Genomic DNA, 54,287 nt, shown 5'->3' with positions numbered 1-54,287 from the left:
CCAAGCGCGGCATGCACCGCTCGCACAATGCCCTGAACCAGCCGGGCACCGCGATCGAGCCGACCACCGGCGAGACCCATCTGCGTCATCACATCAGCCCGACCGGCTTCTACCGTGGCCGCAAGGTCCTGAAGACCAAGGCCGATGCCTGAGCGTGATGCGGCCGACCGCCGTTCGCGCCGCGGACGGCAGTCGGCCCCGCGCGGCGCGACCCTTCCGCCCGGCCCCCTGCGCTGCAGGCGGCCGGGCGTGTGCTTTGCGGTGGCGCTGAGCGCCCGCCCGCGATGAGCGCCCTGCTGCCCGTTCGCCTGGCCATCGACGCGATGGGCGGCGACCACGGCCCGGCGATCACGCTGCCGGCCTGCCGCCGCTTCCTCGACCAGCATCCCGAAGCCGAGCTGCTGCTCGTCGGCCGCGCCGATGCGCTGGCCGAGGCGGCGGGCTGGCCGCGCACCCGCATCGTCGTCGCGACTGAGGTCGTGACCATGGACGATGCGGTCGAGATCGCCCTGCGCCGCAAGAAGGATTCCTCGATGCGCGTCGCGCTCGGCCTGCTCAAGGCAGGCGAAGGCGGTCGGGCGCTGGCCGATGTCTGCGTGTCGGCCGGCAACACCGGCGCGCTGATGGCGGTGGCCCGCTACCTGCTCAAGACCGTCGAGGGCATCGACCGGCCGGCCATCGCCACCGTCATGCCCAACCAGCGCGATGGCTACACCACCGTGCTGGACCTCGGCGCCAATGTCGATTGCACGGCCGAGCACCTCTTGCAGTTCGCGCTGATGGGCAGTGCGCTGGTCGCCGCCGTCGATGGCAAGAACGAGCCCAGCGTCGGTCTGCTGAACATCGGCGAAGAAGCGATCAAGGGCAGCGAGGTCATCAAGCAGGCCGGCGAGCTGCTGCGCGCCGCCGGCGAGGCGGGCCGCCTGAACTTCCACGGCAATGTCGAAGGCAATGACATCTTCAAGGGCACGACGGACATCGTGGTCTGCGATGGCTTCGTCGGCAATGTCGCCCTGAAGACGGCCGAGGGCCTGGCGGCCATGCTGTCGAACTTCATCAAGCAGGAGTTCACCCGCACGCCCTACGCCCGGCTGGCGGCGCTGGTGGCGCTGCCGGTGCTCAAGCATTTCAAGGCGCGGGTCGACCACCGGCGCTACAACGGCGCGGCCCTGCTGGGCCTGCGCGGCCTGGTCTTCAAGAGCCATGGCTCGGCCGATGCCTTCGCCTTCGAGCAGGCCCTGATCCGAGCCCACGATGCCGCCCGGCGCGGCCTGATGCAGCGGGTGCACGATCGCCTGCAGGCCCCGACCTGCGCCGACGAGCCGACCCCTGCCGCGGCCTGAGGCCGCCCGCGTCCCCTCCGAGATTCCGCGCATGGCCCCCTCTTCGACCCCGACGCGCTACACGCGCATCGCCGGCACCGGCAGCCACCTGCCGCCGCTGCGCCTGAGCAACCAGGACCTGGTGGACCGCCTGGCCGCCGACGGCATCGAGACCTCGGACGACTGGATCGTCGAGCGCACCGGCATCCGTTTCCGGCACTTCGCCGCCGACGGCGTCAATGCCAGCGACCTGGCGGTGCATGCCGCCCGCCATGCGATGGAAGCCGCCGGCTGCACGCCGGCCGACATCGACCTGATCGTCGTCGCCACGTCCACGCCGGACATGGTCTTCCCCTCGACCGCCTGCATCGTGCAGCGCAAGCTCGGCGTGCCGGGCGGCGCGGCCTTCGACGTGCAGGCCGTCTGCTCGGGCTTCGTCTACGGCCTGACGGTGGCCGATGCGCTGATCCGCACCGGCACGGCGCGGCGCGCGCTGGTGATCGGCGCCGAGGTCTTCTCGCGCATCCTCGACTTCAAGGACCGCACGACCTGCGTGCTCTTCGGCGACGGCGCCGGCGCGGTCGTGCTGGAGGCCAGCGATACGCCGGGCCTGCTGGCCAGCACGCTGGACGCCGACGGCCGCCAGGTCGAGATCCTGTGCACCCCCGGCACCGTGGCCGGCGGCCAGGTGCTGGGCCAGCCGCTGCTGCGCATGGACGGCCAGGCCGTCTTCAAGCTGGCGGTGGGCGTGCTGGAAGACGCCGCCCGCAAGGTGCTGGCCCAGGCCGGCCGCACGCCCGAGGACATCGACTGGCTGATCCCGCACCAGGCCAACATCCGCATCATGCAGATGACGGCGCGCAAGATGCGCCTGCCGGTCGAGAAGCTGGTCGCCACCGTCGACCGCCATGGCAACACCTCGGCCGCCTCGGTGCCGCTGGCGCTGGACGAGGCCGTGCGCAGCGGCCAGGTCCGGCGCGGCGACACCGTGCTGCTCGAAGGCGTGGGCGGCGGCTTCACCTGGGGCGCGGTGCTGCTGGACTTCTGAGCCGGCCCCGCGGCGGCCCGCGGGCCGCACCCTTCCCTCCCTCTTGCTTTCCGACCTCCCATGACGATGACGACGTTGGCTTTCGTCTTCCCCGGCCAGGGCTCGCAGACCGTGGGCATGCTCGATGCCTGGGGCGACCATCCCGCCGTGCGCGACACCCTGGCCGAAGCCTCGGCCGCGCTGGGCGAGGACCTGGCGGCGCTGATCGCCCAGGGCCCCAAGGAGCAGCTCGACCTGACCACCAACACCCAGCCCGTGATGCTGAGCGCCTCGGTCGCCGCCTGGCGCGCCTGGCGGGCCGAGGGCGGGGCGCTGCCGGCCGCGGTGGCCGGTCATTCCCTGGGCGAGTACAGCGCCCTGGTGGCGGCCGGTGTGCTGAGCCTGGCCGATGCGGTGCCGCTGGTCCGCCTGCGCGCCCAGGCCATGCAGGCGGCGGTGCCGGTGGGCACGGGCGGCATGGCCGCCATCCTCGGCCTGCCGGCCGAGAAGGTGGTCGAGCTTTGTGCCGAGCTGGCTGCAGCCAGCGGCGAGGTGGTCGAGGCCGCCAACTTCAATGACCCGGCGCAGACGGTGATCGCCGGCAGCGCCGCCGGCATCGCCCTGGCTTGCGAGAAGCTCAAGGCGGCCGGTGCCAAGCGCGCGCTGCCGCTGGCGGTGTCGGCCCCCTTCCATTCCAGCCTGATCCGGCCGGCCGCCGAGGCCCTGCGCGAGCGTCTGGCGCAGACGACGCTCAAGGCGCCGCAGATCCCGCTGATCCACAACGTCGACCTGAGCTGGGCCGGCACGCCCGATGAAATCCGCGATGCGCTGGTGCGCCAGACCTACAGCGCGGTGCGCTGGGTCGGCACCGTGCAGGCCCTGGCCGCGCGCGGCATCACCCACATGGTCGAGTGCGGCCCGGGCAAGGTGCTGCAGGGCCTGGCCAAGCGCATCGAGCCTGGCCTGCTCACGGCCGGCATCGCCGACCCGGCCAGCCTGGCCGAGACCCGCGCCCTGCTGGGCTGAGCCAGCCCGGCACCGTTTGAACGCGCGCTGAAGAAAGCCCATCGCATGAGCCTGAACCTCTCCCTCGCCGGCCAGGTGGCCCTGGTCACCGGCGCCAGCCGCGGCATCGGCCGCGCCATCGCGCTGAGCCTGGCCGAACAAGGCGCCAAGGTGATCGGTACCGCCACCAGCGACAGCGGCGCAACCGCCATCGGCGAGGCCCTGGCCCCGCACGGCGGCCAGGGCCTGAAGCTGGACGTGACCGACGACGCCGCGCTGGACGCCGCGATCGAGGGCATCGTCAGCGCTCACGGCGGCCTGCACATCCTGGTGAACAACGCCGGCATCACCCGCGACACCCTGGCCATGCGCATGAAGGATGCCGACTGGGATGCCGTGCACGACACCAACCTGCGCGCCGTCTTCCGCGCCAGCCGCGCGGCCATCCGGCCGATGATGAAGCAGCGCCAGGGCCGCATCATCTCGATCACCTCGGTGGTCGGCGCCTCGGGCAATGCCGGGCAGGCCAACTACGCGGCGGCCAAGGCCGGCGTGGCGGGCATGACGCGTGCACTGGCCCGGGAGCTGGGCAGCCGCAACATCACCGTCAATTGCGTGGCGCCCGGCTTCATCGCCACCGACATGACGCATGATCTGCCCCAGGCCCAGAAAGATGCGCTGATGCAGCAGATCCCCCTGGGCCGCCTGGGCCAGGCCGAGGAGATCGCCGCCGCGGTCACCTTCCTGGCGTCGCCCGCCGCGGCCTACATCACCGGCAGCGAGCTGCATGTGAACGGCGGCATGTTCATGGCCTGAGACGGGCGCCAATCCTGTTTTTCCACCCCGGACGGTGTCGCAAGCCGCCCGGACCCAGCAGCCCCGGGACCGTCTCACGGACCGCATAGAATCCCGCGCTGTTTTTCAGCACTCTCCTAGGAGGAGACATGAGCGATATCGAAGCCCGCGTCAAGAAGATCATTGCCGAGCAACTCGGCGTGGCCGAAGCCGAAGTCACCAACGAGAAGGCTTTCGTGGCCGACCTGGGCGCGGACTCGCTCGACACCGTCGAGCTGGTGATGGCCCTGGAAGACGAGTTCGGCATCGAGATCCCGGACGAAGAGGCCGAGAAGATCACGACCGTCCAGCTCGCGATCGACTACGCCAAGAACAACGCCAAGGCCTGAGCGGAAGCGGATCGATGAGCAAGCGTCGTGTCGTCGTCACCGGCCTCGGGCTGATCACGCCCGTGGGCAACACGGTGGCTGAGTCCTGGTCCAACCTCGTCGCCGGCAAGAGCGGCATCGGGCCGGTCACCAAGTTCGACGCCTCGGCCTTCGCTTGCCGTTTCGCCGGGGAGGTCAAGGGCTTCGACGTGGAGACCTACTTCCCCGCCAAGGAAGCCCGCCACATGGACACCTTCATCCACTACGGGCTGGCGGCTTCGCTGCAGGCCGTGGCGGATGCCGGCCTGCCCACGGGCGAGGCGCTCTCGCCCGAACAGGCCGAGCGCATCGGCTGCCTGGTGGGCTCGGGCATCGGCGGCCTGCCGATGATCGAGAACACGCAGAGCGAATACCTGGCCCGCGGCCCGCGCCGCATCTCGCCCTTCTTCGTGCCGGCCTCGATCACCAACATGATCTCGGGCCATGTCTCGATCAAGTGCGGTTTCAAGGGCCCCAACCTGGCCATCGTCACCGCCTGCACGACGGGCCTGCATTCCATCGGCCAGGCGGCGCGCATCATTGCCTACGGCGATGCCGACGTGATGGTCGCGGGTGGTGCCGAGAGCACGGTCTCGCCGCTGGGCATCGGCGGCTTTGCCGCGGCCCGTGCACTGTCGAGCCGCAACGACGACCCGACCACCGCCTCCCGCCCCTGGGACAAGGACCGCGACGGCTTCGTCCTCGGCGAAGGCGGCGGGGTGATGGTGCTGGAGGAGTACGAGCATGCCAAGGCCCGCGGCGCCAAGATCTATGCCGAGCTGGCCGGCTTCGGCATGAGTGCCGATGCGTACCACATGACCGCGCCCGATGTGGACGGCCCCAAGCGTTCCATGCAGCTCGCGCTCAAGGATGCCGGGCTCAACACCAACCAGGTGCAGTACCTGAATGCCCACGGCACCTCCACGCCGCTGGGGGACATCAACGAGACCAATGCGATCAAGGCGGCCTTCGGCGCCGACGCGAAGCAGCTCGTCGTCAACTCGACCAAGTCCATGACCGGCCACCTGCTGGGCGGCGCGGGCGGCATCGAGTCGGTCTTCACGGTGCTGGCCATCCATCACCAGATCTCGCCGCCGACGATCAACATCTTCAACCAGGATCCCGAGTGCGACCTGGACTACTGCGCGAACACCGCGCGCGAGATGAAGATCGATGCTGCGCTGAAGAACAACTTCGGCTTCGGCGGCACCAACGGCTCGCTGGTCTTCACGCGGGTCTGAGCCCGGCCCGGGCTGCGGCCGGTCGCTGACGTGAAGCCGCCGGTGCTCCATCCGGCCCATCGGTCCTTCCTTCGGGCCTGAGCCGCGGAGCGCTTAACGTGTCGACACCGCGCACCGCCCGGCTGGAGATTCGCCCTTCGCCGGCTTGGCGCGCCGCCCTCATCGGGCTGGTCCTGCTCGCGGCCGGCACGCTCGGTGCCTGGTTGCACGGGCATGAACTGCCGCTGTCCTTGTTGCTGGGCCTGCCACTGGCCCTCGCCCTGGCGCTGCTGGGGCGGCCGGCGCGGCTGCTGGGGCCGGAGCGGCCCACCGTGCTGGCCTGGGATGGCCGGCAGTGGAGCATGTCGCCCGAAGGCCAGGCCCTGAACGTGCAGCCCATGCTCGACCTGGGCGATGCCATGCTCCTGCGCATGCAGCAGCCCGGTGGCGGCATGCTCGGCCACCGATGGTGGGCCCTGCAACGCAGCCGCTGCGCGGGCGACTGGGCCGCCTTCCGCGCTGCGCTATATTCCGCCCGCCTTGAAGGCTCCCTGTCCGATGGGGGTGCCGCCCCGCCCCCCGACCGCCTGCCGTGACGACCCCTGACGCCGAAGCCGATGCCCTGCTGGTCGATCGTGTGAAGCACGGCGATGCCCGGGCCTTCGAGCTACTGGTCGTCAAGTACCAGCGGCGAATCGAGCGGCTGATCGCCCGCATGGTCCGCGACGTGGACCTGGTGCAGGACATCGCGCAGGAAACCTTCATCCGCGCCTACCGTGCCATGCCGCAGTTCCGCGGCGAGAGCGCCTTCTACACCTGGCTTTACCGCATCGCGGTGAACACGGCCAAGAAGGCGCTGATGGAACTCAAGCGCGACCCCCTGATCACCGAATCGGCGCGGCTCGGACGCGATGAGGACGGCGAGGAAACTTCCCGGCTCGAAAACGAACTGAGTGATGGGGAGACCCCGGACAACGTGCTCGCCAGCCGCCAGGTCGCGGCGGCGGTCAACACCGCCATCGAGGCCCTGTCCGACGATCTGCGCCAGGCCATCCTGCTGCGCGAGATCGAGGGGCTGAGCTACGAGGAGATCGCCACCGTGATGAATTGCCCGATCGGCACGGTGCGCTCACGGATTTTTCGGGCGCGCGAAGCCATCGCCGAGCGCCTCCGTCCGCTGCTCGACACGCGTGAAGGAGAGCGCTGGTGATCCCGTTCCTGCCGCCCTGTGTGACCGTTGTTTCCGGAGTCCTGTCGTGAATCCCCAGTCCCCACCTGCTGACGCCCGCCAGGCCGAGCGCCTGTCCGCCCTGGTCGACGGCGAGGCCCTGCCGGATGAAGTGAGCGGCCTGATGAGCGACTGGCGCAGCGATCCGGCCCTGCGCAAGCGCTGGCACGACTACCAGCTCATCGGCGATGTGCTGCGCTCCGACGACCTGGCCGCCGCCCCGGGCCATGACGCCGCCTTCCTCCAGCGCCTCCGCGAGCGCCTGGCCCAGGAGCCCGCGGTGCTGGCCCCCGCGCCCCGGCCGCAGCCGCTGTCGCGCCGGCCGCGGCCCGGTCGCTGGGCGGCTTCGGCCGCGGTCGCTGCGGCCTGCGTGATGGTGATCGGCGCCCTGATCGTCACCCGCGGGCCGGGCGAGGATGCCGCCGCGCCGCAGCTTGCCAGCGCGCCGCCCGCCGAATCGCGCCCCGTGCTGGTCGGCCCGGACCTGCCCCAGGCCCTGGCGACGTCGGCCGTCACGGGCGCCGAGACCGGCGGCCTGCTGCGCGATGCCGGGCTCGACCACTACCTCGCCGCCCACAAGCAGTTCGCCGACCGGATCGGGTCTGGCGAGCCCTCGCCCTTCCTGCGCAGTGCCGCCCATGCGGACGCGGAGCGCTGAGCTTCGGGGTGCCGGCCTCGCCTGGCGGCGCTTCGTCGGGGCCTGCCTCCTCGGCCTGCTGACCGGCGCCAGCGCCGCCCCGGCGGCGGAGCCGGCCGCGAGTGCGCCCGAGGCGCTCGAAACCCTGGAGCGCATGCAGGACGCGCTGCGCCGCAAGAGCTTCCAGGGCACCTTCGTCGTCACCGCGGGCGGCCAGGCGCGCAGCACGCGCATCAGCCACTTCAATGTCGGCAACCAGCAGTACCAGCGGGTCGAGATCCTCGATGGCCTGCGCTGCGAGATCTTCCGCCACAACGACCAGGTCCACACCCTGTGGCCGGGCCTGGGTCGGGCCGTGGTCGAGGAGCGCCGTCCCCTGGCCGCCTTCCCGGCCCTGATCGAAGGCGGCAGCGAGCGGCTCGACAAGGTCTACCAGGTTCGCGAGGTCGGCAGCGACCGCGTTGCCGGCCATGAGGCCCGCGTGCTGGAGCTGCGGCCCCGCGACCGCCTGCGCTTCGCCCACCGGCTCTGGACCGAGCGCCGCACCGGCCTGCTGCTGCGCGCCGAGGTGCTGGGCGCCGACGGCACGGTGCTGGAGTCGGTCGCCTTCTCCGAGCTTCAGATCGGCGTGCGGCCCCAGCCCGAGCTGGTGCTGGGCCCCATGCGCCAGACCGAGGGCTACCGCGTGCAGCGCAGCCGGCTGGAGCCGGTCGCGCTCGACGAAAGCGGCTGGATGCTGCAGGGCGTGCCCGAGGGCTTCCGCCACCTCAGCTCGGTGCGCCGGCCCATCGAGCGCCCGCTGCCGCCTGCGGCCGCGCCCTCGGGCGCGCTGGCGGCAACGGCTGCCGAGCCGCAGGCCCGGGTGGAGGTGCTGCAAACCATCTACTCCGACGGCCTCACCCATGTCTCGCTCTTCATCGAGCCCTTCGAGGCGCGCCAGCACCGGCGCGAGCTGCTGCTGAGCACGGGCGCGACGCAAACCCTCGTCCGTCGTCAGGGCGATTGGTGGATCACCGTGGTGGGAGATGTTCCTGTCGCCACACTCCAGGCCTTCGCAGCCGGGTTGGAACGGCGCCGCTAGCGGCTGCGGAGATCGGATGTCGCCCCCGGGTGGCCTCGCTTCAGCGCATCGCCAGGAAACTCCGTCGCGCCAACGGAGTCCCTGCAACGCGACGGGCCGCAGCGCCCCGCGTACCCAAGAAGACGACAGCATTCAAGAGGCAAGCATGTCCATCGATCCGAATTCCGTTCGTTCCGGCGCCCAGCGTCGCAGCTCGCCGCTCCGGCTCGGCCTCTTCGCGGTGACGATGCTGGCGGTCGGCGGACTGGGGGGCATCGCGCTCTGGTCGCCCCTGCCCACCCAGGCCCAGGCCGGCCCTGCGCCCAGCGCCCAGCCGCTCGCTGCCCTGCCGCTGGCGGCGGCCCCGGCGCCGCTGGTGCGCGGCCTGCCCGATTTCAGCCAGCTTGTCGAAGCCGTCGGCCCCTCGGTCGTGAACATCCGCACCACCGAGAAGACCAAGGTCAGCCAAGCCGGCCCCGAGGGCGACGAGGAGATGCAGGACTTCTTCCGCCGCTTCTTCGGCGCGCCCCCCGGCGCACTGCCGCCCGGCGCCATGCCCCCCGGGGCTGCGCCCGGCCCGCGCCGCGGCGGCCCGCCGCGCGGCGGCAACGGCCCGGATGAGGAGACCAACCGCGGCGTCGGCTCCGGCTTCATCCTGACGGCTGACGGCTATGTGATGACCAATGCGCACGTGATCGACGGTGCCGACGAGGTCTACGTCACCCTGCCCGACAAGCGCGAGTTCAAGGCCAAGGTCATCGGCGCCGACAAGCGCACCGACGTGGCCGTGGTCAAGATCGAGGCCGCCGGCCTGCCGGCCGTGAAGATCGGCGACGTGAACCGCCTCAAGGTCGGCGAGTGGGTGATGGCCATCGGCTCGCCCTTCGGCCTGGAGAACACGGTCACGGCGGGCATCGTCAGCGCCAAGGCGCGCGACACCGGCGAATTCCTGCCCTTCATCCAGACCGATGTTGCGATCAACCCCGGCAACTCCGGCGGCCCGCTGATCAACATGGCCGGCGAGGTGGTCGGCATCAACTCGCAGATCCTGAGCCGCTCGGGCGGCTTCATGGGCATCAGCTTCGCGATCCCGATGGACGAGGCCACCCGGGTCTCGGACCAGCTTCGCAGCCTGGGTCGCGTGGTGCGCGGCCGCATCGGCGTGCAGATTGCCGAGGTGCCCAAGGAGATCGCCGAATCCATCGGCCTGGGCAAGCCCAGCGGCGCGCTGGTGCGGGCGGTCGAGCCGGGCGGCCCGGCCGACCGCGCAGGCATCGAGGCGGGCGACATCATCACCCGCTTCGATGGCAAGACCGTCGAGAAGTCCGGCGACCTGCCGCGCCTCGTCGGCAACACCCAGCCGGGTGCGAAGTCGTCCATCGAGGTCTTCCGCCGCGGCCAGAGCCGCCAGCTTGGCGTGACCGTGGCCGAGCTTGAGCCTGAAAAGGTCAAGACCGCGCTCAAGCCCACGCCCAGCGCGCCCACGCCGGTCGGCGTGCTCGGACTGACGCTCAGCGACCTGAGCGCCGAGCAGAAGGTCGAACTCAAGCTCAAGGGCGGCGTGCGGGTCGACAAGGTCGAGGGCGCCAGCGCCCGCGCCGGCCTGAACGAGGGCGACATCATCCTCGCCGTCGCGAATGTCGAGATCGGCGACATTCGCCAGTTCGAGGCGGTGGTCGCCAAGGCCGACAAGAGCAAGCCGATCAGCGTGCTCTTCCGCCGCGGCGAGTGGGCGCAGTACGCCCTGGTGCGTCCCGGCACGCGCTGAGCGTCGCGGCAGGCGGCTGCCGGGCGGCGGGGCCGCTTGCCCCCAGCTTGTCCACAGAAGAATGTGGATAACATGTGGGCAAGTTGGGTGGCAGGGGGTCTAGCCCCCCTGCAAACCCGGCCCCGCGCCGCAGTCGCCCGGGCCCGCCTCGCTACAATGAAGCCCCAACAAGCAGTTGCCAAACCTTTTGTTGGAGGGCACGTTCGATCTTGGACGTGCCATTTTTTTTGCGTCCGGCCAGGCCCTCGCGGGCCCGGCCCCGCCTCGCGAGAAGGCCCCTGATGCGGGGGCCACGCCCCCGGGCGATCGCGCCGATCGCACAGCACCGACCGCATGGATCACATCCGCAACTTCTCGATCATTGCCCACATCGACCACGGCAAGAGCACGCTGGCCGATCGCCTCATCCAGCGCTGCGGCGGCCTGTCGGATCGCGAGATGGAAGCCCAGGTGCTCGACTCGATGGACATCGAGCGCGAGCGCGGCATCACCATCAAGGCGCAGACCGCGGCCCTGCAGTACACGGCCAAGGACGGCAAGGTCTACAACCTCAACCTGATCGACACCCCCGGGCATGTCGACTTCAGCTATGAGGTCAGCCGCTCGCTGAGCGCCTGCGAGGGCGCGCTGCTCGTCGTCGATGCCAGCCAGGGCGTCGAGGCACAGACGGTGGCGAACTGCTACACCGCGCTGGACCTGGGCGTCGAGGTGATCCCGGTCCTGAACAAGATGGACCTGCCGCAGGCCGATCCCGAGGCGGCCAAGTCCGAGATCGAGGATGTGATCGGCATCGATGCGGCCGACGCCATCCCCTGCTCGGCCAAGACCGGCCTGGGCATCGACGAAATCCTCGAAGCCGTCATCACCCGCATGCCGGCGCCGCAGGGCGATCCGGACGGCCCGCCGCGGGCCATGATCATTGACGCCTGGTTCGACAACTACGTCGGCGTCGTCATGCTGGTGCGCGTGGTCGACGGCGTGCTGAAGAAGGGCGACCGTGTGCGCATGATGGCCACCAATGCCGTCTACCCGCTGGAGCAGATCGGCGTGTTCACGCCCAAGTCCATGCCGCGCGAGGCGCTGCGGGCCGGCGAGGTGGGCTTCCTGATCGCCGGCATCAAGGAGCTGGCAGCCGCCAAGGTCGGCGACACCATCACGCTCGAGAAGAAGCTGCCGAACAATGCCGGCCCGGCCAGCCAGGCGCTGCCGGGCTTCAAGGAGATCCAGCCGCAGGTCTTCGCCGGCCTCTACCCCACGGAAGCCAGCGAGTACGACCAGCTCCGCGACGCGCTGGAGAAGCTCAAGCTCAACGACAGCTCGCTGCGCTACGAGCCCGAGGTTTCGCAGGCCCTGGGCTTCGGCTTCCGCTGCGGCTTCCTTGGCCTGCTGCACATGGAGATCGTGCAGGAGCGGCTGGAGCGCGAGTTCGACCAGGACCTGATCACCACCGCGCCCAGCGTGGTCTACCAGGTGCAGCTCGGCGGCATCGAGGCCGAGGTCATCGAGGTCGAGAACCCGTCGAAGATGCCCGAGATCGGCAAGATTGCTGAGATCCGCGAGCCCATCGTCACCGTGCATCTCTACATGCCGCAGGACTATGTCGGCCCGGTGATGACGCTGTGCAACCAGAAGCGCGGCCTGCAGCTCAACATGAGCTACCACGGCCGCCAGGTGCACCTGACCTACGAGCTGCCGCTGGCCGAGATCGTGCTGGACTTCTTCGACAAGCTGAAGTCCGTCAGCCGCGGCTATGCCTCGATGGACTATGAGTTCAAGGAGTACCGCGCCGCCGACGTGGTCAAGGTCGACATCCTGATCAATGGCGACCGGGTCGATGCCCTGTCGATCATCGTGCACCGCTCGCAGAGCCAGTTCCGCGGTCGCGCGGTGGCGGCCAAGATGCGCGAGCAGATCCCGCGGCAGATGTACGACGTGGCCATCCAGGCCGCCATCGGCGCCAACATCATCGCCCGCGAGAACATCAAGGCCCTGCGCAAGAACGTCTTGGCAAAATGCTATGGCGGCGACGTGAGCCGCAAGCGCAAGCTGCTCGAAAAGCAGAAAGCCGGCAAGAAGCGCATGAAGCAGATCGGCACCGTCGAGGTGCCGCAGGAAGCCTTCCTCGCCATCCTCCAGGTCGACGACTGAGCGTCGTCCGCCTCACCCCGGGCCGCTGCGGCGGCCCTTGCTGATTCCGATCCATGAGCGCACTCACCGGCCTGCTCTACGCCGTCCTGCTGACCTACCTGGGCGGCTGGTACCTCGGTCACTGGACCGGCAATTTCTCGCTGCTGCTCTTCCTGCTGACCGTCTTCACCGGCCTGTACTGGCTGGCCGAGCGCTTCCGCTTCGCGCCGGCCCGCGTAGCCGCGGCCCGCGCGCTGGAGCAGCAGGAAGCCCAGCGCCGCGAGCAGCTTGCCCGCCAGGGCATCACCCAGGTCGACAGCAGCCTCGACGAGGCCCGCAGCCGCGTGCTGGCCCAGCCCTGGTGGCTGGACTGGACGGCCGGGCTCTTCCCGGTGATCCTGGTCGTCTTCGTGCTGCGCTCCTTCCTGTACGAGCCCTTCAAGATCCCCTCGGGCTCGATGATCCCGACGCTGGCCATCGGCGACCTGATCCTGGTCAACAAATTCCACTACGGCGTGCGCCTGCCGGTCATCCACACCAAGGTGATCGACCTCAACGTGCCGCAGCGTGGCGATGTCATCGTCTTCCGCTACCCGGTGGATGAGCGCATCGACTACATCAAGCGCATCGTCGCCCTGCCGGGCGACCGGATCGACTACCTGAACAAGAAGGTCTCGATCAACGGCCAGCCCGTGCCCCGCACCGCGCTGCCCGAGTTCTACGACGAGGACAGCCTGCGCTACGCCCTGCAGTTCGAGGAGGCCCTGCCGCGCGCCGAGGGCCAGACGCACCGCTACCGCATCCTCAACGACCGCGACCGCAACGGCTTCGTCCTGCCCATGCCCGAGTTCCGCGGCCCCAAGGATGCATGCAGCTACACCGCCGAGGGTGTGAGCTGCACCGTGCCGGCCGGCCACTACTTCGTCATGGGCGACAACCGTGACAACTCGCAGGACTCGCGCTTCTGGGGCTTCGTCCCCGAGGGCAACATCGTCGGCAAGGCCTTCTTCGTGTGGATGAACTTCGGTAATCTGAGCCGCATCGGGGCCTTCGACTGAGCCCCGGCCTGCTGGAGCGTCCGCCGATGCCCGAACCCGCTGCCGACCGTCTTCCTGCCGCGCGCCGGCCCGCGCGCCACGCCACGCGCCGCGCGCTGCGCGGCCTGGGCCTGATCGGCCTGCTGCTGCTCATCGGCCTGGGCGCCATGGCTGCCGTGCTGGCCCTGCGCGCAGCCCCCCTGGTCGGCGAGCGCCTGACCATCCAGCGCAGCCTGCAACGTATCGCCAGCCAGGGCTTGGAGAGTGAAGCGGCGATCCGCGCCGCCTTCGACAAGCAGAAGCAGATCGATGCGGCCATCGTCAGCCTCGACGGCCGCGACCTGGAGATCCGCCGCGAGGACGGCCGTTTCCTGATCGACTACGCCTACGAGAAGGAACTGCCGCTGGTCGAGCCGGTGTCGCTCCTGATCCGTTTCCACGGTTCGGTGGCGCCCTGAGCCGCGTGCCCGCCGAATCGCTCGACGTGCAGGCTCCCCGTCCCCCGGTCCGGCGCGGCGGCCCGCGCCTGAAGGCGCCGGCCCCGCCGCGCCCCCAGCCAGCCGCCGCGACCACGGCCGAGGAGCTTCAGCAGCGGCTAGGTCACCAGTTCACCGACCTCGGCCTGCTGCGTCGCGCGCTGACGCACAAGAGCTTCGGCAGCGAGCACAACGAGCGGCTCGAATTCCTCGGCGATGCCGTGCTCTCGGCCGGGGTGTCGGTGCTGCTCTACCGCAGCTACCCGCAGGCCGACGAGGGCGAGCTCAGCCGCGTGCGGGCCCACCTGGTGCGGGAGGAATCGCTGCACCAGATCGCCGTCGAGCTGGGCCTGCCCACGCTGATCCGCCTGTCCGAGGGCGAGGCCCGCAGCGGCGGGGCGCAGCGCCCCTCGATCCTGGCCGATGCGCTGGAGGCGCTGATCGGCGCGGTGCAGCTCGATGCCGGCCTGGCCGCGGCCGCGGCCATGGTCGAGCGCCTGATCGGCCCGCACCTCGACCGCACCGCCACCGCCGCCTGGACCAAGGACCCGAAGACCGAGCTGCAGGAATGGCTGCAAGCCCGCCGCGAGCCGGTGCCCAGCTACCGCATCGCCGCCACCCTGGGCCGCGAGCATGACCAGACCTTCGTCGTCGCCTGCGCGATCCCCACCCGCCAGATGGAGGTGCAGGGCCAAGGCCGTTCGCGCCGCGCCGCCGAACAGGCCGCCGCCCAACTGGCGCTCGACACCTTGAAGGGCCTCTGAGCCCGCCGCCCCATGAGCCCCACCCCTGACGACCTGCCCGACGACGTGCTGCCCGAGGACGCGCCGCCCGACGAGGCGCTGCCCGGGCAGGATGCGCCCGATCCCACCGCCGACGTGCTCGCCGCCGCCTTCGGCGCGCCCAAGGCCGGCGGCGCCGCCGGGGCGCCGGTGCCCACCCGCTGCGGCCATCTGGCCATCGTCGGCCGGCCCAATGTCGGCAAGTCCACGCTGCTGAATGCGCTGGTCGGGCAGAAGGTCAGCATCACCTCGCGCAAGGCGCAGACCACGCGCCACCGCATCACCGGCATCCGCACCGTGGGCACGGCGGCCACCGGCGGCGCGCAGTTCGTCTTCGTCGACACGCCGGGTTTCCAGACCGAGCACATCGTGCGCGGCACCGCTGCGCTGAACCGCAAGCTCAACAAGCAGGTGCAGGCGGCGGTCGAGGATGTCGACCTGGTGCTCTTCCTGGTCGAGGCCGGCCGCTTCGATGCCGCCGATGCCAAGGTGCTGGCCCTGATGCCGGCCGGCACGCCGGTCGTGCTGGTGGCCAACAAGCTCGACAAGATCACCCGCCGCCAGGAGCTGCTGCCCTGGCTGCAGGGCATGCAGGCGCGCCATGCCTTTGCCGAATTCATCCCCATGTCGGCCACGCGCGAATCCGACATCGAGCGCCTGCTCGCCATCCTCACGCCCTACCTGCCCGAGCAGGCCTGGCTGCACGAGGAGGACGCGCTGACCGACCGCAGCGAGCGCTTCCTGGTCGCCGAGCTGATCCGCGAGAAGCTCTTCCGCCTGACCGGCGACGAGCTGCCCTACACCTCGACCGTCGTGATCGAGAAGTTCGAGGAGGCCGCGCCCAAGGCCGATGGCACGCCGATGCACCGCATCGCCGCGTCCATCGTCGTCGAGCGCGATGCGCACAAGGGCATGGTCATCGGCGATGGCGGCGAGCGCCTCAAGCGCATCGGCACCGAGGCGCGGGTCGAGCTGGAGCGCCTGCTCGGGACCAAGGTCTTCCTGGAGCTGTGGGTGCAGGTGCGCTCCGGCTGGGCCGACGACGAGGCCCGCCTGCGCGCCTACGGCTACGAGTGAGCCGCCGGCCCGGCCCCCGCGCATGAGCCCGGCCGCCGCCTCCGGCCGCGCGCGCAGCGCGCCGCGCGCGGCGCCACCGCAGCCGGCCTACTTGCTGCATCGCCATGACTGGAGCGAATCCAGCCTCATCCTCGACCTGCTCGGCCGCGACGAGGGCCGCGTCGTGCTGGTTGCCAAGGGCGCCAAGCGGCCGCACTCCAACTTCCGCACCGTGCTGCTGCCGCTGCAGCGCCTGCTGGTCGTGCACGGCCGGCGCAAGCCGCAGCCGCTGGACGCGCAGGAGGAGGGCGGCGAAGTGCTGCCGCTCAAGAGCGCCGAATGGGCCGGCGGCCCGCCGCTGCCCCAGGGCCAGGCCCTGCTGGCCGGCTTCTACCTGAACGAGCTGCTGCTCAAGCTGCTGCCGCGCCACGACCCGCACCCCCGGCTGTTCGATGCCTATGCGCTGACGGTGGCCGCCCTCGGCGAACGGCCCACGCCGCCGCTGGCCCCGCTGCTGCGCGCTTTCGAGCTGCTGCTGCTGCGCGAGCTGGGCCTGCTGCCGGCGCTGGACCATGACACCCTGCGCCAGCGCCCGCTGGCCGATGCCGATCCCGCGCAACCCGCCGCCCTGCGGCCCGAAGCCGGCCTGGTGCTGCTGCCGCCCGGCGACGAAGGCCCCGAACGCGCGCCGCCCGCGCTGCCGGCCGCGCAGTGGTGCGCGCTGGAAGCCGCCCTCCAGGCCCTGGCCCCCCAGCTCGGCGGCATCGAGCCGCCGGCCGGCGCCGCGGTGCAGGCCGCCTTCGCCCGCCTGCAAGCTGGCTGCGCCGCGCCGGCCCTGCGGCCGCTGCTGCGCGGGGTGCTCCACTACCATCTCGGCGGCCGGCCCCTGCACACCCGGCAACTGATGGCCGACCTTGCCACCGCCCCCTGAGGGCCCGGCGCATGCCGCGCCCCCCGCCGTCCTTCGCGCCTCGCGCGCTTCCTGCGCCCCGCCCCCGATGATCTTCGCCCCGGCCCTCGACGCCCCCCTGCTCGGCGTCAACATCGACCACGTCGCCACCCTGCGCAATGCGCGCGGCGGGCCCTTCCCCGACCCGGTGGCCGCCGCCCTGCTGGCGGTGGAGGCGGGCGCGGACATCATCACCTTCCACTTGCGCGAGGACCGCCGCCACATCCGCGACGAGGACGTCGCCCGCCTCAAGCAGCTCATCCGCGCGCCGCTGAACTTCGAGGCCGCCGTCACCGACGAGATGCTGGACATCATCGAGCGCACCCGGCCCGAGCATGTCTGCCTCGTGCCCGAGCGCCGCCAGGAAGTCACCACCGAAGGCGGGCTGGAGGTGGCCGGCCAGAAGCCGCGGCTGCGCGAGGCTTGCGCCCGCCTGGCGGCGGCCGGCTGCCGCGTCTCGCTCTTCATCGATGCCGATCCGGCGCAGATCGAGGCCGCGGCCGAGGTCGGCGCGCCCTGCATCGAGCTGCACACCGGCGCCTATGCCAATGCCTGGTGGGCGCAGGACGCCGCCGAGATGGCCCGCCTGCGCGCCCGCCTGCATGCCGGCTTGCAACGCGGCCGCGCCCTGGGCCTGCGCACCCATGCTGGCCACGGCCTGGCGTTGTGGTCGCCCGGCACCACCCGGCCGGCGCCGGACGCGCCCAGCAGCACCGCCGTCATCGCCGCCCTGCCCGAGGTGGCCGAGCTGCACATCGGCCATGCGCTGATGGGCCATGCCGTCTTCGTCGGCCTCGCCCAGGCCATCCGCGATTTCCAGGCCGAGGCCATCCAGGCCCGCGCCGCGGCGCGCTGAACCGATCGGCATCGATGCCATGATCGTCGGCCTCGGCACCGACCTCTGCGACATCCGCCGCGTGCAGGCCGCGCTCGACCGGCGCGGCGAGCGCTTCGCCGAGAAGGTGCTCGGCCCGCAGGAGCTGGCCGTCTGGCGCGCCCGCACGGCCAAGGTGCCGCTGCGCGGCCTGCGCTACCTGGCGACCCGCTTCGCCTGCAAGGAAGCCTTCTCCAAGGCCATCGGCCTGGGCATCCACCATCCCATGAGCTGGCGTGCCTGCCAGGTGCTCAACAGCCCCTCCGGCGCGCCGCAGATCGTGCTGGGCGGCGCGCTGGCGCCCTGGTTCGCCGCCCGCGGCTGGAAGGCCCATGTCACCTTGACCGACGAGGGCGACCTGGCCTGCGCCTTCGTCGTCGTCGAGACCGACCCGGCCGCCGCCGCCGCCCCACCCCTTCCCTGAGCTTGCGCGCCCCGCCCGCGGCGCCGGACCCCGCCATGACCGAAGCCCTCCACGCCCCCGTCGTCCTCGACATCGCCGGCACCACGCTCGGCGCCGACGACCGCCGCCGCCTGCGCCATCCGCTGACCGGCGGCCTCATCCTCTTCGCCCGCAACTGGCAGGACCGCGCCCAGCTCACCGAGCTGTGCGCCGCCATCAAGGCCGAGCGCCCCGATGTGCTGATCGCCGTCGACCATGAAGGTGGCCGCGTGCAGCGCTTCCGCACCGACGGCTTCACCCCGCTGCCGCCCATGCGCGCCCTGGGCGAACGCTGGGCGCAGGACGGCAAGGGCGGCGAGGGCGCCGGCGTGATGGCCGCCACCGAGGCCGCCACCGCCTGCGGCTACGTGCTGGCCGCCGAGCTGCGCGCCTGCGGCGTGGACTTCAGCTTCACCCCCGTGCTGGACCTGGACCACGGCCCCAGCGGCGTGATCGGCGACCGCGCCTTCCACCGCGATCCGCGCGTCGTCACCCTGCTGGCGCGCAGCCTCATGCACGGCCTGCTGCTGGCGGGCATGGCGAGCTGCGGCAAGCACTTCCCCGGCCACGGCTTCGTGGCGGCCGATTCGCATACCGAGGTGCCGGTCGACCGGCGCAGCCTCAAGGCCATCCTCGGCGACTGCGCCAAGCCCTATGGCTGGCTCGGCCCCGCGCTGCAAAGCGTGATGCCGGCCCATGTCATCTACCCCAAGGTCGATGCCCGGCCGGCCGGCTTCTCCGAGGTCTGGCTGCAAGACGTGCTGCGCGAGCGCCTGGGCTTCACCGGCGCCATCTTCAGCGACGACCTCAGCATGGCCGGCGCCCGCCGCGTGCCCGGCGTGCGGGGCGGCGCCGAGCTGAGCTACACCGAAGCCGCCGTCCTCGCCCTGCAGGCCGGCTGCGACATGGTCCTGCTGTGCAACCAGTCGCTCGACGGCGGGCGCGCCGTCGACGAACTGCTCGACGGCCTGCAGGCCGCCGCCGCCGCCGGCACCTGGCAGCCCCAGCCCGACAGCGAGGCCCGCCGCCTCGACCTGCTGCCCCAGACCGCCCCGCTGCCCTGGGACGAGCTGATGCAGCACCCGGTCTACCTGAGCGCGCTGGACCGCCTGCCCTGAGGCGCCGACCCCCCCTCGTCCCGAAGCCCCTGACCATGACGCTGCAGCCCACCCCCTTCCGCGCCGCCCTGGCCGGCCTGTTCTCGGCTCTGAGCTGGCCCCTGCTCTGGGCCCGCTTCGGCGGTGGCCCGGCCAGCGCGGGCCAGGTCGAGCTGATCGTCGCCACCTTGCTGCTGGTCGCCCTCCCGGCCCACCTCTTCGTGCTCGGCCTGGGCCCGGGCGCATCTCCCGGTGGCCGCCTCGACCGCGCGCTGCTGCTGCGTATCGGCGCCTGGCTGGCTGCCGCGGCCCTGGGCATGCTGCTCGCCCCGCTGATCCACGAGGCTGCCCCCGCGGCGGCCTGACCCAGCGGTGCGCTCCCACCCCGCCCCCGAGCTGCTGCATCTCCTCGACGCCGAAGGCCTGCAAGCCCTGCGCAGCGCCTGGGCCTGGCGCCTGGGCGAGGCCTGGCAGCCCCTGATGGCCAGCGTGATCGGCGACGTCTTCGTGCTCACCCCGGCCGGCAGCGTCTGGTGGCTCAGCACCGCCAGCGGCGACCTGGAGCAGGTGGCCGACAGCCCGGCCGCCTTCCGCGCCCGCCTGTCCGATCCCGAGGCCCAGGACGAATGGTTCCTGCCCGGCCTCGTCTACGCCCTGCGCGAGCACGGCAAGGAGCTGCTGCCCGGACAGCTCTACGGCTACAGCGTGCTGCCCGTGTTCGAAGGCGGCAGCTTCTCGGTCGAGAACATGTTGCCGGTGGACGCCGCCGCGCACTACACGCTCAGCGGCGAACTGCTGCGCGCCGCAGCCCGCCGCCGGCCGGGGGAGGCGCTGGGGGCGGTGTCCCTGGGGGACTGAGGCGCAGGCTGGGGGCCCTTCCTTATGCAGTTTTCGCCGGAGCTAAGGCGTAGATATTGGTTCGCTTTCTGAGTCGCGACCCAAAGAATCGAGGCTTCCTGAGCCGCGCCTCCGCGCAGCGATTGCCTTATGAACTTCCAACAGCTCCGCGCCGTACGCGAGACGGCTCGGTCGGGCTACAACCTGACCGAGGTCGCCCAGCTCCTGCACCTCTCGCAGCCCGGCATCAGCCGGCAGATCCGCGATCTGGAGGGTGAGCTCGGTTTCGAGATCTTCGTACGCGCCGGCAAGCGCCTGACCAAGCTGACGCCGCCCGGCGAAGCCTTGCTTCCAGTGGTCGAGCGCCTGTTGCTCGAGGCCGAGAACCTCAAGCGGGTCGCCGAGGACTTCACCGCCGTCACCACCGGCCGCCTGTCGATCGCAGCCACCCACTCCCAGGCACGCTACGCCCTGCCCACCGCAGTGCGCGACTTCCGCAAGCTTTATCCCCAGGTGAGCCTGACCATGCACCAGGGCTCGCCCAAACAAGTGGCCCAGATGCTCTTGTCGGGCGAAGCCGACATCGGCGTGGCCACCGAGGCCCTCGCCCAGTACGACCAGCTCGTGGCCTTGCCCTGCTACCGCTGGACGCACAGCCTCATCGTGCCACCGCAGCATCCCCTGCTGCAAAGCCATGAACCGGTCTCGCTGGAGCAACTGGTGGCCTTCCCCATCATCACCTACGAGCCGGGCTACACCGGCCGGGCCCACATCGATGAAGCCTTCCGTGTTGCCGGCCTGGTGCCAGACGTCGTGCTGAGCGCGATGGATGCTGACGTCATCAAGACCTATGTCGAGCTGGGCCTCGGCGTGGGCATCGTGGCCTCGATTGCCTACGACGAGGAACGAGACCGCAGTCTGCGTGCGATCGATGCACGCCATTTGTTCGAGATCAACCTCACCCGCCTTGCCGTGCGCCGTGGTAGCTGGCTGCGCGGCTTTGCCTACGATTTCATCGAGTCCTTCGCCCCGACGCTGAACCGCAAGCTGGTCGAGCGCTCCATGGCCGGCGATCCAATCGAGATCTAGGCCGGCCACTCGGCGGCTCAGGCCGCCGCGAAGCGCGTGATGCGCCGAGGTCTCAGATGCACTTCCGAGCCCGGTGCCAGGCCCAGGCTGTCACGCAGGACCTGGTACTCGCTGCGCGGCAGCTCGACATCGACATAGCCGGCCTCGTCACGGCGCCGGAACTCCAGCCGGGTGTTCGGGCCGACCGTCAGCACCTGGCCGAGCACCACCGGCAGGCTGCCCTCCTCCGGCTGGGCCAGGATCTGCAGCTCGTGCGGACGCACGTAGCTGACTTCGCCGGCCGGCGCGCCGGGCCCGTGGCCGAGGCGGCCATGGAAGAGGTTCACGTCGCCCAGGAAGTTCAGCACGAAGGGCGAAGCCGGATGGTCGTAGACCTGGTCGGGGGTGCCCTCCTGCTCGATGCGGCCCTCGTTCATCACGACCACTCGGTCGGCCACTTCCATGGCCTCCTCTTGATCGTGGGTGACGAAGACGCTGGTGACATGCACTTCGTCGTGCAGGCGGCGCAGCCAGCGGCGCAGTTCCTTGCGCACCTTCGCGTCGAGGGCACCGAAGGGCTCGTCGAGCAGCAGCACCTTGGGTTCGACGGCCAGGGCACGGGCCAGCGCGATGCGCTGGCGCTGGCCGCCGGAGAGCTGGTGCGGGTAGCGGTCGGCGATCCAGTCAAGCTGCACCAGCTTCAGCAGCTCCGTCACCTTCTTGCGGATGGCCGCCTCGCTGGGCCGGGTGGCCTTGGGCCGCACGCGCAGGCCGAAAGCCACGTTCTCGAAGATGCTCATGTGGCCGAACAGCGCATAGTGCTGGAACACGAAGCCGACCTGGCGCTCGCGCACGTCGGTGTGCGTCGTGTCCTGGCCGTGGAAGCGCACGCTGCCCGCGTCCGGCACCTCCAGGCCCGCGATGATGCGCAGCAGCGTGGTCTTGCCCGAGCCCGAGGGGCCGAGCAAGGCGACCAGCTCGCCGGAAGGGATGTCCAGGTTCAAGTCGTCGCAGACGACGGTCTTGCCAAAGGCCTTGCGCAACTGGCGGATCTCGATGCTCATCTCAGACTCCGTGAACGCCGGGCACACGGGCCGGGCGGGGGGATGCGGGGGTCGATGCCGGGGACGGTGCCGCCGCGAGGGGCTCCGGGGCCAGCGCGCCGGTGCCGCGCACCTCGGCCTTCACCCGCTGCTCGACCACGTACTTCAGCACCAGCGTGACCAGGGCCAGGCCGGCCAGCAGCGAAGCCACCGCGAAAGCGGCCGCGAACTGGTATTCGTTGTAGAGGATCTCAATGTGCAGCGGCATGGTGTTGGTCTCGCCGCGGATGTGGCCCGAGACCACGCTGACGGCACCGAACTCGCCCATCGCCCGGGCGTTGCACAGGATCACGCCGTAGAGCAGCGCCCACTTCACATTGGGCAGCGTCACGCGCCAGAAGATCTGCCAGCCGTTGGCCCCCAGCACGCGGGCGGCCTCCTCCTGCTCGATGCCCTGGGCCTGCATCAGCGGGATCAGCTCGCGGGCGATGAAGGGAAAGGTCACGAAGGTGGTGGCCAGCACGATGCCGGGGAGGGCAAAGATGACCTTCAGGTCATGGTCGCGCAGCCACTCGCCGAACCAGCCCTGCAGGCCGAAGATCAGCACATAGATCAGGCCGGAGATCACCGGACTCACGCTGAAAGGCAGGTCGATCAGCGTCAGCAGCAGGTTCTTGCCGCGGAAATCGAACTTGGCGATGCACCAGGCCGCCGCCACGCCGAAGACCAGGTTCAGCGGCACGCTGATCGCCGCGGCAATCAAGGTGAGCCGGATGGCCGACAGGGCGTCGGGCTCGGTGACCGCCGCCAGATAGACCTCGACGCCTTTCTTGAAGGCCTCGAAGAAGACGATGGTCAGCGGAACGAAGAGGAAGAAGGTGAGGAAGGCCAGGGCCGCGCCGATCAGGAGCCGACGCACCCAGGGGGGCTCGTGGGTGCTCTCCCGGAAGGGGGATGGGGTCAGGGTGGGGGCCGTCATGATGAGGGTGGGAAGGTGGCCCTCCAGCGGGCAGCGCGGGTCCGGCTCGGCCGGGCTGCAGACGTCGTCCGCTGGAGAGGAAGCGGCCGGAGCCGCTCTGGGAAAGGCCGTCAGCGACCCTGGCGGGCGCGGGTCCAGGCCTGCAGGCCGTTGATGGCCAGCAGCAGCGTGAAGGCGGTGACCAGCATCACCACCGCGATGGCCGTGGCGCCGGCGTAGTCATACTGCTCCAGCTTGGTGATGATCAGCAGGGGTGTGATCTCGCTGACCATCGGCATGTTGCCGGCGATGAAGATCACGCTGCCGTACTCCCCCAGGGCGCGGGCGAAGGCCAGCGCGAAGCCGGTGAGAAGGGCCGGCGACAGGATGGGGAAGATCACGTGGCGGAAGGTCTGCCAGCGGCTCGCACCCAGCGTGGCGGCCGCCTCCTCCAGCTCGCGGCTCAAGTCCTCCAGCACCGGCTGCAGCGTGCGCACGACGAAGGGCAGGCCGATGAAGGTCAGGGCCACGAACACCCCCAGCGGCGTGAAGCTGACCTTGAAAGGCAGCCACTGGCCGATCCAGCCGTTCTCGGCATACAGCGCCGTCAGCGCGATGCCGGCCACCGCGGTCGGCAGCGCGAAGGGCAGGTCCACCAGCGCATCGACGATGCGCTTGAGCGGGAACTCGTAGCGCACCAGCACCCAGGCCACGATCAGGCCGAAGAAGGCATTGAGCAGCGCCCCCGCCAGCGAGGCGCCGAAGGTCAGCTTGTAGGACGCCACCACCCGCGGCGAGCTGACCGTGTCCCAGAAGGCCGGCCAGGTCATGGTCGCGGTCTTCAGGAAGGCCGCGCTCAGCGGAATCAGCACGATGAAGCTCAGGTAGAGCACGGTGAAGCCCAGCGCCAGGTCGAAGCCCGGCAGCACGGTGTGACGCTTGAGCAGGGTGCGCGAGAAGATCATCCGGGACTCACTTCTGCTTGGCGCGCAGGATCACCTGGTCGTACAGGCCCCCGTCGTCGAAGTGGTCCTTCTGCGCCTTCTTCCAGCCGCCGAAGACCTCGTCGATCGTGAAGGTGCCCACCTTGGGGAAGGCCTTGGCGTACGCGGCCAGCACCTTCGGATCGCGCGGGCGCAGCGCATGCTTCGCGGCGATCGTCTGGCCCTCGGGCGACCACAGATGGCGCAGATAGGCCTCGGCCTGCTTGCGGGTGCCACGCTTGTCGACGACCTTGTCCACCACCGACACCGGGTTCTCGGCCAGCACGGTCCACCGCGGGTAGATCACGTCGAAGTCGTCGCCGAACTCGCGCTGGATCAGCGGCACCTCGCTCTCGAAGGTCACCAGCGCATCGCCGATCTTGCGCTGCGCGAAGGTCGTCGTCGCACCCCGTCCGCCGCCGTCGAGTACCGGCACATTGCGGAAGATGCGCTCGGCCAGGGCCTGCGCCGCCGCCGGCGACACGCCGTTCTTCAGCGCCGCACCCCAGGCGGCCAGGTAGGTGTAGCGGCCGTTGCCCGAGGTCTTGGGATTCGGAATGATCACCGAGACCCCACTGCGGCCCAGGTCCGTCCAGTCCAGGATCTTCAGCGGATTGCCCTTGCGCACCAGGATCACCGAGACCGAGGTCGTCGGCGCACTGTTGTTCGGCAGGCGCTTGGCCCAGTCCGCCGGGATCAGGCCACCGCGGTCGTGCAGGATGTCGATGTCATTGGCCTGGTTCATCGTGATGACATCGGCCTCCAGGCCCTCGGCCACGCTGCGCGCCTGCTTGCTGCTGCCACCGTGCGACTGCTTGAGCGTCAGCACCTCGCCGCTCGTCTTCTGCCAGTGGGCGGCGAAGGCGGCGTTGTAGTCCTTGTAGAACTCGCGCGAGACGTCGTAGCTGACGTTGAGCAGGCTGATATCGGCCGCTTGCGCGGCGGCCAGGGGCAGGGCCAGCAGCAGGCCGAGGACGGCCCGCCTGCCCGCCATGGGGATGCGTCCGGGCATGGCCGGCCTCACTTCTTGGTGTAGACCTGATCAAAGGTTCCACCGTCGGCGAAGTGCGTCTTCTGCGCCTTGGCCCAGCCGCCGAAGACTTCGTCGATGGTGAAGAGCGTCACCTTGGTGAACTGCTTGGCGTACTTGGCGGCAGCCTTCGCATCGATCGGACGGTAGTAGTTCTGGCCGGCCAGATCCTGGCCCACCGGCGAGTAGAGGAACTCGAGGTAGGCGGTGGCGACTTCGCGGGTGCCCTTCTTGTCGACCACCTTGTCGACCACGGTGACCGGCGGCTCGGCCAGGATGGACAGGCTGGGCACGACGACCTCGAACTTGTCCGGGCCCAGTTCCTTGGTGGCGAGGAAGGCTTCGTTCTCCCACGAAAGGAAGACGTCGCCGACACCCCGCTCGGTGAAGGTGACAAGCGAACCGCGTGCGCCGCTGTCGAGCACCGGGACGTTGGCCAGGATCTGGCCCACGAAGGCCTGCGCCTTCTTCTCGTCGCCGCCGAACTTCTTCAGCGCATAGCCCCATGCCGCCAGGTAGTTCCAGCGCGCGCCGCCGGAGGTCTTGGGGTTGGGGGTGATGACGGCCACGCCGGGCTTGACCAAGTCGTCCCAGTCCTTGATGCCCTTGGGGTTGCCCTTGCGCACCAGGAACACGATGGTCGAGGTGTAGGGCGCACTGTTGTGCTTCAGTCGCTTCTGCCAGTCGGCAGGGATGAGCTGGGCCTTGGCATGCAGTTCGTCCACGTCATAGGCCAGGGCCAGGGTGACCACATCGGCCTCCAGGCCGTCGATCACCGAGCGGGCCTGCTTGCCCGAGCCGCCGTGCGACTGCTTGATGGTGACGGTGTCGCCGGTCTTGGCCTTCCAGTGGGCTGCGAAGGCCTTGTTGAAGTCGACGTAGAGCTCGCGCGTCGGGTCGTAGGACACATTCAGCAGGGTGATGTCCTTGGCGAAGGCGGTGGCGGCCAGCAGACCGACGGACAGGCCGATCAGGGCGCGACGCAGGGCGCGGGACAGGGAGGGAAGGGATTGCATGCGAGGAAGACAGGTTGGGAGTAGGTGCACGGATGCTAGGGACGGCTTTGGCATGCGGGAACGAAGTCTTGAGCGCATGTTTATGCGGTCGGTGCATGAAGGCCGCTGCCTTCATGCCGGTCTACACCGCGAAGGACCACTCGCGCCAGTCGGCCAGTTCGGGGCGCTGCTCGCGGGCAAGCTGCTGGCGCATCGCCCGGACCCAGGCGCTGGCGAGGGGCAAGGTGGCATGGCCGGATTCGGCATTGATGTGCCCCGCGAGCCCCAGGGAGACCCAGTGCGCGCCCCAGCGACGAGCCAGGCTGCGGGCACCCTCCAGGCTCATCCAGGGGTCGTTCTCGCTGCCGACCAGCACGCTGGGCAGTGGCAGTGCGGCCTCGGGCACGGCCTGTTCAAGGCCGAAGCGTGCTGGTGAGGCCGGCGCCACCATCATGGCCGCGACGATCGGGGAATCCGGGTCGTCGACCAGGTGACGTGCCAGGGCCACGCAACCGAAGCTGTGCGCAACCGCGAGCCACAGACTTTCCGGTTCAGCGCGCAGGGTGGTCTCGATGCGGGCGCTCCAGCGATTGAGGTCGGGTGTGCTCCAGTCGTCCTGCACCACCCGACGCGCCCCGCGCTGCTGCCGCTCCAGCCAGCTCTGCCAGTGCCCCGGACCGCTGTTACGCAGCCCCGGCACGACCAGCAGCCGCACCTGGCGGCGCGGTGGATGACGCAGGCTGGGCATTTCAGAGCGCAGCGATCGAGACCTCGGTCGACTTGACCAGGGCGATCACCTCCTTGCCGACGGTCAGGCCGAGGTCGCGGACCGAGCGGGTGGTAATGACCGAGGTCACCACTAGGCCTGCCGGAGTCTCGACATCGATCTCGGAAACGACCGGGCCTTCCAGGATCTCCCGGATGCGGCCGCGGAACTGGTTGCGGACGTTGATGGCGCTGATGCTCATGGTGCGGGGGGATGAAACCTGAGAAGGCTTCACTGTAGGAAGGCCGACCCGGCGCACCAAGCGTGGTTTGTGCCTCAGCTCATGAGCCTTTGGCATGAAGGCACCCGGGAACCTGCCGCTACCGAGCGTCTCGCCAAACCAACCTAGTCGAGCAACTTAGGCCGTCCCGTCTACGCCCGCTTTACAACAGCACAGCTTGGCTAGTAGACGAGCTGGAAGCGACCCATCACCACGTCCTCGGTCTGTCGGTCGGCGCCACCAGGCGCCCCACCTTGATAGCGGGTGCGATTGACGTCGAGCGACCATTTGACTTGGCGATTAACGTGCCAACTCAGTCCTAGGCCTAGGTTCTGCGCACGCCGAGCCGCGACGTCCGGGCTGGCAAAGCGAGTTAGACCGCCCTCAAATGCCCTCGGGTCGATGCGTAGCCCTGAGGCACGGAGCCCGAGCTCCAAAGCGGATTCGCTCCCCGTAAGCTGCACGCCACGAAAGGTGATGGGTTGCCCGGTTGGCACCCAGGACAGGGTGACGTCATACGCTGTGTGACGCAGTCGCCGGGTCTGACTTTCGCGTTGAAGCACCTGCTCCGATACGCCCAGCTCCGCAACAAATCCAGCATTTCTGTGGAAATAGCTCAGCTGGGGGAAGAGCCGTCGGTGATGCCCGTCAGCAACTACCCCGCTGCTGTATGCGAAGAACTCTTCTTGCGCTGCTGAACGGTAGCGGGGAAGGCTGGCAGACGCAGCGGCGCCGGGGCCTTCGGAGCGCTTGCGCCCGGCCGTGGCACTCACCCCGAACCCGAGGCCGTTGAGTAGGCTCGACTCGTTGCGGAAAGGCTCGAAGAACACCCGCGCATGGACCTCCTTGCCGCCGTCATCGCGCAGAGCGACATCCCGACCGTCGGCGGCGCCGTTGAACAGGCCCAGTACAAACTGCGCCCCGCCACTGAACGCTTGGCCATACCAAGCCAGACCAAGATCGCGATTAGGGGCCAGTTCATTGGCCAAGCCCCGCTCCACCAGGGGCAGAGCTGTGGCAACCCGCAGCCGATCCAGGCTAATCGCGCTCTTCTGCTTCCCTACGCGCAGAAAACCGGTCCGGCCGGTCGGTATGTCGACGAAAGCATCGAGCAGGGCTACGTTTGCCCCGGTCCCGTTGCCGCTGAGTTCCGGCGCGATCCGAAAGCCCAACCCAGCGAACTGGCCGGAAAGGGTGGGGCGGATCCGGCGCAGCAGGAAGCCGTCCTCCAGCTTGGATCCGGTGGCAGTCTCGCCCTCCAGGAACAACCGGCTGTCGAGCTGGACCATGGCGCTGAAGCGCAGTTCGTTCCCGCGCTCTGCATCGACCAGAGCGAAGCCGCCATCTGGGGTTGGCTTAACTAATGAGGATGACGGTCCGGGCGCCTTTGGCACGCTTGGAACGGTGGGAACGGCATGGGCGGCAGCTCGGATTTGCTCTGCGGAGGCCCTGGCCTCAGCAAGGGCATGCTCTAAGTCATGCAAGCGCTGCTCGAGGGCCCGCAGCCGTGCGTCTTCGGCCCGGGCTTCGCCCAGTGCAAGGCTGACCAAGATTCCGAGCACAGCCGATGACCGGCGGGTAAGGGATGGAGGGGTGAAAGAGGGCATGAGAACTCCAGGCTGGGATTTCTCATGGTCCGCAGGTCCTTCGTGAGGCTGAAGCGAAAAAGTGTTGCGTGTTGCTGCGGAAACTGATGTAACGAGTAGTTCATCTAGCTTTCATGCTGCCCGGTCGCGGATGTCAGGTGCAGGTACGTAAGCGCTCGATGTTGCCCTTGCTTTGCGTCTCTCAGTGCAGTGCTCGGCCAAGCCGAACGCTGGTGGTACGAGCGACCCGTAACCGCGTGTTCAGTTGGCTCGATCCCTCCGCACATTGCACCTGGCCGACGACCTGATGCCCCCCCATTTCTTCACTCGCAGGATGGCGCCCGCTGCCTGGAGGTGCCGAGCGCGCGCCTCCGCAGGCTCTCATGCGTGTGTTCAGGGCGGCGGCGCCAGCCGCCCCAGCAGTTCCACTGCCCCCGAGGGCTGCGCGCGCAGCAGCAGGCCTTCGCCCGAGCTGGCGCCGCCCAGGCCCAGGTCGGACAGCACGAACATGTGGGTCACCCAGGCTTCGAAGCGGCCGGGCTGCTGGCGGGCTTCGGCCAGGGCCTGGCGCAGGGCGGCCAGGTTTTCGGCGTTGCTGCTTTCGCGGGCGCCGTAGGGCGAGCCGAGTGCGGGCCAGGCTTCGGCCATGCCGAAGGCGAGCCGGGCGGTGTCCAGGCAGCGGCACCAGGGGCTGCTGCGCACGCGCGCCGGGCGCAGGCCGCGGGCTTCGAACCAGGCGCCGATCTGGCGGGCCTGGGCGCGGCCGGCGTCCGAGAGATTGCGCTGGCTGCGGCAGTCGTCCAGGGTGAAGCCGGGCGGATCGAAGGTGCCGGGCGCGAGCGCATGGCGGAAGGCGATGACCACGCCGCCTTCGCGCAGCCGGGCCGCCAGCTCGTCCGGCCCGAGCGCTGCGGCGCGCAGCGGCAGCCCGGCCAGCCAGGCGCCGCCGCCGGCGGCCAGGCCGGCGCGCAGCAGGCGGCGGCGGCCGGCCGCGCGGGGCTCAGGCCGGCTGGAAGGCATAGCCCTCGCCTTGGGCGACGATGCGGCCAAAGGCCGGGAAGGGGAAGTGGTAGCCGCCGACCAGGGCCCGGCTTTCAACCACGCGCTGCAGGGTGGCACGCCGCACGCGGCGTGCGGCCTCGGCGTCCATGTCGAAGCTGACGGCCCAGTCGGGGTTGCGGGCGAAGAGCGCCGGCACATTGGTGAGGTCGGCCACGTAGACGAAGGTCTGGCCGGCGGACTGCAACTCGAACAGGGTGTGGCCCGGGGTGTGGCCGAAGGCGGCGACCGAGCGCAGGCCCGGCGCCAGCTCGCTGCCGGGCGTGAAGCGCTGGAGCTGCCCGGCCGGCAGGTCGGAGAAGACGCGCCGCGCGACCTGGAAGCCGCCGCGCTGGGCCTCGGGCCGGGCGTTCATCGCCGCCTCGTCCATCCAGAAGGCGTGCTCGGGCTCGGGCACCAGCACCTGGGCGCGCGGGTAGACGAGGCTGCCGTCCTTGCGGCGCAGGCCCTGGATGTGGTCGCCGTGGTAGTGGCTGATCAGCACGGTGTCGATGTCGCCGGGCTGGAAGCCCGCGGCGGCCAGGTGGCCGAGCAGGCGGCCGGTGCTCGGGCCGCCGTGCTCGCCGAAGCCGGTGTCCAGCAGGATGCGGCGGCCGCCGCTGTTCACCAGGAAGGCGGTGAAGGGGATGTCGATGTGCCCGGTCGGCAGGCCCTGGCGGGCCAGCAGTTCGCGCACTTCGGCCAGGGGCGCGTTCTTCACGAACTCCTCGCCCAGGGGGCGGCGGGCGATGCCGTCGTTGAGGGCGATCACCTCGGCCTCGCCCACCTTCATGCGGCGGAAGCCGGGCGTGGGCAGGCTGGGCGTGCCCAGCTCGGCCGCCGCCTGGGCCCAGGCGCCCGGGGCTGCGAGCCAGGCCAGCGGGGAGGCGGCGGCGGCCGACAGGCCGGCGGCAAGAAGGTGGCGACGTTGCATGGCAGGGGTGGCGGGGCCGGGAGTGGATGGGTGCCACGATGATGCGGCCCACCCCCTGCCTTTGCCCGGCGCGGGATTTCGCGCCGGAACCTGTCCCCCCAAAGAACAAGGCCCCGCAAGCGGGGCCTTGGAGCGAGCGGGCCGCCGCGGGGCGGCGGCGGCAGCGGATCAGCTTTCGAAGGGCAGCTTGAGCTCGCCGAGGTCCTTGCGGGTCTCGACCAGGACCAGCGGACCTTCGTCCAGCAGGACCGGCGGCTTGGGCTCGCGCGGCACATGCACCGGCGCCGGGGTGGCGGCGATGGCGGCTTGCACCTCGGCGATCTTGGCCGCGTCGGACTGCACCCATTCCAGGCCAGCCCCGCGGGCCACGCCTTCGAGTTGCTCGATGGGCAGCGTGTAGCGGGGCAGGGCGGGGGCCGCCGGGGCGGGTGCGGCCTGGGCGACCGGCGCAGCCACTGCGGCGGGCGCTTCGGCGACGGCCTCGACCGGGGCAGCGGCGGGCGCAGCAGCCGCCTGGACCGGTACCGGCTCGGCCAGGGGCGCGGGCTCGGGCGCTTCGATCGGCGCGGGGACCGGCTCCGCAGCCGGGATGCGCGCTTCTTTAGCGGCCGGCGACGCAGCCGGCTCGGCCGAGGCGCTGCCGCGATCGTCCCACCAGGCGCCGGCAGCGGGGGCCGGCGAGGCGGCTTGCGCCGGTGCCGCGGTGTCGGCGGTTTCGGCAGCTTCCGCGCGATCGACGGCGCCGTCGCTGCCGGCTTCGGCCGGACGATCACCTTCGGGGCGGCCTTCACCGTCGCGGCGGCGGCCACGGCCCCCGCGGCGCGGGCGGCGGGCTTCGCCGGATTCGCTGCCCTCGGCCTCGCCACCCGCTTGCGGGCCGGCATCGTCTTGCGCGGCTTCGGCCGGCTGGCCGTCCAGCGCGGCTTCGGCGCCTTCGGTGATCGGGCTGTCCTCGCTGCCTTCCGGACGTTCGCTGCGTTCGCCACGGCCGCGGCCGCCGCGACGGCGACGGCGGCCGTTGCGCTCGCTGGCCTCGGCCTGGGCGGCGGCGTCGGCGCCTTCGGCGGCGGGTCCGACGGCGCTCAGCATGTCCAGCGCGACGGGGCTGCCGTCCTGCAGGGCCTCGACCGGGGCGGCGGTTTCGCTGCGGCGCTCGCCGCGTTCGGCACGCTCACTGCGCTCGGCACGCTCACCGCGCTCGCCACGTTCGCCCCGTTCCGGGCGCTCACCACGCGGCGGGCGGCGGTCTTCGCCCGAGCGGGCCTCGGGCGCGGCTTGCGCGCTGCCCTCGGCTTCGCTGCGCGGGCCGCGCGGGCGGCCGCCGCGGGCTTCGCCGCGTTCGGCCCGGTCCGGGCGCTCGCCGCGTTCGGGACGCTCGCCGCGCTCCGGACGATCGCCCCGTTCACCCCGTTCGCTACGTTCACCACGCTCACCCGCGCGCTCGCCATTGCGACCCTCGCGACCGCCGCGGCGGTCGCCGTTGCGGCCCTCGCGGCCTTCGCGACCGTCAGCCGGCTTGGCGGGGGCCGGGCTGCCGACCGGGGCCGGCGCGGCAGCCGGGGCGGCGTCCGGCGTGGCCGCCGGGGCGCCGAAGAGGCGCTTGAGCCAGCCGAAGAAGCCGCCGCCCGAAGCGGCTGCCACCACGGCCGGAGCCGCCGCAGCCGCCACGATCGGCGCGGGCGCCGGGGCGGGGGCAACAAACGCCACCGGGGCCGGCGCGGGCGCCGCGACCGGCGCCGGCTGGTCGGGCAGCACGCCCTTGAGCACCGGCTCCTGCTTGGCCTTGGTCTTCTCGCGCCGGCTGATCGAGACTTCGTCCTCCGGCTCCTCGATCATGGTGTAGCTGGCCTGCAAGTTCTCCAGGCGCGGATCGTCGTGGCGCAGGCGTTCGAGCTTGTAGTTCGGCGTCTCCAGGTGCTTGTTGGGCACCAGCAGCACGGTGGTGCGCTGCTTCAGCTCGATCTTGGTGATCTCGGTGCGCTTCTCGTTGAGCAGGAAGCTGGTCACCTCAACCGGCACCTGCACATGGACGGCGGCGGTGCCTTCCTTCAGGGCCTCTTCCTGGATGATGCGCAGGATCTGGAGCGCCGAGGATTCGGTGTCGCGGATGTGGCCGGTGCCGTTGCAGCGCGGGCAGGTGATGTGGCTGCCTTCGCTCAGCGCGGGGCGCAGGCGCTGGCGGCTCATCTCCAGCAGGCCGAACTTGCTGATGGGGCTGAACTGCACGCGGGCGCGGTCGTTGCGCAGCGCATCGCGCAGGCGGGTCTCGACCTCGCGGCGGTTCTTGGACTCCTCCATGTCGATGAAGTCCACGACGATCAGGCCGCCCAGGTCGCGCAGGCGGGCCTGGCGGGCGATCTCGTCGGCGGCTTCGAGGTTGGTCCGCGTCGCGGTTTCCTCGATGTCGGTGCCCCGGGTCGAGCGGGCCGAGTTCACGTCGACCGAGACCAGGGCCTCGGTGTGGTCGATGACGATGGCGCCGCCGCTGGGCAGGTTGACGGTGCGGCTGAAGGCCGTCTCGATCTGGTGCTCGATCTGGAAGCGGCTGAACAGCGGCGCGTCATCGCGGTAGCGCTTGACGCGATGCGCGGTGTCCGGCATCACGTGCAGCATGAACTGCTTGGCCTGCTCGTAGATGTCGTCGGTGTCGATCAGGATCTCGCCGATGTCCGCGGTGAAGTAGTCGCGGATCGCGCGGATGACGAGCGAGCTTTCCTGGTAGATCAGGAAGGCGCCCTTGCCGCCGGTGGCATCGTCGATCGCCGTCCAGAGCTTGAGCAGGTAGTTCAGGTCCCACTGCAGCTCGTCGGCCGTGCGGCCGATGCCGGCGGTGCGGGCGATCAGGCTCATGCCCTTGGGGTAATCGAGCTGTTCGAGGTTCTCCTTGAGCTCCTCGCGCTGCTCGCCCTCGATGCGCCGGCTGACGCCGCCGCCGCGCGGGTTGTTGGGCATCAGCACCAGGTAGCGGCCGGCCAGGCTGACGAAGGTGGTCAGCGCGGCGCCCTTGTTGCCGCGCTCTTCCTTCTCGACCTGGACGACGAGGGACTGGCCCTCCTTGATCACGTCCTGGATGCGGGCGTTCTTGGCCTCGACGCCTTCCTTGAAATAGCTGCGCGCGATTTCCTTGAAGGGCAGGAAGCCGTGGCGGTCCTCGCCGTAGTCGACGAAGCAGGCTTCCAGCGAAGGCTCGACGCGGGTGACGACGGCCTTGTAGATGTTGCCCTTGCGCTGTTCGCGCCCTTCGATCTCGGTTTCGAAGTCGAGCAGCTTCTGCCCGTCGACGATGGCCAGGCGCCGCTCTTCCGGCTGCGTGGCATTGATCAGCATGCGTTTCATCTGACATCTCCCGACCGCCCTCGGGGGGCGGCCGACTCGGCCCCGGCCGCTGCCGAAGCAGGCGGAACGGGGTGGGCGGCCTGCCGGTCCTGTCCGCGGAATGCGGACAGGGGCAGGCCCGTCGATGCACGAAACGACGTCAGACGCCGGAAGGAATCGCCCTGGACGAGCCGGCGGGCCGCAAGGCCCGACCGGATCGCGTTGGCACGAGCGTCGCCCCGGGGCGGTGGGATCAGGATGCGCGGCCGGGCACGCGGTGCGGCTCGGCGGCGTCGGGTCGGCCCGCATCCCGGCGCGACGCAATGCCGGCGCCCCGCGCCGCACGGGGCGGGGCAGGGCGGCGGGCAGGCGCGAGGAGGGGGTGGGTCGACTTCATCCGGATGGATCCGGTTCGGGGGCGGGACGCGGGCGGCAGCCGCATGCAACCGGCCGGGTGGGCCGGGGCGGCGCGGCTGCCGCCGGGAAACCTTGTTTCGGAGGGTCTGGGCATCGGTTCTGCCGCTGCGGCACCGGATCCACCGTTCGCTTTGGGAGACGGTCTGACCGGGCCGACGCAGCGTTGCATCACCTCAAAGTGGCGCCACCAGCGGTGGCGCGGTGTCCGGGGCGCGGCGCGAGCGCCGGTAAACTCAGGCGAATCAAACACTTACGGCGCGCTTGTGGACCGACGGATTATAGGTGGCCGCAGCGCCCGTTCGAAGCCGCTGAATACGGTGTCGCGCGGGGCGTCCTCCGCCCCGCCCGCGCCCCGGGCGCAGGCCCCGGCCGCCCCGCGCACCGCCGCGCCGGAGCCTGCGGTGCAGTGGGTCGAGGTGGGCGAGGCGGGCGACGGCCAGCGGCTCGACAACTTCCTCATCCGTACCCTCAAGGGCGTGCCCAAGACCCATGTCTACCGCATCATCCGCAGCGGCGAGGTGCGGGTGAACAAGGGCCGCGCCTCGGCCGACACCCGGCTGGCCCGCGGCGACAGCGTGCGGCTGCCGCCGGTGCGGGTGGCCCAGCGCGGCGAGGCGGCCGGCGAGGCCCCGGCCCCGCCGCGCGAGTTCCCGGTCGTGCATGAGGACGAGGCCCTGCTGGTGATCGACAAGCCGGCCGGCGTGGCCGTGCACGGCGGCAGCGGCGTGAGCTTCGGCGTGATCGAGCAATTGCGCCGCGCCCGGCCCGGCGCCGCGATGCTGGAACTGGTGCACCGGCTCGACAAGGAGACCTCCGGCCTGCTCATCGTCGCCAAGAAGCGCCAGGCCCTGGCCCTGCTGCAAGAGCAGCTTCGCCAGCGCGAGACCGGCAAGACCTACGCCGCCCTGGTGCAGGGCGACTGGCCGGCGCGGCTGAAGGTGATCGACGTGCCGCTGCACAAATACCTGGACGGCGAGGGCGAGCGCCGCGTGCGCGCCACCACGCCGGAGGATCCCGGGGGCAAGCGCTCGATCACCCTGGTGCGGGTGATGCAACGCTTTGCCGGCTACACCCTGCTCGACGTGACCCTCAAGACCGGCCGCACCCACCAGATCCGCGTGCACCTGGCCAGCGCCGGCCACCCCATCGTCGGCGACGACAAGTACGGCGATTTCGCCCTCAACAAGGCCCTGGCGCGGGGCGAGCAGCCCGGCGTCGCCCTCCGTTTCGAACGCATGTTCCTCCACGCCCGACGCCTGAGCTTCACCCACCCGGTCCAAGGCGAGACCCTGAATCTGGAGGCCCCGCTGCCGCCCGCCTGCGCCGCCCTGCTCGCCGCGCTGCCGCCCGCCGCCGACCGGCCGGAGGCCGCATGAGCCCCGCCCCGCGCCGCTTCGAGCTGATCGTCTTCGACTGGGACGGCACGCTCTACGACTCCACCGCGCTGATCGTCCAGGCCCTGCGCGCGGCCTGCGCCGACGTCGGCCAGCCGGTGCCCAGCCCCGAGGCCGCCAGCCATGTGATCGGCCTGGGCCTGCACGAGGCCCTGCGCCAGGTCGCCCCCGGCCTGCCGGCCGCGCAGATTCCCGAACTGGTGGCCGCCTACCGGGTGCACTACCTGGCCCAGCAGCACGGCCTGAGCCTCTTCCCCGGCACGATCGACATGCTCGACGGCCTGCGCGCGCGTGGCCATCGCCTGGCGATTGCCACCGGCAAGTCGCGCCGCGGCCTGGACGAGGTGCTGGCCCTGCCGCCCGGCCAGGGCGCGCCGGCCGACCGCCGGCTCGGCCATTACTTCGAGGCCAGCCGCACCGCCGACGAGACCCAGAGCAAGCCGCATCCGCGCATGCTGCTGGAGCTGATCGAGCACTGCGGTGTGCGTGCCGAGCACACCTTGATGGTCGGCGACACCAGCCACGACCTGCAGCTCGCGGCCAATGCCGGCACCGCCGCCCTGGCCGTGGGCTATGGCGCCCATCCGCCGGAGCAACTGCGCGCCCTGTCGCCGCTGGCCGTGCTGCCCACGATGCAGGCCCTCAGCCAGTGGCTGCGCGAGCAGGCCTGAGGCTGTTCAAGTGAGCGTGCACTCTCGCGGCAAGCCTCTGTGTCGAAGCGACGAGCTGCCAGAGCGCGGCAAGGCCCAGCGTTTCGAGCTGCTTCTTGCCGACGGCCTGCCGCAAGCCGCCTTCGTGCTGCGGGTCGACGGCGTGCTGCGCGCCTACCTGAACCGCTGCGCGCACCAGCCGGCCGAGCTGGACTGGACCCCCGGCGCCTTCTGGGATGCCGAGGGCCGCGAACTCGTCTGTGCCCTGCACGGCGCCGCCTACGAGCCGCACAGCGGCCGCTGCCTGGGCGGGCCCTGCGGTCGCGGCCGCTTGCAGCCGGTGGACGTGATGGAAACCGGCGGTTGGGTCTACGGCCCGCCGCATGCCGCCCCGGCCCCTGACGACGACAATCCCGACACCCCTTCGAGACCCTCCGGCCATGCAAGCTGACGACGCCTCCTCCCCCTCCCCGACCCCGCCCGGGTCGGCGGCTTCGCCCTTCGACGAGATGGCCCGCGTCTGGCTGGCCGATCGCAAGCGCGAGCGCCGCTGGCGCACGATCTGGCGCCTGCTGTGGCTGCTGCTGGCCACGGCCGTCCTGCTCGGCACCCTGGCCGATGCCCGCCGCAGCGCCGCGCCCAGCGGCCCGCATACGGCCCTGGTCGAGGTACGCGGCGTGATCGATGCCGAGGGCGAGGCGACGGCCGACGGCATCAATGCGGCCCTGCGTAGCGCCTTCGAGGACCGGGGCGCCCGCGCGGTGGTCATGCGCATCAACTCGCCCGGCGGCAGCCCGGTGCAGGCGGGCCTGGTCTATGACGAGATCCAGCGCCTGCGCAAGCTGCACGACAAGAAGCTCTACGCCGTCTGCGAGGAGCTGTGTGCCTCGGCCGCTTACTACATCGCGGCGGCGGCCGACGAGGTCGTCGTCGACAAGGCCTCGCTGGTCGGCTCCATCGGCGTGTTGATGGACGGCTTCGGCTACACCGGCGTGATGGACAAGCTCGGCGTCGAGCGCCGCCTGCTGACGGCCGGGGCCAACAAGGGCTTCCTCGATCCCTTCACGCCGATGAGCGAGGCCCACCGCGCCTACGCGCTGGCCACGCTGGACCAGATCCACCAGCAGTTCATCGAGGCGGTCAAGGCCGGCCGGGGCGAGCGGCTGAAGATCACGCCCGACACCTTCAGCGGCCTGTTCTGGAACGGCCAGTCGGCCCTGGAACAGGGCTTGGTCGACCGCATCGGCAGCCTGGACCAGCTCGCCCGCGAGGTGATCGGCGCCGAGGAAATCATCGACTACACGCCCAAGGAAAACCTGGCCGAGCGCTTTGCGCGCCGCTTCGGCGCGGCGGCCGGTGGGGCGGTGGTCGAGGCGATGCGCGGCCTGCCGACGCTGCGCTGAGCCTTCGCGGGGCGGCGCCCCGCGGTGCCGCCGGCCTCAGCCGAGCTGCTGGGCCCGCTGGCGGGCGGCTTGCTCGGCGGCGAAATCGCCGAACTCGCGGGCGAGGTGCGCCTCGCCGTGTTCGAGGATGAAGTAGCGGAAGGCCTCGGCCAGCGGCGACATGGTCTTGGCCAGGGTGTGGACCACATGCCAGCGCCGCACCAGCGGCAGGCCCTCGATGTCCAGCACCGCGATGCGCTTGCTGCGCAGCTCCAGGCCGATGGTGTGCAGGGACAGGAAGCCCAGGCCCATGCCGGCCATCACGGCCTGCTTGATGGTCTCGTTGCTCGACATCTCCATCACCACCGAGGGGCTGATGCGGACGTCGTCGAAGAACTGCTCCATGGCCGCACGCGTGCCCGAGCCGGGCTCGCGCACGATGAAGCCCTGGTTGGCCAGGGCCACCGGCGGCAGGCGGCCGTGGGCCAGCAGGGCATGGTCCACCGGGCAGGCCACCACCAGCGGATGCACGGCGAAGGGCTCGGCGCGGGTGGCCAGCTCCTTGGGCGGGCGGCCCATCACGGCCAGATCGCATTCGTTGTCGTTGAGCGCGGCCACCAGGGTCTCGCGGTTGCCGACGAGCAGGCGGATGTCGATTTCGGGATGCTCGCTGCGGAAGCGTGCAAGCAGTTTCGGCAGGAAGTATTCGGCGGTGCTGACCATGCCGATCACCAGCCGGCCCGAGCGCAGGCCGCGGAAGCGCGCCACGGTGTCTTCGGCGTCCTTGAGCGTCGCGAGGATCTTGCGCGCATGGACCAGCAGGTATTCGCCGGTCACCGTCAGCGAGACGCTGCGGCCCGAGCGGTCGAAGAGCGGCAGGCCGACCTGACCTTCCAGCTCCTTGATCTGCATGGACACCGCGGGCGGGGTCAGGTGCAGCTCTTCAGCGGCCTTGGCGAAGCTGCCCAGCCGCGAAGCGGCCGCAAAGCAGCGCAGCTGGCGGAGGGTGACGTTGCGCATCGGTACAGGGCTCGGGCTCGGGGGGGCCGGCAGCTCGGCCGGCAGGAAGACGCCGATGGCGCTTCAGAAGGTGTACCGGTCAGTCGCTCTTAAGTGACCGTGCACTTCTTCTGACTGTACCTAAGCCTTCCGCGGACATATGGTTGCGTCATGCCGGAAGTGGAACGATCCGGCGCCAGTTTTTGTGCCTGTTCCGGCTTCGGCAATCGCCCGCGGTCGCCTTGCACTCCCCGGTGTCGGGAGGGAGCTGCAAGCCTCGGCAAGGACCATCCGGTCGTGCCGTGAGGAACTTGGTTGCGGGTCCCGTCGCTGGTCACCCACCACGACTTCATTGGATCCCTGCCAGCACGACCGTCGGGTCACCCCCGCCGGGCCGTGGTCCAGGCACGTTTTCTTCCGATCGGCCGGGCGTGGATGCAGGCGCATCCCGGCCCGGCGGTCCACCGCCCGGTGTCCCGCATCCGTTACGCTAGACGCCGTCGGGCCGCATCGGTGCCCGCGAGGAGGAGACCGCGCATGTACCTGGGCCGCACCACGCTGTCGAAGTTCCTGATCGAGGAACTGCGCGGTGGCAGTGGGGACTCGGACCTCGGCGCCCTGCTCGTCGACGTCGCTGCCGCCGTCAAGGCCATCGCAGCCATGGTGGGCAAGGGTGCGCTGGGTTCGCAGGGCCTGGCTGCGCCGGGGGCTGCCGTGGCCCCGATCGACCCGTCCGACCAGGCCCGCCAGACCCTGTTGCAGGCTTGCGAATGGGGCGGCCTCGTCGCCGGCATGGCCGCGCCGGCCCTGGAGGCGCCCTACACCCTGCCGCCGCAGTACCAGCGCGGCCCCTTCCTGCTGCTCTTCGAGGCGCTCGAGGATTCACGCGACCGGCTGGGCAATGCCGCAGTCGGCACCCTTTTCTCGGTGCTGCGCCATGCGGGTGGGGCCCCGCCCGAGCCGACCTCTTTCCAGCAGGCCGGCGTGCAGCAGCTTGCGGCCGGCTATGCCCTCTACGGTCCGGCGACCATGCTGGTGCTGACGGTGGGCCGCGGCACCCACGGCTTCACGCTGGACCGCGAGGTCGGCAATTTCATCCTGACCCATCCGGACCTGCGCATCCCGGCCGAAGGCGGCGAATGCGCGATCGACACCAGCCACGAACGCTTCTGGGAGCCGCCCCTGCGCCGCTACGTGCGCGAGTGCAAGGCCGGCCGCGCGGGCGAGCGCGGCCGCGACTTCTCGCTGCGCTGGATCGACAGCACCGTGGCCGCGGTGCACCGCGTGCTCACCGTCGGTGGCGTGTTCATGGTGCCGCGCATGCGGGCCGATCCCGATGCCCCGGTCGACGAGGCGCTTCCGCAGGACACCCTGCCCCTGCACCAGCTCTGCGGCGTGAACCCCGTGGCCCTGCTGATCGAGCAGGCGGGCGGGCTGGCATCCACCGGCCGCGGCCGGGTGCTTGAGGTCGAGCCCAAGGCCCTGCATGCCCGGGTGCCCGTGATCCTGGGCTCACGCGATGAGATCGAGCGCATCGAGCGCTACCACGCCGAGCATGACAGCGGGACCGACGAGGCCTACGTCAGCCCGCTCTTCAACCAGCGCTCGCTCTACCGTGCCGAGGTCCGGCGCGGTTCGTCCCGCGGCTTCGGCCGCCAGCCCTGATCCGATCCACCCATCCTCGAAATGTCTCGTCGCCATCCCATCATCGCGGTCACCGGCTCCTCCGGGGCGGGCACCACCACCGTGATGAACAGCTTCGCGCACATCTTCCGGCGCGAGGGCGTGCAGGCGCAAATCGTCGAAGGCGATGCCTTCCACCGCCACGACCGCGCCGCCATGCGCGAGGCGGTTCGCGCGTCCGAGGCCGAGGGCGAGCATTACCTCTCGCACTTCGGGCCGGATGCCAACTTGCTGCCCCGGCTCGCCGCCTGCTTTGCCGACTACGGCCGCAGCGGCCAGGGCGAGATCCGCAACTATGTGCACGACGAGGACGAGGCCGAGATCCACGGCGCGCCGCCCGGCACCTTCACGCCCTGGCGGCCGATCACGCCGGGCAGCGACCTGCTGTTCTACGAGGGCCTGCACGGCGGCTATGTCGGGCCGGATGCCGACATCGCCCAGCATGTGGACCTGCTGATCGGCGTCGTGCCCATCATCAACCTGGAGTGGATCCAGAAGCTGCATCGTGACGGCACCTTGCGTGGCTACTCGCGCGAGGCGATCACCGACACCATCCTGCGTCGCATGCCGGACTACGTGCATCACATCTGCCCGCAGTTCAGCCGCACGCATGTCAACTTCCAGCGCGTGCCCACGGTCGACACCTCCAATCCCTTCATCGCCGCGGACATTCCCAGCGCCGACGAGAGCATGGTGGTGATCCGCTTCGCCGACCCCAAGGGCATCGACTTCCCCTACCTGCTGTCCATGCTGCAGAACAGCTGGATGAGCCGGCCCAACAACATCGTCGTGCCCGGCGGCAAGATGGGCCTGGCGATGCAGCTCATCTTCACGCCCATGGTGCTGCGGCTGATGGACCTCAAGCGCCGCATCTAGGCGGGGCACCTTCCGATGCGCTTTCGCCCCATCCCGCGTCCGCCGCTGGCCGCGCTGATCTTCGATGTCGACGGCACCCTGGCGGAGACCGAGCGCGACGGTCACCGCGTCGCCTTCAACGAGGCCTTCGCCGTCTGCGGCCTCGATTGGCACTGGGACGATGCCACCTACGCCCACCTGCTCGGCGTGACTGGCGGCATGGAGCGCATGCTTGCCTGGTGGGCCAGCCTGCAGCCCCAGGCACCGCGGCCCGAGGCGATCGCGGCCATGCGCGAGGCCCTGCGCCCCGTGCACCAGGAGAAGACCCGGCGCTATGCCGACCGCGTCGCCCTGGGCCATGTGCGCCTGCGGCCGGGCATTGCGCGGCTGCTGCGTGAAGCCCACCGGGTCGGCATGCGCATCGCGATCGCCAGCACCACGGTGCCGGCCAATGTCGAGACCCTGCTGCGGCTGACCATCGGCCCCGAGGCGCCGGGCTGGATCGAGCAGCTCAGCGCCGGCGACATGGTGCCGCGCAAGAAGCCCGCGCCCGACATCTACCTGCATGCCCTGGAGCACCTGGGCCTGGAGGCCAACCAGGTGATGGCGCTGGAGGATTCGCACCTCGGCTTGTCCGCTGCGCGGGCGGCCGGCCTGCGCTGCATCGTCACCCGCGCGCTCTACACCGAGGGCGAGGATTTCTCCGGCGCCTGGGCCGAGCTGGACCAGCTCGGCGAGCCCGGCGACCCCGGCCGCGGCCACATCGACGGTCGGCCCTGGCAGGGCGTGGTCGATGTCGCGACCCTGCGCGAATGGGCCTTCCGGCCGGACTGGTGAGCTGCCCGGTCGCGGCGCAGGCCTGGCGACAAGGGATTTGCCCCACCTCGCGCCCGGATCCGTCCGAAGCAGCGCGCACCCCGCAAAGCAAAAAGCCCGGTTCCTTCCGGAACCGGGCTCTCGCCATGCAGTGTTGGTAGGCGCGATTGGACTCGAACCAACGACCCCCACCATGTCAAGGTGGTGCTCTAACCAGCTGAGCTACGCGCCTGCAAGCCAACAACTATAGCAGCATTCCAGGCGCCTGCCCTCAGGCCCGTCGCGCCACCGTCACGCCGGCGATCTGCCGCACCTGCAGCAGCGTGCCGTCGAGCCGCGCGGCATCGCCCACCTCGACGGTGAAAGTCATCGCCGCGACCCCCTTGTTGCTGTGGGTCGAGGCGCCGACGACATTCGTCTTCTCCTTCGCGAAGACCTCGGTGATGTCGCGCAGCAGGCCTGGCCGGTCATGCGCCTGAACGAAGACATCGACCGGGTAGACCGCAGCCTCATCGCCTGAGCCTGGCTTGCCCCAGGTCACGGGGATGACCCGCTCGGGCGCGCGCTGCTTCATCTGCCGGAAGTTGCTGCAGCCCTCGCGGTGCACGGCCACGCCCTTGCCGCGGGTCACGTAGCCGCCGATCCGGTCGGGTGGCGCCGGCTTGCAGCAGCGCGCCAGGGTGGTCAGCAGCGAGGCGATGCCGACGACCAGCACGCCGCCGCCCTCGACGGCCGCCTCGCTGGCGCCGCGCGCCAGGCGCTGGGCCAGCAGCGCGTCGGCGTCGGGCGCGGGTTCGGTGGGGCGCAGGGCCAGCTCGATCGGGCGCAGCGGAAACTCGTCCTTGCCGACGCCCTCGAACAGGGCCTGGGCATCGCGGAAGCCGAGCTGCGCGGCCAGCTCGTCGAGCTTGACGGTCGTGCGGCCCTCGCGCTGCAGCAGCTTCTCGACGGTGTCGCGGCCGCGGGCGATGGTCTGGGCCTGGGCGATGGCATTGAACCAGGCGCGCACCTTGGCCCGCGCGCGCGGGCTGGCCAGGTAGCCCAGCTCGGGATTCAGCCAGTCCAGCGAGGGGCCGCCGTCCTTGCTTGCGATGATCTCCACCGTCTGGCCGCTCTGCAGCGGCGTGACCAGCGGCACCATCACGCCGTCGACCTTGGCGCCGCGGCAGCGGTGGCCCAGCTCGGTGTGCAGGGTGTAGGCCAGGTCGATGGCGGTGGCGCCGGCCGGCAGCTCGACGATCTCGGCCTGCGGGGTGAAGACGAAGATGCGCTCGTCGAACCAGCGGTCCGGCACGGTGGCGGCCTCGGCGCCGCTGGCGTCCGGCGCGGGCGCGGCCAGCTCGCGTTCCCAGGCCAGCAACTGGTGCAGCACGGCCTTGCGGGCCTGGGCCAGCGGGGCCTGCAGGCTGTCGTCGGCCTGCACGCCGGCATAACCGCGGGTGCCCGCCTCCTTGTAGGCCCAGTGCGCAGCCAGGCCGCTCTCGGCTTGATCGTGCATTTCGCGGGTGCGGATCTGCACTTCGATCGGCCGCAGGCCGTCGGCCGGGTCCAGCACCACGGTGTGCAGCGAGCGGTAGCCGTTGGGCTTGGGCCGCGCGATGTAGTCGTCGAACTCCTCGGGCAGCGGCTGCCACAGCTCGTGCACGCGGCTCAGCGCGGCATAGCAGTCGCGCACGCTCGGCACGATCACCCGCAGCGCCTGCAAGTCGAAGATGCGGTCGATCGGCAGGCGCTTGCCCTGCATCTTTTTCCAGATGCTGTAGAGGTGCTTGGGCCGGCCCTGCACCTCGGCCTGCACGCCGCTGGCGGCCAGGGCCTCGGCCAGGCAGGCGCGGACGGTCTCGACGCCCGCCTCGCGCTCGCCGCGCTTGGCATCGAGCAGGCGGGCGATGTGCTGGTAGGCCTCGGGCTGCAGGAAGCGGAAAGCCAGGTCCTCCAGCTCCCACTTCAGTTGCCACAGGCCCAGGCGGTTGGCCAGCGGCGCGAAGACCTGGGCCGTCTCCTCGGCCAGGGCGCGCGGGCAGGGCTGCCTGCTGGCGGCGTAGTGGCGCAGGGTCTGAAGCCGCGAGGCCAGGCGCAGCAGCACCACCCGCAGATCGCGCGAGAAGGCCAGCAGCATCTTGCGCACGCGTTCGATCTGCGCCGCGCGGTGCGGCGCGCTGCTGCTTTCGCGGGCATCGGCCAGCGCGTCGCGCGCGCTGCGCTGCAACTGCACCAGCTTGCGGGTGTGGCTGACCAGGCCGGCATAGCCCGGCCCGAAGGTCTTGGCGACGACTTCCTCGGGCCGGGTCAGGTACTCGCCGGCATAGACCAGATAAGCCGCGGCGGCCACGCCGGGTGCGGCCCCCAGGCCGAGCAGCAGCCCGGCCACGCCGTCGGCATGGTCCAGCGCGGCTTCGCCGGTGTCGAAGACCTGGCCGCTCAGCAGGGGCGCGGCAAAGGCGCGGGCGCGGGCCAGCAGCTCGTCCGCCTGTTCGGCAGCCGGCGTGCCGGGCCCAGTGGCCCCTTGCACGTCGGCGAGTTGGACGATGGCTGCGCTGGCCCGGCCGGCGGCCGCGGGAGAAGGAAGGGGAGGCTGCATGCCCTGCGGGATGGCCGCCTCAGGCGGCGCGGAGGAAGTCGATGACCTGCGCCTGCTGGGCCGGATCCACCAGGGTCGGCGCATGGCCGACACCGGCGAAGTCCACCCGGCGGGCGCGCGGGCCGCGCTGGGTCATGGCCTGCGCCGTCTCGGGGCTCAGCAGGTCGGATTCGGCGCCACGCAGCAGCAGCGTCGGCATGTCGAGGCGCTCGTAGCAGCTCCAGAGCCAGGCCTCCACCGCTGCGACCTGCTGCGGCGCCACCGCGCGGAAGGGCAGGGCGATGGCCGGGTCGTGCTGCGTGGTCCAAGGCCCGGCGGCTTGCGGGTCGTCGGCGGCGGTGCGGGGCTGCACGCTGGCGGCCTCGCCCGCGCGCAGGGCGGCGGCTTCGGCGGGCGGCGTGTCGCGCAGGCGCTCGGGCAGCAACTGGTGCAGGCTCAGCGCGCGCCAGTCGGCCTCGCTGTGCGGGCCGAAGCCCAGGCCGATGCTGCGCAGCCAGGCCACGCCCTCGTCCAGGCTGGCGAAGCTCGGCCGCTCGCCGACGTAATCGCCGATGCGGGCGATCGCCTGGGGGGCCAGCACGGGGCCGACATCGTTGAGCACCAGGCGCCGGATCAGGCCCTGGCCGCGGCCGTCGCGCATGGCGCCGACGACCATGCCGATCAGCCCGCCCATCGAGGTGCCGACCCAGTCCACCGGCCCCACCGCCAGGCGGCCCAGCAGGGCCACCAAGTCGGCGGCATAGGTGGGCAGGCCATAGCCGGCCGGATCGCCCAGGCGGTCGGAGCGGCCGCGGCCGACCACGTCGGGGCAGACCACGCGATGCGTCGGCTGCAGGGCGCGGGCCAGGGCGTCGAAGTCGCGGCCCTGCCGGGTCAGGCCATGCACGCAGACGGCGACCGGCGCGGCCGCACCGGCCGGGCCGGTGCAAGGCCAGTCCCACCAGGCCATGCGATGCAGGCCGCGCGGGTCGGCGCAGAGGAGGTGGTGCAGGGTCGGTTCGGTGGCGGGCATGGCGGCGGCGTGCGGCGGATGGGGCAGCGGCCGCGGGGGCGGCGGCTGCGCTCAGGCGCCATGGTGCATCAAGCGGCCGGCCGCTCCGGGACAGGGTGGCAGGCGACTTGCAACGCGCAGCGGGAATAATCCCGGGCCTTCACCGCGAGACCGGCGTCGCCGCCCTTCGCATCCACCCCCGACAGGAGTGTTCCCATGTTGTCAGGCAAGACCGCCGTCGTGACCGGCTCGACCAGTGGCATCGGCCTGGGCATCGCGATCGAGCTGGCCCGCCAGGGCGCGAACGTGGTGCTCAATGGCTTCGGCGACAGCGCCACGCCCTTGGCCGAGGTGCGCAGCCTGGCCGCCGCCGGCGCGCAGGTCGACTACCACGGGGCCGACATGAGCCGGCCGGCCGAGATCGCCGCGCTCATCGCCTTTGCCGAGCAGCGCTTCGGGGCGGTCGACATCCTGGTCAACAACGCCGGCATCCAGCATGTCGCGCCGGTCGAGGATTTCCCGGTCGAGAAGTGGGATGCCATCCTCGCCATCAATCTCAGCTCGGCCTTCCACACCATCCGCGCCGCGCTGCCCGGCATGCGGGCCCGCAACTGGGGCCGCATCGTCAACATTGCTTCGGCCCACGGCCTGGTGGCCTCGGCCGGCAAGAGCGCCTATGTGGCGGCCAAGCACGGCCTGGTGGGCCTGACCAAGGCCGTCGCCCTGGAAACCGCGACCACCGCCATCACCGTCAACGCCATCTGCCCGGGTTGGGTGCTGACCCCGCTGGTGCAGAAGCAGATCGACGACCGCGCCGCCCGGGAGGGCATTCCCCTGCGCCAGGCCGAGCAGGAACTGCTCGGCGAGAAACAGCCGTCGCTGCAATTCACCACGCCGGCCCAGCTCGGCGAGCTGGCGGTCTTCCTCTGCTCGCCGGCCGCAGCCAACGTCAAGGGCCAGTCCTGGGCCATGGATGGCGGCTGGACGGCGCAGTGAGGGCGCCGCCCCGCCTCAAGGCAGCAGGTGCACGCTGCCGCTGACGGTGACGCCGACCAGGCCCTTGCCGGCCTCCACGGGCACCGGCGCGTCAGCGGCCATCACGGCCATCTCGGCGCGGCGAAACATCGGCCGCGGCGGCGGCGTGCTCCCGCCGGCCTCCAAGCGCAACTCGCCCAGGGCGTAGCCCGAGAAGCCGAAGGCCTGGGCGGTGTCGGCCGCCTTCTGGCGGAAAGCGGCGATGGCCTGGGCGCTGGCCTCGGCCTCGTGGCGGCGCGCCGTGTCGCGCGCGATCGAGGGGCTGACGCCGATCACATTCAGTCCGCTGAGCTTGCCGGCCGTCTGCGCGATGCGCGCGCTGTCGCGGCCCTCCAGCACCAGCTCCGCCTGGCCCTGCCAGCCGTTGATGCGGCCATCCTTGCCGTAGCGCGGGCTCAGGTTGAAGCCACCGGTGCGGACGATCAGGGCCTCGCCCTCGGCGGCGGCCCGGGCGGTCTTGAGCGCAGCGTCCAGCGTCTGCTTCAGCGCCGTCTGCACCTGGGCGGCCTCGCCGCCTTCGCGCACGGCTTGCAGGGTGAGGGTCAGCCAGTCCTGCACCACCTCGACCTGCGCCTCGGCCTGCAAGTGCACCAGGTTGCGCGGCGGCGTAGCCTGCGCGCTGGCGGCGCTGCTGCCCAGCAGGGCCAGGGCCAGCAGCAGGGGGCGGGGAAGGCAGACGAGGGACGGGGGCATGCGGGGCTCCGGCAGCGGATGGGGGTGCACGGTCGACAGGCCCTCCGACCCGCCGGTTCCGTGAGCGTCTTCGCATCCTGCCTTCACCCGCAGCCGCCCGGGGTGGCAAGATATGTAACAGGCCGCTCCCGTCGGCATGGGCGCGCCCGCCACTGCATACCATTTCGCGCCCCTTGCGCCCATCCCGGGTTGCACGGTCCGCCCGAACAATGACCGCCGAAGCCAAGACCCGTCCCAACCGCATCGTCGTCGTCGACGACGACGCCCGCATCCGCGATCTGCTGCGCCGCTACCTGGCCCAGGAGGGCTTCGACGTGCTGCTGGCCGAGGACGGCAAGGTGCTCACCCGCACCCTGACCCGCGAGGCGGTCGACCTGATCGTGCTCGACCTCATGCTGCCGGGCGAGGATGGCCTGTCGATCTGCCGCCGCCTGCGCGCCGCCAACGACTCCACGCCCATCATCATGCTGACCGCCAAGGTCGAGGATGTGGACCGCATCGTCGGCCTCGAAGTGGGCGCCGACGACTACCTGCCCAAGCCCTTCAACCCGCGCGAGCTGCTCGCCCGCATCCATGCCGTGCTGCGCCGCCGGCCGGCGCCCGAGGCGCCCGGCGCGCCCTCGCGCGAAGCGCAGACGGTGAGCTTCGGCCCCTTCGAGTTCGACCTGACCCTGCGCCGCCTCACCCGCGACGGCGAGAGCATCCCGCTGACCACCGGCGAGTTCTCCATGCTCAAGGCCCTGGTGCGCCACCCGCGCCAGCCCCTGGGCCGCGACAAGCTCGCGCAGCTCGCACGCGGTCGCGAGTTCGAGCCCTTCGACCGCAGCCTCGACGTGCAGGTCTCGCGCCTGCGCAAGCTGATCGAGCCGGACCCGGCCCAGCCGCGCTACATCCAGACGGTCTGGGGCGTGGGCTACGTCTTCGTGCCGGACGGCTCGGCCTGACGGGGCCTGAGGCATGGCCGACGCGCCGGCCCCGGCCCGCCCCCAGGTTCCGCCCACCGGCGAGGGACTCACGCGTCCGCCCGGCGTCGAGGCCCTGCCCAGCCCGCGGGTGCCACGCCTGGGGCCGCTGCGCCGCCTGGCGCTGGCCCTGGGCCTGCCGCGCAGCTTCAGCCTCTTCGTCCGCACCCTCGTCCTGCTGGGCCTGCTGCTGGTGGCCGAGCTGGCCTTCTGGCTGCCGGCGCTGCGCTCGCTCGACAACGAGCCGCGCCGCGCCCTGGCCGCGCAGCACATTGCCAGCCTTGTCCACCTGACCGAGGCCGCGCTGCGCGACACCGACCCGATCGACCGCGTCGCCCGCCTGCATGCCCTGGGCGCGGGCGCCGGCCTGCGGGTGCGGCCGCGCGAGGCGCTGGACCGCATCGAGCCCTATGCCATCGACCGCGACAGCCGCGCCCTGGTGCGCGCGCTGCATGCGCGGCTGGGCCCCGAGACCCTGATCGCCCGCTCGGTCGACGACCAGCCCGGGCTGTGGGTCAGCTTCATGATCGGCGGCGAGCCCTGGTGGCTGCGCAGCGAGATGCCGCCGCCGCCGCAACTGCCCGACAGCCCCTGGACCTGGCTGCCCGGCCTGCTGGCCTTGCTCGGCACGGTGCTGGCCTCGGCCCTGATCGCGGTGCTGATCAACCGGCCGCTGCGCCGCCTGTCCTTTGCCGCCAGCCGCCTCCGGGGTGGCGAGTACGAAGAGTCGCGGCTCGACGAGGACACCCCGACCCGCGAGGTCCGCGAGGTCAACCGCGGCTTCAACCGCATGGCCCGCGAGCTGGCCCGGGTCGAGGAGGAGCGCACGGTCATGCTGGCCGGCATCAGCCACGACCTGCGCACCCCCCTGGCCCGGCTGCGGCTGGAGGCCGAGATGAGCGTGGCCGACGACGAGGCCCGCCGCCACATTGCCGAGGACATCGACCAGCTCGACGCGACCATCGACAAGTTCATGGACTACGCCCGCCCGGGCGGCGCGCGCCTGCAACCGGTCCACCTGGCCGGCGTGATCGACCGCGAGATCGCCGCGCTGCGCGACAGCCCGCTGATCCGTGTCGAGTCGCGGGTGGCGATCGACACCCATGTGCTGGCCGACGAGCTGGAACTGGCCCGCGTCTTCGCCAACCTGTTCGAGAACGCGCGCCGCTACGGTCGCAGCGCCGACAGCGGCATCGCCGAGGTGACGGTGGCCTATGCGCGCAGCGGCCCCTGGGTGGAGATCACCGTCAGCGACCGCGGCCCCGGCGTGCCGCCGGCCGTGCTGGAGCGGCTGACCACGCCCTTCTTCCGCGGCGACCTGGCCCGCACCGCGGCCACCGGCGCCGGCCTGGGCCTGACCATCGTCGACAAGACCCTGCAGCGCATGGGCGGCCGCTTCCGCCTGGACAACGGCGAGCCGGCCGGCCTGGTCGCCACCATCCGCCTCAAGCGCGCGGCCTGAGCGGCCGGCCGCGGCTCAGGCGCCGCCGACGTTGCGCATCCAGTCCGCCGTCTGCGCAAAGGCCTGGGCCAGGCGCGGTTGCAGCGGTTCGGGCACCTCGCAGTCGCGCATGGCCTGGGCCATGCAGGCCAGCCACTGGTCGCGTTCGCGGATGCCGATGGGGTAGGGCAGGTGGCGCGCCCGCAGGCGCGGATGGCCGAAGCGCTGCACATACAGGTCCGGCCCGCCCAGCCAGCCGCAGAGGAACCAGAACAGCTTGTCGCGCGCGCTCTCCAGCGTCGGCGGGTGCACCGCGCGCAGCGCGGCGTAGTCCGGCTCCAGGTCCATCAGGTCGTAGAAGCGGTCCACCAGCAGGCGCACGGGGGTCTCGCCGCCGAGCAGCTCGAAGGCGGTGTGCTGGTGCAGCGGGCGGTCGTCGTGGTTAGGCAGCATGGGCGGGAGTGTCGCCCAGCCCCGCGCGGCCGGCCGCCTCAGTCGGGCGCCAGGCGCCGCGCCAGCGGCGCAAAGGCCTGCGCGGCCGGGCAGCCCGGCAGGCGCTCGATCAGCAGCTCGCGGCGCTGCACCGCCTCGCGCACCGCCGGGTCGGCGGGCAGGTCGCCCAGCAGTTGCAGCCGCACCGGATGGCCGGTCAGCGGCAGCACATAGCGGTCGACCACGGCCTGCAACTGCGCGGCGATGCCGCGCCCGTCGCCGCTGCGCGCGACCTGGTTGACGACCAGGCCCAGGCGCTCGCGCTGCTGCTGGTGGGCCAGCACCTTGATCGTCGCGTAGGCATCGGTCAGCGCGGTCGGCTCGGGCGTGGCGACCACCAGCACCTCGTCGGCCAGCGAGACGGTGTAGAGCACCACGTCCGAGATGCCCGCCCCGGTGTCGAGCAGCACCACGTCGAACATCGGCCGCACCTGCTCGATCACGCCGAAGAGCTGCTCGCGCAGGTCCGGCGTCAGCCGCGAGTACTCGACCAGGCCCGAGCCGGCCAGCAGCACGGTGAAGCCGCCGGGCGCGGGCAGCAGGGCCTCGACCAGGCTGCTGCCGCCGGTGAAGACATCGTGCAGCGTGCGCTGCGGCGCAAGGTTCAGCACCACGTCGAGGTTGGCCAGGCCCAGGTCGGCGTCCAGCACCAGCACCCGCAGGCCGCGGCGGCTGAGCGCGGCGGCCAGGTTGGCGCTGATGAAGGTCTTGCCCACGCCGCCCTTGCCGCTGGTGACTGCGATCACGCGGGCCGGCCGTCCCGGCCCCAGCTCGGCGAAGCGCGCGGTCGGACCCTCCGTCGGCGCATCGGCGGGGCGGGCAAGGTCGGTCGGCACGGCAGGCATGGTGGGCAGGTGGATTCGGGCGTCAGGGGGTGGGGGAGGGGGGCGATCAGTCGGAGGCTTCCGGCGGCCCGCCGGGCACCTCGGGCGCGTCGCGCGCCGCGGGCGGCGGGGGCGTGCCGAAGAGCAGCGCCCGCTCGTCGGCGCTCACCCGCGTCAGCGCCGGCTGCAAGTCGGTCGGCTCGAAGCAGCTTCGGTTGCGGCCCTCGGCCTTGGCGCGGTAGAGCTGGGCATCGGCCCGCGCCAGCCAGTAGCGCGCGGCCGAGCGCACCCAGGCCGGCGCATAGGCGCCGCCGACGCTGACGGTGATGCGCAAATGGCCGCCACCGGGCAGCGGCAGGCTGCGGCCGGCCAGGCGGGCACGCACCCGCTCGGCCACCGTCTCGCCGAAGGCCGGCGGGCAGTTCGGCAGGATCAGGGCGAACTCCTCGCCGCCGATGCGCGCCACCGTATCCATCGGCCGCACCGCCTGTTGCAGGGTCTGGGCGACGGTTTGCAGCACGCGGTCGCCGACCGGATGGCCGTGCAGGTCGTTCACGCGCTTGAAGTGGTCCAGGTCCAGCAGCAGCAGCAGGGCCGATTCCCCGCTGCGCGCCACGCGGTCCAGCTCGCGGTCCAGCGCCAGCTCGAAGCTGCGGCGGTTGAGCGCGCCGGTCAGCGCATCGCGGCTCGACAGCTCGCACAGGCCGTCGACCAGGGCTTGCAGCCAGGCGATCTCGCCCGCCGTGGCCGGCTCGGGCAGCGCAATGCCCGCACGCTGCAACAGGGCCAGGGCATGGGCCAGGTGCAGGGCGCGCGGCGCATCGGCGGGCGGGGGGGTGTCGGCCAAGGGGAAGGCGGGGCTTGAAGGGGCAGGGGGGCGGCCGGGCCATGGCCCGTCCCGGGGCGCCGGCCCGGCCGGATCCCGCAGCCAGTCTAGGACCGGCCGCCCCGCCGCATCGGCCAATCTGGCCCGGCGCCACCCCGCAGTTCCCGGCCTGCCGCAGCCATCAAGCCGGACAGACTGGCTGCCGATAAGAGGGCGATGCCGTCTCCCTCGGCCTGCCCTGGACCCGCCCGATGAGCCTAGACCTGAGCGTTCGCGAACCGCCGCATCCCGCCGAGCGGGAGTTCGTCTTCGCGCCGGCCGATTTCGAGCGCGTGCGCCGCCTGATCTACGCCCGCGCCGGCATCAGCCTGGCCGAGAGCAAGCAGGCCATGGTCTACAGCCGCCTCTCGCGCCGCTTGCGCGACACCGGCCACGACAGCTTCGCCGACTACCTGCTGTGGCTGGAGCAGGCCAGCGGCCCGGCCGCCGAGGACGAGTGGCAGGCCTTCGTCAATGCCCTGACGACCAACCTGACCGCCTTCTTCCGCGAGGAACACCACTTCCCCGTGCTTGCCGAGCGCCTGCGCGCGCTGCGCGGCACGCCGCGCCTGTGGTGCGCGGCGGCCTCGACCGGCGAGGAGCCCTATTCGCTGGCCATGACCCTGGTCGAGACCCTGGGCCCCGGCACCGGCGGCCGCATCCTGGCCACCGACATCGACACCCGCGTGCTGGCCACCGGCCAGCGCGGCGTCTACGAGCATGAGGCCCGCGGCCTCAGCCCCGAGCGGCGCGCGCGCCACTTCCTGCGCGGCACCGGCGCCAACGCCGGCCGCATCCGCATCAAGCCCGAGCTGGCGCGGCTGATCGACTTCCGCCCCTTCAACCTGATGAGCAGCGCCTGGTCGCTGGGCGAGCCCTTCGACGTCGTCTTCTGCCGCAACGTGATGATCTATTTCGACGCGCCCACCCAGCGCCGCGTGCTCGAAGGCATCCACCGCGTGCTCAAGCCGGGCGGCCTGCTGTTCGCCGGCCATTCCGAGAACTTCGGCGATTCGCGCGACCTCTTCCGCCTGCGCGGCAAGACCATCTACGACCGGGTGGACGGCTGAAGCCCCACCGCCCCTGCGATGAACGGACCCCCCCGATGAGCCTGGCCGCTGCCACCGCCCCCCCGCCGACCGGCCGCTCCGACGAGCGCCTGCAGCGCCTCAAGGCCCTGCCGCGCAAGCCCGGCCAGGCCGGCTTCTTCTTCTACGACGCGCACTTCCGCATCGAGGCCGTGAAGGTGCTGCCCGGCGAGTACTTCGTCTACGACGAGGACATCCTCATCGTCACCACCCTGGGCTCCTGCATCGCCGCCTGCCTGTGGGACCGCGAGCGCCGCATCGGCGGCATGAACCACTTCATGCTGCCCGAGCAGAACGGCGTGGGCGCCGGCATGGACGGCGGCCGCTACGGCAGCTTCGCCATGGAGCTGCTGATCAACGAAATGCTCAAGCGCGGCGCCTCGCGCCTCTCGCTGGAGGCCAAGGTCTTCGGCGGCGGCGCCGTGCTGGGCGGCATGACGACGATGAACGTCGGCGAGCGCAACACCCGCTTCGTGCTCGATTACCTCAAGACCGAGCGCATCCCCGTGATCAGCCAGGACGTGCTCGACATCTACCCGCGCAAGGTGGCCTTCTTCCCGGCCAGCGGACGCGCCATGGTCAAGCGCCTGGCCGCCACCGCCGCGCCCGACCTGCTGGCCCAGGAACGCGCCGCCGCCAAGGCCCCGGTGCCGGCCGCCAGCGCCGCCGGCTCGATCGACCTGTTCTGAGCCCGCGGACGAGGAGACCCCGCATGAACCCCATCCGTGTCGTCGTCGTCGACGATTCCGCCCTGGTCCGCAGCCTGCTCACCGAGATCATCAACCGCCAGCCCGACATGCGCTGCGTCGGCGCCGCGGCCGACCCGCTGGTCGCGCGCGAGATGATCCGCAGCCTGGCCCCCGACGTGATCACCCTCGACGTCGAGATGCCCAAGATGGACGGCCTGGACTTCCTGGCCCGCCTGATGCGGCTGCGGCCCATGCCGGTGGTGATGGTCTCCACCCTCACCGCCCGCGGCGCCGAGACCACGCTGCGCGCGCTGGAGCTGGGCGCGGTCGACTTCGTCGCCAAACCCA

Annotated in this window: 55 protein-coding genes and 1 tRNA gene (2 of these 56 cut by a window edge); 37 read left to right on the top strand and 19 right to left on the bottom strand. The window is 71.2% G+C overall.

Annotation, left to right across the window (positions count from 1 at the left end; genetic code table 11):
- From rpmF to JI742_RS12230, 24 genes are all read left to right on the top strand, one after another.
- Nucleotides 1–152 carry the 3' portion of a 50S ribosomal protein L32 gene (rpmF, locus tag JI742_RS12345; protein ID WP_201827300.1) on the top strand. It extends 31 nt beyond the left edge of the window, so 152 of the gene's 183 nt are visible here — the last part of the coding sequence; its start codon lies off the left edge, out of view; it ends in the stop codon at nt 150–152.
- Nucleotides 153–284: 132 nt separating this feature from the next.
- On the top strand, nt 285–1,343 hold the full coding sequence (gene plsX, locus JI742_RS12340; RefSeq protein WP_201827298.1) for a phosphate acyltransferase PlsX: 1,059 nt from the start codon (nt 285–287) through the stop codon (nt 1,341–1,343).
- A gap of 31 nt (nt 1,344–1,374) precedes the next feature.
- Nucleotides 1,375–2,370 carry a beta-ketoacyl-ACP synthase III gene (locus tag JI742_RS12335; protein WP_201827297.1) on the top strand — a complete coding sequence of 332 codons (996 nt, stop codon included), beginning with the start codon at nt 1,375–1,377 and terminating at the stop codon, nt 2,368–2,370.
- Nucleotides 2,371–2,436: 66 nt separating this feature from the next.
- Complete coding sequence (fabD, locus tag JI742_RS12330; RefSeq protein ID WP_201827295.1) at nt 2,437–3,375, top strand: ACP S-malonyltransferase; 939 nt, start codon at nt 2,437–2,439, stop codon at nt 3,373–3,375.
- Between the two features lie 45 nt (nt 3,376–3,420).
- Nucleotides 3,421–4,170, top strand: a complete 750-nt coding sequence (gene fabG, locus JI742_RS12325) for a 3-oxoacyl-ACP reductase FabG (protein WP_201827292.1) — start codon at nt 3,421–3,423, stop codon at nt 4,168–4,170.
- A 128-nt stretch (nt 4,171–4,298) separates the two neighbouring features.
- Complete coding sequence (gene acpP / locus JI742_RS12320) at nt 4,299–4,538, top strand: acyl carrier protein (RefSeq protein WP_182664281.1); 240 nt, start codon at nt 4,299–4,301, stop codon at nt 4,536–4,538.
- 14 nt (nt 4,539–4,552) lie between these two features.
- Nucleotides 4,553–5,797 (top strand): beta-ketoacyl-ACP synthase II, encoded by a 1,245-nt coding sequence (gene fabF / locus JI742_RS12315; RefSeq protein WP_201827290.1) that lies wholly within the window; start codon nt 4,553–4,555, stop codon nt 5,795–5,797.
- 98 nt (nt 5,798–5,895) lie between these two features.
- Complete coding sequence (locus JI742_RS12310) at nt 5,896–6,372, top strand: hypothetical protein (protein WP_201827288.1); 477 nt, start codon at nt 5,896–5,898, stop codon at nt 6,370–6,372.
- Complete coding sequence (gene rpoE / locus JI742_RS12305) at nt 6,369–6,986, top strand: RNA polymerase sigma factor RpoE (protein WP_201827286.1); 618 nt, start codon at nt 6,369–6,371, stop codon at nt 6,984–6,986. The genes JI742_RS12310 and rpoE overlap by 4 nt, the downstream gene beginning before the upstream one ends.
- Nucleotides 6,987–7,032: 46 nt before the next feature.
- Nucleotides 7,033–7,662, top strand: a complete 630-nt coding sequence (locus JI742_RS12300) for a sigma-E factor negative regulatory protein (protein ID WP_201827284.1) — start codon at nt 7,033–7,035, stop codon at nt 7,660–7,662.
- Nucleotides 7,643–8,722 (top strand): MucB/RseB C-terminal domain-containing protein, encoded by a 1,080-nt coding sequence (locus JI742_RS12295; protein WP_201827282.1) that lies wholly within the window; start codon nt 7,643–7,645, stop codon nt 8,720–8,722. Before JI742_RS12300 ends, JI742_RS12295 begins: the two co-directional genes overlap by 20 nt.
- A gap of 226 nt (nt 8,723–8,948) precedes the next feature.
- Nucleotides 8,949–10,469 carry a DegQ family serine endoprotease gene (locus tag JI742_RS12290; protein WP_201827963.1) on the top strand — a complete coding sequence of 507 codons (1,521 nt, stop codon included), beginning with the start codon at nt 8,949–8,951 and terminating at the stop codon, nt 10,467–10,469.
- Nucleotides 10,470–10,802: 333 nt separating this feature from the next.
- Entirely contained in the window at nt 10,803–12,617 is a 1,815-nt protein-coding gene (gene lepA, locus JI742_RS12285; protein ID WP_201827280.1) for a translation elongation factor 4, read from the top strand.
- 53 nt (nt 12,618–12,670) lie between these two features.
- The gene (lepB, locus tag JI742_RS12280; RefSeq protein WP_201827278.1) at nt 12,671–13,654 is read left to right on the top strand and encodes a signal peptidase I; all 984 of its coding nucleotides are present in this window, start codon (nt 12,671–12,673) and stop codon (nt 13,652–13,654) included.
- 26 nt (nt 13,655–13,680) lie between these two features.
- Complete coding sequence (locus tag JI742_RS12275) at nt 13,681–14,091, top strand: DUF4845 domain-containing protein (protein ID WP_201827276.1); 411 nt, start codon at nt 13,681–13,683, stop codon at nt 14,089–14,091.
- Between the two features lie 68 nt (nt 14,092–14,159).
- Nucleotides 14,160–14,873 (top strand): ribonuclease III, encoded by a 714-nt coding sequence (gene rnc, locus JI742_RS12270; RefSeq protein WP_201827960.1) that lies wholly within the window; start codon nt 14,160–14,162, stop codon nt 14,871–14,873.
- A 12-nt stretch (nt 14,874–14,885) separates the two neighbouring features.
- Nucleotides 14,886–15,968 (top strand): GTPase Era, encoded by a 1,083-nt coding sequence (gene era / locus JI742_RS12265; RefSeq protein WP_201827274.1) that lies wholly within the window; start codon nt 14,886–14,888, stop codon nt 15,966–15,968.
- Nucleotides 15,969–15,990: 22 nt separating this feature from the next.
- A complete protein-coding gene (gene recO / locus JI742_RS12260) occupies nt 15,991–16,878 on the top strand; it encodes a DNA repair protein RecO (protein ID WP_201827272.1) in 888 nt (295 codons plus the stop codon).
- Between the two features lie 67 nt (nt 16,879–16,945).
- The gene (locus JI742_RS12255) at nt 16,946–17,752 is read left to right on the top strand and encodes a pyridoxine 5'-phosphate synthase (protein ID WP_201827270.1); all 807 of its coding nucleotides are present in this window, start codon (nt 16,946–16,948) and stop codon (nt 17,750–17,752) included.
- A 19-nt stretch (nt 17,753–17,771) separates the two neighbouring features.
- Nucleotides 17,772–18,194 (top strand): holo-ACP synthase, encoded by a 423-nt coding sequence (gene acpS, locus JI742_RS12250; RefSeq protein ID WP_201827268.1) that lies wholly within the window; start codon nt 17,772–17,774, stop codon nt 18,192–18,194.
- A gap of 35 nt (nt 18,195–18,229) precedes the next feature.
- Nucleotides 18,230–19,330 carry a beta-N-acetylhexosaminidase gene (gene nagZ, locus JI742_RS12245; RefSeq protein ID WP_201827266.1) on the top strand — a complete coding sequence of 367 codons (1,101 nt, stop codon included), beginning with the start codon at nt 18,230–18,232 and terminating at the stop codon, nt 19,328–19,330.
- Between the two features lie 35 nt (nt 19,331–19,365).
- Nucleotides 19,366–19,674: a hypothetical protein gene (locus JI742_RS12240; RefSeq protein ID WP_201827264.1), complete on the top strand. Its 309-nt coding sequence runs from the start codon at nt 19,366–19,368 to the stop codon at nt 19,672–19,674.
- Nucleotides 19,675–19,681: 7 nt separating this feature from the next.
- A complete protein-coding gene (locus tag JI742_RS12235) occupies nt 19,682–20,167 on the top strand; it encodes a T6SS immunity protein Tdi1 domain-containing protein (protein WP_201827262.1) in 486 nt (161 codons plus the stop codon).
- A gap of 129 nt (nt 20,168–20,296) precedes the next feature.
- Nucleotides 20,297–21,235: a CysB family HTH-type transcriptional regulator gene (locus tag JI742_RS12230; protein ID WP_201827260.1), complete on the top strand. Its 939-nt coding sequence runs from the start codon at nt 20,297–20,299 to the stop codon at nt 21,233–21,235.
- Nucleotides 21,236–21,252: 17 nt separating this feature from the next.
- On the opposite strand, the gene JI742_RS12225 is transcribed toward JI742_RS12230, so the two are convergent.
- The 11 genes from JI742_RS12225 to JI742_RS12175 all read right to left on the bottom strand — a co-directional run bounded on the left by JI742_RS12225 (nt 21,253) and on the right by JI742_RS12175 (nt 34,103).
- Nucleotides 21,253–22,278 carry a sulfate/molybdate ABC transporter ATP-binding protein gene (locus tag JI742_RS12225; protein WP_201827258.1) on the bottom strand — a complete coding sequence of 342 codons (1,026 nt, stop codon included), beginning with the start codon at nt 22,276–22,278 and terminating at the stop codon, nt 21,253–21,255.
- A 1-nt stretch (nt 22,279) separates the two neighbouring features.
- The gene (cysW, locus tag JI742_RS12220; protein ID WP_201827256.1) at nt 22,280–23,236 is read right to left on the bottom strand and encodes a sulfate ABC transporter permease subunit CysW; all 957 of its coding nucleotides are present in this window, start codon (nt 23,234–23,236) and stop codon (nt 22,280–22,282) included.
- A 110-nt stretch (nt 23,237–23,346) separates the two neighbouring features.
- The gene (gene cysT, locus JI742_RS12215; protein ID WP_182665149.1) at nt 23,347–24,180 is read right to left on the bottom strand and encodes a sulfate ABC transporter permease subunit CysT; all 834 of its coding nucleotides are present in this window, start codon (nt 24,178–24,180) and stop codon (nt 23,347–23,349) included.
- A 7-nt stretch (nt 24,181–24,187) separates the two neighbouring features.
- Entirely contained in the window at nt 24,188–25,210 is a 1,023-nt protein-coding gene (locus JI742_RS12210) for a sulfate ABC transporter substrate-binding protein (RefSeq protein WP_286184251.1), read from the bottom strand.
- Between the two features lie 8 nt (nt 25,211–25,218).
- Nucleotides 25,219–26,244, bottom strand: coding sequence for a sulfate ABC transporter substrate-binding protein (locus tag JI742_RS12205; RefSeq protein ID WP_286184250.1), 1,026 nt, complete (start codon nt 26,242–26,244; stop codon nt 25,219–25,221).
- Nucleotides 26,245–26,365: 121 nt separating this feature from the next.
- Nucleotides 26,366–26,971, bottom strand: coding sequence for an RBBP9/YdeN family alpha/beta hydrolase (locus JI742_RS12200; RefSeq protein WP_201827255.1), 606 nt, complete (start codon nt 26,969–26,971; stop codon nt 26,366–26,368).
- Between the two features lies 1 nt (nt 26,972).
- A complete protein-coding gene (locus tag JI742_RS12195; RefSeq protein WP_201827253.1) occupies nt 26,973–27,191 on the bottom strand; it encodes a TOBE domain-containing protein in 219 nt (72 codons plus the stop codon).
- A 200-nt stretch (nt 27,192–27,391) separates the two neighbouring features.
- The gene (locus JI742_RS12190; RefSeq protein ID WP_201827251.1) at nt 27,392–28,816 is read right to left on the bottom strand and encodes an OprO/OprP family phosphate-selective porin; all 1,425 of its coding nucleotides are present in this window, start codon (nt 28,814–28,816) and stop codon (nt 27,392–27,394) included.
- Nucleotides 28,817–29,188: 372 nt separating this feature from the next.
- Complete coding sequence (locus JI742_RS12185) at nt 29,189–29,815, bottom strand: histidine phosphatase family protein (protein ID WP_201827249.1); 627 nt, start codon at nt 29,813–29,815, stop codon at nt 29,189–29,191.
- Nucleotides 29,796–30,767 (bottom strand): MBL fold metallo-hydrolase, encoded by a 972-nt coding sequence (locus JI742_RS12180; protein ID WP_201827247.1) that lies wholly within the window; start codon nt 30,765–30,767, stop codon nt 29,796–29,798. The genes JI742_RS12185 and JI742_RS12180 overlap by 20 nt, the downstream gene beginning before the upstream one ends.
- 168 nt (nt 30,768–30,935) lie before the next feature.
- Nucleotides 30,936–34,103 carry an Rne/Rng family ribonuclease gene (locus tag JI742_RS12175; protein WP_201827245.1) on the bottom strand — a complete coding sequence of 1,056 codons (3,168 nt, stop codon included), beginning with the start codon at nt 34,101–34,103 and terminating at the stop codon, nt 30,936–30,938.
- A 797-nt stretch (nt 34,104–34,900) separates the two neighbouring features.
- Here JI742_RS12175 and JI742_RS12170 point away from each other — a divergent pair.
- The 4 genes from JI742_RS12170 to JI742_RS12155 are packed head-to-tail and all read left to right on the top strand — an operon-like array spanning nt 34,901 to nt 37,946.
- Nucleotides 34,901–35,875: an RluA family pseudouridine synthase gene (locus tag JI742_RS12170; RefSeq protein ID WP_350309678.1), complete on the top strand. Its 975-nt coding sequence runs from the start codon at nt 34,901–34,903 to the stop codon at nt 35,873–35,875.
- On the top strand, nt 35,872–36,564 hold the full coding sequence (locus JI742_RS12165; protein WP_201827241.1) for an HAD-IA family hydrolase: 693 nt from the start codon (nt 35,872–35,874) through the stop codon (nt 36,562–36,564). Before JI742_RS12170 ends, JI742_RS12165 begins: the two co-directional genes overlap by 4 nt.
- 10 nt (nt 36,565–36,574) lie before the next feature.
- Nucleotides 36,575–36,994: a Rieske (2Fe-2S) protein gene (locus tag JI742_RS12160; protein ID WP_350309677.1), complete on the top strand. Its 420-nt coding sequence runs from the start codon at nt 36,575–36,577 to the stop codon at nt 36,992–36,994.
- Nucleotides 36,984–37,946: a S49 family peptidase gene (locus JI742_RS12155; protein ID WP_201827237.1), complete on the top strand. Its 963-nt coding sequence runs from the start codon at nt 36,984–36,986 to the stop codon at nt 37,944–37,946. The genes JI742_RS12160 and JI742_RS12155 overlap by 11 nt, the downstream gene beginning before the upstream one ends.
- Before the next feature lie 36 nt (nt 37,947–37,982).
- Here JI742_RS12155 and JI742_RS12150 read toward each other — a convergent pair whose 3' ends face one another.
- Complete coding sequence (locus JI742_RS12150) at nt 37,983–38,945, bottom strand: LysR family transcriptional regulator (RefSeq protein WP_201827235.1); 963 nt, start codon at nt 38,943–38,945, stop codon at nt 37,983–37,985.
- Between the two features lie 516 nt (nt 38,946–39,461).
- On the opposite strand from JI742_RS12150, the gene JI742_RS12145 reads away from it, so the two are divergent.
- Genes JI742_RS12145 through JI742_RS12135 form a run of 3 tightly spaced genes read left to right on the top strand, consistent with a single transcriptional unit; the run spans nt 39,462 to nt 42,299 of the window.
- On the top strand, nt 39,462–40,589 hold the full coding sequence (locus JI742_RS12145; RefSeq protein WP_201827233.1) for a class 1 fructose-bisphosphatase: 1,128 nt from the start codon (nt 39,462–39,464) through the stop codon (nt 40,587–40,589).
- A gap of 21 nt (nt 40,590–40,610) precedes the next feature.
- The gene (locus JI742_RS12140; protein ID WP_201827232.1) at nt 40,611–41,483 is read left to right on the top strand and encodes a phosphoribulokinase; all 873 of its coding nucleotides are present in this window, start codon (nt 40,611–40,613) and stop codon (nt 41,481–41,483) included.
- A 15-nt stretch (nt 41,484–41,498) separates the two neighbouring features.
- Nucleotides 41,499–42,299: an HAD-IA family hydrolase gene (locus JI742_RS12135; RefSeq protein WP_236677021.1), complete on the top strand. Its 801-nt coding sequence runs from the start codon at nt 41,499–41,501 to the stop codon at nt 42,297–42,299.
- A gap of 134 nt (nt 42,300–42,433) precedes the next feature.
- Here the strand turns inward: JI742_RS12135 and JI742_RS12130 are convergent.
- The 3 genes from JI742_RS12130 to JI742_RS12120 form a co-directional block, all read right to left on the bottom strand.
- Nucleotides 42,434–42,510, bottom strand: a tRNA-Val gene (locus tag JI742_RS12130).
- Between the two features lie 39 nt (nt 42,511–42,549).
- On the bottom strand, nt 42,550–44,859 hold the full coding sequence (locus JI742_RS12125; protein WP_201827230.1) for a RelA/SpoT family protein: 2,310 nt from the start codon (nt 44,857–44,859) through the stop codon (nt 42,550–42,552).
- 19 nt (nt 44,860–44,878) lie between these two features.
- Nucleotides 44,879–45,871: an alpha/beta fold hydrolase gene (locus JI742_RS12120; RefSeq protein WP_201827228.1), complete on the bottom strand. Its 993-nt coding sequence runs from the start codon at nt 45,869–45,871 to the stop codon at nt 44,879–44,881.
- A gap of 195 nt (nt 45,872–46,066) precedes the next feature.
- On the opposite strand from JI742_RS12120, the gene JI742_RS12115 reads away from it, so the two are divergent.
- On the top strand, nt 46,067–46,846 hold the full coding sequence (locus JI742_RS12115) for a 3-hydroxybutyrate dehydrogenase (RefSeq protein ID WP_201827226.1): 780 nt from the start codon (nt 46,067–46,069) through the stop codon (nt 46,844–46,846).
- Between the two features lie 15 nt (nt 46,847–46,861).
- On the opposite strand, the gene JI742_RS12110 is transcribed toward JI742_RS12115, so the two are convergent.
- Entirely contained in the window at nt 46,862–47,578 is a 717-nt protein-coding gene (locus tag JI742_RS12110; RefSeq protein ID WP_201827224.1) for an SIMPL domain-containing protein, read from the bottom strand.
- A 209-nt stretch (nt 47,579–47,787) separates the two neighbouring features.
- On the opposite strand from JI742_RS12110, the gene ompR reads away from it, so the two are divergent.
- Both ompR and JI742_RS12100 read left to right on the top strand, forming a co-directional pair.
- A complete protein-coding gene (ompR, locus tag JI742_RS12105; RefSeq protein WP_201827222.1) occupies nt 47,788–48,522 on the top strand; it encodes an osmolarity response regulator transcription factor OmpR in 735 nt (244 codons plus the stop codon).
- A gap of 13 nt (nt 48,523–48,535) precedes the next feature.
- Nucleotides 48,536–50,002 (top strand): ATP-binding protein, encoded by a 1,467-nt coding sequence (locus tag JI742_RS12100; protein ID WP_201827220.1) that lies wholly within the window; start codon nt 48,536–48,538, stop codon nt 50,000–50,002.
- Between the two features lie 15 nt (nt 50,003–50,017).
- Here the strand turns inward: JI742_RS12100 and JI742_RS12095 are convergent, their stop codons facing one another.
- From JI742_RS12095 to JI742_RS12085, 3 genes are read right to left on the bottom strand one after another with little or no spacing between them, the layout of a single operon-like run.
- Nucleotides 50,018–50,434, bottom strand: a complete 417-nt coding sequence (locus tag JI742_RS12095; protein WP_201827218.1) for a group II truncated hemoglobin — start codon at nt 50,432–50,434, stop codon at nt 50,018–50,020.
- Between the two features lie 38 nt (nt 50,435–50,472).
- Nucleotides 50,473–51,318 carry a MinD/ParA family protein gene (locus JI742_RS12090; RefSeq protein ID WP_201827216.1) on the bottom strand — a complete coding sequence of 282 codons (846 nt, stop codon included), beginning with the start codon at nt 51,316–51,318 and terminating at the stop codon, nt 50,473–50,475.
- A gap of 46 nt (nt 51,319–51,364) precedes the next feature.
- A complete protein-coding gene (locus JI742_RS12085; protein ID WP_236677020.1) occupies nt 51,365–52,144 on the bottom strand; it encodes a GGDEF domain-containing protein in 780 nt (259 codons plus the stop codon).
- Nucleotides 52,145–52,374: 230 nt separating this feature from the next.
- Between JI742_RS12085 and JI742_RS12080 the strand changes: the two genes are divergently transcribed.
- The 3 genes in view from JI742_RS12080 to JI742_RS12070 are tightly spaced (at most 35 nt apart) and all read left to right on the top strand, a layout consistent with a single transcriptional unit that may run on beyond the window.
- Nucleotides 52,375–53,232: a CheR family methyltransferase gene (locus JI742_RS12080; protein ID WP_201827213.1), complete on the top strand. Its 858-nt coding sequence runs from the start codon at nt 52,375–52,377 to the stop codon at nt 53,230–53,232.
- 35 nt (nt 53,233–53,267) lie between these two features.
- Complete coding sequence (gene cheD / locus JI742_RS12075; protein WP_201827211.1) at nt 53,268–53,939, top strand: chemoreceptor glutamine deamidase CheD; 672 nt, start codon at nt 53,268–53,270, stop codon at nt 53,937–53,939.
- 23 nt (nt 53,940–53,962) lie between these two features.
- Nucleotides 53,963–54,287, top strand: partial view of a protein-glutamate methylesterase/protein-glutamine glutaminase gene (locus JI742_RS12070; RefSeq protein ID WP_201827208.1) — the start only. Its footprint extends 764 nt past the window's final position; 325 of the gene's 1,089 nt are visible here — the first part of the coding sequence; its start codon is at nt 53,963–53,965; the stop codon falls past the right edge of the window.

The organism is Piscinibacter lacus (genome assembly GCF_016735685.1).
Lineage (GTDB): Bacteria > Pseudomonadota > Gammaproteobacteria > Burkholderiales > Burkholderiaceae_C > Aquariibacter > Aquariibacter lacus.
The sequence above is the reverse complement of the archived record's forward strand: the minus strand, read 5'-3'. Positions and strand labels throughout refer to the sequence as shown.

Coding starts and splice junctions, on each gene's coding strand:
- fabD (WP_201827295.1), top strand. CDS start 2,437: ATGACGACGTTGGCTTTCGTCTTCCCCGGCCAGGGCTCGCAGACCGTG.
- JI742_RS12110 (WP_201827224.1), bottom strand. CDS start 47,578: ATGCCCCCGTCCCTCGTCTGCCTTCCCCGCCCCCTGCTGCTGGCCCTG.
- JI742_RS12140 (WP_201827232.1), top strand. CDS start 40,611: ATGTCTCGTCGCCATCCCATCATCGCGGTCACCGGCTCCTCCGGGGCG.
- JI742_RS12240 (WP_201827264.1), top strand. CDS start 19,366: ATGACGCTGCAGCCCACCCCCTTCCGCGCCGCCCTGGCCGGCCTGTTC.
- ompR (WP_201827222.1), top strand. CDS start 47,788: ATGACCGCCGAAGCCAAGACCCGTCCCAACCGCATCGTCGTCGTCGAC.
- era (WP_201827274.1), top strand. CDS start 14,886: ATGAGCCCCACCCCTGACGACCTGCCCGACGACGTGCTGCCCGAGGAC.
- JI742_RS12135 (WP_236677021.1), top strand. CDS start 41,499: ATGCGCTTTCGCCCCATCCCGCGTCCGCCGCTGGCCGCGCTGATCTTC.
- cheD (WP_201827211.1), top strand. CDS start 53,268: ATGAGCCTGGCCGCTGCCACCGCCCCCCCGCCGACCGGCCGCTCCGAC.
- JI742_RS12100 (WP_201827220.1), top strand. CDS start 48,536: ATGGCCGACGCGCCGGCCCCGGCCCGCCCCCAGGTTCCGCCCACCGGC.
- JI742_RS12255 (WP_201827270.1), top strand. CDS start 16,946: ATGATCTTCGCCCCGGCCCTCGACGCCCCCCTGCTCGGCGTCAACATC.
- JI742_RS12090 (WP_201827216.1), bottom strand. CDS start 51,318: ATGCCTGCCGTGCCGACCGACCTTGCCCGCCCCGCCGATGCGCCGACG.
- lepB (WP_201827278.1), top strand. CDS start 12,671: ATGAGCGCACTCACCGGCCTGCTCTACGCCGTCCTGCTGACCTACCTG.
- recO (WP_201827272.1), top strand. CDS start 15,991: ATGAGCCCGGCCGCCGCCTCCGGCCGCGCGCGCAGCGCGCCGCGCGCG.
- fabG (WP_201827292.1), top strand. CDS start 3,421: ATGAGCCTGAACCTCTCCCTCGCCGGCCAGGTGGCCCTGGTCACCGGC.
- JI742_RS12145 (WP_201827233.1), top strand. CDS start 39,462: ATGTACCTGGGCCGCACCACGCTGTCGAAGTTCCTGATCGAGGAACTG.
- cysW (WP_201827256.1), bottom strand. CDS start 23,236: ATGACGGCCCCCACCCTGACCCCATCCCCCTTCCGGGAGAGCACCCAC.
- fabF (WP_201827290.1), top strand. CDS start 4,553: ATGAGCAAGCGTCGTGTCGTCGTCACCGGCCTCGGGCTGATCACGCCC.
- JI742_RS12295 (WP_201827282.1), top strand. CDS start 7,643: ATGCGGACGCGGAGCGCTGAGCTTCGGGGTGCCGGCCTCGCCTGGCGG.
- nagZ (WP_201827266.1), top strand. CDS start 18,230: ATGACCGAAGCCCTCCACGCCCCCGTCGTCCTCGACATCGCCGGCACC.
- JI742_RS12195 (WP_201827253.1), bottom strand. CDS start 27,191: ATGAGCATCAGCGCCATCAACGTCCGCAACCAGTTCCGCGGCCGCATC.
- lepA (WP_201827280.1), top strand. CDS start 10,803: ATGGATCACATCCGCAACTTCTCGATCATTGCCCACATCGACCACGGC.
- JI742_RS12230 (WP_201827260.1), top strand. CDS start 20,297: ATGAACTTCCAACAGCTCCGCGCCGTACGCGAGACGGCTCGGTCGGGC.
- JI742_RS12290 (WP_201827963.1), top strand. CDS start 8,949: ATGCTGGCGGTCGGCGGACTGGGGGGCATCGCGCTCTGGTCGCCCCTG.
- JI742_RS12185 (WP_201827249.1), bottom strand. CDS start 29,815: ATGCCTTCCAGCCGGCCTGAGCCCCGCGCGGCCGGCCGCCGCCGCCTG.
- JI742_RS12115 (WP_201827226.1), top strand. CDS start 46,067: ATGTTGTCAGGCAAGACCGCCGTCGTGACCGGCTCGACCAGTGGCATC.
- acpP (WP_182664281.1), top strand. CDS start 4,299: ATGAGCGATATCGAAGCCCGCGTCAAGAAGATCATTGCCGAGCAACTC.
- JI742_RS12205 (WP_286184250.1), bottom strand. CDS start 26,244: ATGCAATCCCTTCCCTCCCTGTCCCGCGCCCTGCGTCGCGCCCTGATC.
- JI742_RS12150 (WP_201827235.1), bottom strand. CDS start 38,945: ATGCGCAACGTCACCCTCCGCCAGCTGCGCTGCTTTGCGGCCGCTTCG.
- JI742_RS12155 (WP_201827237.1), top strand. CDS start 36,984: ATGCAAGCTGACGACGCCTCCTCCCCCTCCCCGACCCCGCCCGGGTCG.
- JI742_RS12335 (WP_201827297.1), top strand. CDS start 1,375: ATGGCCCCCTCTTCGACCCCGACGCGCTACACGCGCATCGCCGGCACC.
- JI742_RS12095 (WP_201827218.1), bottom strand. CDS start 50,434: ATGCTGCCTAACCACGACGACCGCCCGCTGCACCAGCACACCGCCTTC.
- JI742_RS12180 (WP_201827247.1), bottom strand. CDS start 30,767: ATGCAACGTCGCCACCTTCTTGCCGCCGGCCTGTCGGCCGCCGCCGCC.
- JI742_RS12225 (WP_201827258.1), bottom strand. CDS start 22,278: ATGAGCATCGAGATCCGCCAGTTGCGCAAGGCCTTTGGCAAGACCGTC.
- cysT (WP_182665149.1), bottom strand. CDS start 24,180: ATGATCTTCTCGCGCACCCTGCTCAAGCGTCACACCGTGCTGCCGGGC.
- acpS (WP_201827268.1), top strand. CDS start 17,772: ATGATCGTCGGCCTCGGCACCGACCTCTGCGACATCCGCCGCGTGCAG.
- JI742_RS12120 (WP_201827228.1), bottom strand. CDS start 45,871: ATGCCCGCCACCGAACCGACCCTGCACCACCTCCTCTGCGCCGACCCG.
- JI742_RS12125 (WP_201827230.1), bottom strand. CDS start 44,859: ATGCAGCCTCCCCTTCCTTCTCCCGCGGCCGCCGGCCGGGCCAGCGCA.
- JI742_RS12080 (WP_201827213.1), top strand. CDS start 52,375: ATGAGCCTAGACCTGAGCGTTCGCGAACCGCCGCATCCCGCCGAGCGG.
- JI742_RS12175 (WP_201827245.1), bottom strand. CDS start 34,103: ATGAAACGCATGCTGATCAATGCCACGCAGCCGGAAGAGCGGCGCCTG.
- plsX (WP_201827298.1), top strand. CDS start 285: ATGAGCGCCCTGCTGCCCGTTCGCCTGGCCATCGACGCGATGGGCGGC.
- JI742_RS12165 (WP_201827241.1), top strand. CDS start 35,872: ATGAGCCCCGCCCCGCGCCGCTTCGAGCTGATCGTCTTCGACTGGGAC.
- JI742_RS12200 (WP_201827255.1), bottom strand. CDS start 26,971: ATGCCCAGCCTGCGTCATCCACCGCGCCGCCAGGTGCGGCTGCTGGTC.
- JI742_RS12275 (WP_201827276.1), top strand. CDS start 13,681: ATGCCCGAACCCGCTGCCGACCGTCTTCCTGCCGCGCGCCGGCCCGCG.
- JI742_RS12190 (WP_201827251.1), bottom strand. CDS start 28,816: ATGCCCTCTTTCACCCCTCCATCCCTTACCCGCCGGTCATCGGCTGTG.
- JI742_RS12210 (WP_286184251.1), bottom strand. CDS start 25,210: ATGCCCGGACGCATCCCCATGGCGGGCAGGCGGGCCGTCCTCGGCCTG.